The organism is Spirosoma arcticum (genome assembly GCF_054779955.1).
Map to the genome: position 1 here is coordinate 1 of NZ_BAAGXG010000005.1, position 55,903 is coordinate 55,903.

61 protein-coding genes and 1 riboswitch (1 of these 62 cut by a window edge) are annotated in these 55,903 nt (G+C 53.3%); of the genes, 32 read left to right on the forward strand and 29 right to left on the reverse strand.

Annotated elements, in window-relative coordinates; all coding sequences use genetic code 11:
* Positions 1-7 precede the first annotated feature (7 nt).
* Positions 8-232, reverse strand: coding sequence for a hypothetical protein (locus tag ACYVHB_RS12120; protein ID WP_461052000.1), 225 nt, complete (start codon positions 230-232; stop codon positions 8-10).
* Positions 233-301: 69 nt separating this feature from the next.
* Between ACYVHB_RS12120 and glpK the strand changes: the two genes are divergently transcribed.
* A complete protein-coding gene (glpK, locus tag ACYVHB_RS12125) occupies positions 302-1,807 on the forward strand; it encodes a glycerol kinase GlpK (RefSeq protein ID WP_461052001.1) in 1,506 nt (501 codons plus the stop codon).
* A 126-nt stretch (positions 1,808-1,933) separates the two neighbouring features.
* Here glpK and ACYVHB_RS12130 read toward each other — a convergent pair whose 3' ends face one another.
* Positions 1,934-2,347, reverse strand: coding sequence for a response regulator (locus tag ACYVHB_RS12130; protein ID WP_461052002.1), 414 nt, complete (start codon positions 2,345-2,347; stop codon positions 1,934-1,936).
* 243 nt (positions 2,348-2,590) lie between these two features.
* Between ACYVHB_RS12130 and ACYVHB_RS12135 the strand changes: the two genes are divergently transcribed.
* Positions 2,591-2,995: a response regulator gene (locus ACYVHB_RS12135; protein WP_461052003.1), complete on the forward strand. Its 405-nt coding sequence runs from the start codon at positions 2,591-2,593 to the stop codon at positions 2,993-2,995.
* 87 nt (positions 2,996-3,082) lie between these two features.
* Here the strand turns inward: ACYVHB_RS12135 and ACYVHB_RS12140 are convergent, their stop codons facing one another.
* From ACYVHB_RS12140 to ACYVHB_RS12155, 4 genes are all read right to left on the reverse strand, one after another.
* Positions 3,083-3,295, reverse strand: a complete 213-nt coding sequence (locus tag ACYVHB_RS12140) for a hypothetical protein (RefSeq protein WP_461052004.1) — start codon at positions 3,293-3,295, stop codon at positions 3,083-3,085.
* Between the two features lie 352 nt (positions 3,296-3,647).
* Complete coding sequence (locus ACYVHB_RS12145) at positions 3,648-4,145, reverse strand: FAD-binding oxidoreductase (RefSeq protein ID WP_461052005.1); 498 nt, start codon at positions 4,143-4,145, stop codon at positions 3,648-3,650.
* Positions 4,146-4,337: 192 nt separating this feature from the next.
* Positions 4,338-4,853, reverse strand: coding sequence for a SixA phosphatase family protein (locus ACYVHB_RS12150; RefSeq protein ID WP_461052006.1), 516 nt, complete (start codon positions 4,851-4,853; stop codon positions 4,338-4,340).
* 34 nt (positions 4,854-4,887) lie between these two features.
* Complete coding sequence (locus tag ACYVHB_RS12155) at positions 4,888-5,373, reverse strand: response regulator (protein ID WP_461052007.1); 486 nt, start codon at positions 5,371-5,373, stop codon at positions 4,888-4,890.
* A 398-nt stretch (positions 5,374-5,771) separates the two neighbouring features.
* On the opposite strand from ACYVHB_RS12155, the gene ACYVHB_RS12160 reads away from it, so the two are divergent.
* The 4 genes from ACYVHB_RS12160 (at position 5,772) to ACYVHB_RS12175 (ending at position 8,785) form a co-directional block, all read left to right on the forward strand.
* The gene (locus tag ACYVHB_RS12160) at positions 5,772-6,272 is read left to right on the forward strand and encodes a hypothetical protein (RefSeq protein WP_461052008.1); all 501 of its coding nucleotides are present in this window, start codon (positions 5,772-5,774) and stop codon (positions 6,270-6,272) included.
* Between the two features lie 54 nt (positions 6,273-6,326).
* Positions 6,327-7,292: a Kelch repeat-containing protein gene (locus ACYVHB_RS12165; RefSeq protein ID WP_461052009.1), complete on the forward strand. Its 966-nt coding sequence runs from the start codon at positions 6,327-6,329 to the stop codon at positions 7,290-7,292.
* 16 nt (positions 7,293-7,308) lie between these two features.
* The gene (locus ACYVHB_RS12170; protein ID WP_461052010.1) at positions 7,309-8,301 is read left to right on the forward strand and encodes a helix-turn-helix transcriptional regulator; all 993 of its coding nucleotides are present in this window, start codon (positions 7,309-7,311) and stop codon (positions 8,299-8,301) included.
* Positions 8,302-8,392: 91 nt separating this feature from the next.
* Complete coding sequence (locus tag ACYVHB_RS12175) at positions 8,393-8,785, forward strand: RidA family protein (RefSeq protein ID WP_461052011.1); 393 nt, start codon at positions 8,393-8,395, stop codon at positions 8,783-8,785.
* A gap of 82 nt (positions 8,786-8,867) precedes the next feature.
* Here ACYVHB_RS12175 and prfA read toward each other — a convergent pair whose 3' ends face one another.
* The gene (gene prfA / locus ACYVHB_RS12180) at positions 8,868-9,941 is read right to left on the reverse strand and encodes a peptide chain release factor 1 (RefSeq protein ID WP_461052012.1); all 1,074 of its coding nucleotides are present in this window, start codon (positions 9,939-9,941) and stop codon (positions 8,868-8,870) included.
* Between the two features lie 90 nt (positions 9,942-10,031).
* Between prfA and ACYVHB_RS12185 the strand changes: the two genes are divergently transcribed.
* The gene (locus ACYVHB_RS12185) at positions 10,032-10,676 is read left to right on the forward strand and encodes a Uma2 family endonuclease (protein WP_461052013.1); all 645 of its coding nucleotides are present in this window, start codon (positions 10,032-10,034) and stop codon (positions 10,674-10,676) included.
* Positions 10,677-10,702: 26 nt separating this feature from the next.
* On the forward strand, positions 10,703-11,293 hold the full coding sequence (locus ACYVHB_RS12190) for a hypothetical protein (protein ID WP_461052014.1): 591 nt from the start codon (positions 10,703-10,705) through the stop codon (positions 11,291-11,293).
* A gap of 5 nt (positions 11,294-11,298) precedes the next feature.
* On the opposite strand, the gene ACYVHB_RS12195 is transcribed toward ACYVHB_RS12190, so the two are convergent.
* The 6 genes from ACYVHB_RS12195 to ACYVHB_RS12220 form a co-directional block, all read right to left on the reverse strand.
* Positions 11,299-11,751 carry an RES family NAD+ phosphorylase gene (locus ACYVHB_RS12195; protein WP_461052015.1) on the reverse strand — a complete coding sequence of 151 codons (453 nt, stop codon included), beginning with the start codon at positions 11,749-11,751 and terminating at the stop codon, positions 11,299-11,301.
* A gap of 65 nt (positions 11,752-11,816) precedes the next feature.
* Entirely contained in the window at positions 11,817-12,860 is a 1,044-nt protein-coding gene (mnmH, locus tag ACYVHB_RS12200) for a tRNA 2-selenouridine(34) synthase MnmH (RefSeq protein WP_461052016.1), read from the reverse strand.
* Positions 12,861-12,947: 87 nt separating this feature from the next.
* Positions 12,948-13,313, reverse strand: coding sequence for a hypothetical protein (locus ACYVHB_RS12205; RefSeq protein WP_461052017.1), 366 nt, complete (start codon positions 13,311-13,313; stop codon positions 12,948-12,950).
* A gap of 17 nt (positions 13,314-13,330) precedes the next feature.
* Positions 13,331-13,819: an SRPBCC family protein gene (locus ACYVHB_RS12210; RefSeq protein WP_461052018.1), complete on the reverse strand. Its 489-nt coding sequence runs from the start codon at positions 13,817-13,819 to the stop codon at positions 13,331-13,333.
* A gap of 77 nt (positions 13,820-13,896) precedes the next feature.
* Positions 13,897-14,460 carry a Crp/Fnr family transcriptional regulator gene (locus ACYVHB_RS12215; protein WP_461052019.1) on the reverse strand — a complete coding sequence of 188 codons (564 nt, stop codon included), beginning with the start codon at positions 14,458-14,460 and terminating at the stop codon, positions 13,897-13,899.
* Positions 14,460-15,185, reverse strand: coding sequence for a pyridoxine 5'-phosphate synthase (locus tag ACYVHB_RS12220; protein WP_461052020.1), 726 nt, complete (start codon positions 15,183-15,185; stop codon positions 14,460-14,462). Before ACYVHB_RS12220 ends, ACYVHB_RS12215 begins: the two co-directional genes overlap by 1 nt.
* A gap of 134 nt (positions 15,186-15,319) precedes the next feature.
* On the opposite strand from ACYVHB_RS12220, the gene ACYVHB_RS12225 reads away from it, so the two are divergent.
* From ACYVHB_RS12225 to ACYVHB_RS12240, 4 genes are all read left to right on the forward strand, one after another.
* Positions 15,320-15,769 carry a GatB/YqeY domain-containing protein gene (locus tag ACYVHB_RS12225; RefSeq protein ID WP_461052021.1) on the forward strand — a complete coding sequence of 150 codons (450 nt, stop codon included), beginning with the start codon at positions 15,320-15,322 and terminating at the stop codon, positions 15,767-15,769.
* Positions 15,770-15,786: 17 nt separating this feature from the next.
* A complete protein-coding gene (locus ACYVHB_RS12230) occupies positions 15,787-16,299 on the forward strand; it encodes a CvpA family protein (RefSeq protein ID WP_461052022.1) in 513 nt (170 codons plus the stop codon).
* Entirely contained in the window at positions 16,296-17,363 is a 1,068-nt protein-coding gene (gene rlmN, locus ACYVHB_RS12235; RefSeq protein WP_461052023.1) for a dual-specificity RNA methyltransferase RlmN, read from the forward strand. The genes ACYVHB_RS12230 and rlmN overlap by 4 nt, the downstream gene beginning before the upstream one ends.
* 187 nt (positions 17,364-17,550) lie before the next feature.
* Positions 17,551-18,972 (forward strand): inorganic phosphate transporter, encoded by a 1,422-nt coding sequence (locus tag ACYVHB_RS12240; RefSeq protein WP_461052024.1) that lies wholly within the window; start codon positions 17,551-17,553, stop codon positions 18,970-18,972.
* An 83-nt stretch (positions 18,973-19,055) separates the two neighbouring features.
* Here the strand turns inward: ACYVHB_RS12240 and ACYVHB_RS12245 are convergent, their stop codons facing one another.
* The 9 genes from ACYVHB_RS12245 to ACYVHB_RS12285 all read right to left on the reverse strand — a co-directional run bounded on the left by ACYVHB_RS12245 (position 19,056) and on the right by ACYVHB_RS12285 (position 28,869).
* Positions 19,056-20,159: a DUF5074 domain-containing protein gene (locus ACYVHB_RS12245; protein ID WP_461052025.1), complete on the reverse strand. Its 1,104-nt coding sequence runs from the start codon at positions 20,157-20,159 to the stop codon at positions 19,056-19,058.
* A gap of 74 nt (positions 20,160-20,233) precedes the next feature.
* Positions 20,234-20,935, reverse strand: coding sequence for a Dph6-related ATP pyrophosphatase (locus ACYVHB_RS12250; protein WP_461052026.1), 702 nt, complete (start codon positions 20,933-20,935; stop codon positions 20,234-20,236).
* Positions 20,932-21,465 (reverse strand): bifunctional adenosylcobinamide kinase/adenosylcobinamide-phosphate guanylyltransferase, encoded by a 534-nt coding sequence (cobU, locus tag ACYVHB_RS12255; RefSeq protein ID WP_461052027.1) that lies wholly within the window; start codon positions 21,463-21,465, stop codon positions 20,932-20,934. Before cobU ends, ACYVHB_RS12250 begins: the two co-directional genes overlap by 4 nt.
* Positions 21,410-22,378, reverse strand: a complete 969-nt coding sequence (locus ACYVHB_RS12260; protein ID WP_461052028.1) for an ABC transporter substrate-binding protein — start codon at positions 22,376-22,378, stop codon at positions 21,410-21,412. Before ACYVHB_RS12260 ends, cobU begins: the two co-directional genes overlap by 56 nt.
* Positions 22,379-22,436: 58 nt before the next feature.
* Positions 22,437-23,024, reverse strand: coding sequence for a DUF6580 family putative transport protein (locus ACYVHB_RS12265; RefSeq protein ID WP_461052029.1), 588 nt, complete (start codon positions 23,022-23,024; stop codon positions 22,437-22,439).
* Between the two features lie 29 nt (positions 23,025-23,053).
* Positions 23,054-25,057 (reverse strand): TonB-dependent receptor plug domain-containing protein, encoded by a 2,004-nt coding sequence (locus ACYVHB_RS12270; protein WP_461052030.1) that lies wholly within the window; start codon positions 25,055-25,057, stop codon positions 23,054-23,056.
* A 146-nt stretch (positions 25,058-25,203) separates the two neighbouring features.
* A riboswitch (cobalamin riboswitch) is annotated at positions 25,204-25,393 on the reverse strand.
* Between the two features lie 73 nt (positions 25,394-25,466).
* Positions 25,467-26,042 carry a Uma2 family endonuclease gene (locus ACYVHB_RS12275; RefSeq protein ID WP_461052447.1) on the reverse strand — a complete coding sequence of 192 codons (576 nt, stop codon included), beginning with the start codon at positions 26,040-26,042 and terminating at the stop codon, positions 25,467-25,469.
* 26 nt (positions 26,043-26,068) lie between these two features.
* Positions 26,069-27,445, reverse strand: coding sequence for a M16 family metallopeptidase (locus ACYVHB_RS12280; RefSeq protein ID WP_461052031.1), 1,377 nt, complete (start codon positions 27,443-27,445; stop codon positions 26,069-26,071).
* An 80-nt stretch (positions 27,446-27,525) separates the two neighbouring features.
* On the reverse strand, positions 27,526-28,869 hold the full coding sequence (locus tag ACYVHB_RS12285) for a M16 family metallopeptidase (RefSeq protein WP_461052032.1): 1,344 nt from the start codon (positions 28,867-28,869) through the stop codon (positions 27,526-27,528).
* A gap of 48 nt (positions 28,870-28,917) precedes the next feature.
* Between ACYVHB_RS12285 and ACYVHB_RS12290 the strand changes: the two genes are divergently transcribed.
* From ACYVHB_RS12290 to ACYVHB_RS12320, 7 genes are all read left to right on the forward strand, one after another.
* Positions 28,918-29,688 carry an SDR family oxidoreductase gene (locus ACYVHB_RS12290; RefSeq protein WP_461052033.1) on the forward strand — a complete coding sequence of 257 codons (771 nt, stop codon included), beginning with the start codon at positions 28,918-28,920 and terminating at the stop codon, positions 29,686-29,688.
* A 233-nt stretch (positions 29,689-29,921) separates the two neighbouring features.
* A complete protein-coding gene (locus ACYVHB_RS12295) occupies positions 29,922-30,761 on the forward strand; it encodes a hypothetical protein (RefSeq protein WP_461052034.1) in 840 nt (279 codons plus the stop codon).
* Positions 30,762-30,766: 5 nt separating this feature from the next.
* A complete protein-coding gene (locus ACYVHB_RS12300; protein ID WP_461052035.1) occupies positions 30,767-31,345 on the forward strand; it encodes an RNA polymerase sigma factor in 579 nt (192 codons plus the stop codon).
* The gene (locus tag ACYVHB_RS12305; protein ID WP_461052036.1) at positions 31,326-32,969 is read left to right on the forward strand and encodes a porin family protein; all 1,644 of its coding nucleotides are present in this window, start codon (positions 31,326-31,328) and stop codon (positions 32,967-32,969) included. Before ACYVHB_RS12300 ends, ACYVHB_RS12305 begins: the two co-directional genes overlap by 20 nt.
* A 62-nt stretch (positions 32,970-33,031) precedes the next feature.
* Positions 33,032-33,508, forward strand: a complete 477-nt coding sequence (locus ACYVHB_RS12310; protein WP_461052037.1) for a QcrA and Rieske domain-containing protein — start codon at positions 33,032-33,034, stop codon at positions 33,506-33,508.
* Between the two features lie 81 nt (positions 33,509-33,589).
* Positions 33,590-34,357: a hypothetical protein gene (locus tag ACYVHB_RS12315; RefSeq protein WP_461052038.1), complete on the forward strand. Its 768-nt coding sequence runs from the start codon at positions 33,590-33,592 to the stop codon at positions 34,355-34,357.
* 11 nt (positions 34,358-34,368) lie between these two features.
* Positions 34,369-34,923 (forward strand): YceI family protein, encoded by a 555-nt coding sequence (locus ACYVHB_RS12320; protein ID WP_461052039.1) that lies wholly within the window; start codon positions 34,369-34,371, stop codon positions 34,921-34,923.
* Positions 34,924-34,973: 50 nt separating this feature from the next.
* Here ACYVHB_RS12320 and ACYVHB_RS12325 read toward each other — a convergent pair whose 3' ends face one another.
* Both ACYVHB_RS12325 and dnaN read right to left on the reverse strand, forming a co-directional pair.
* Entirely contained in the window at positions 34,974-36,242 is a 1,269-nt protein-coding gene (locus tag ACYVHB_RS12325) for a TCR/Tet family MFS transporter (protein ID WP_461052040.1), read from the reverse strand.
* A 95-nt stretch (positions 36,243-36,337) separates the two neighbouring features.
* Entirely contained in the window at positions 36,338-37,507 is a 1,170-nt protein-coding gene (gene dnaN, locus ACYVHB_RS12330; protein ID WP_461052041.1) for a DNA polymerase III subunit beta, read from the reverse strand.
* Positions 37,508-37,710: 203 nt separating this feature from the next.
* Between dnaN and ACYVHB_RS12335 the strand changes: the two genes are divergently transcribed.
* The 6 genes from ACYVHB_RS12335 (at position 37,711) to ACYVHB_RS12360 (ending at position 43,033) form a co-directional block, all read left to right on the forward strand.
* Entirely contained in the window at positions 37,711-38,226 is a 516-nt protein-coding gene (locus ACYVHB_RS12335) for a DUF2480 family protein (protein ID WP_461052042.1), read from the forward strand.
* Positions 38,227-38,335: 109 nt separating this feature from the next.
* Positions 38,336-39,463 (forward strand): AAA family ATPase, encoded by a 1,128-nt coding sequence (locus ACYVHB_RS12340; protein ID WP_461052043.1) that lies wholly within the window; start codon positions 38,336-38,338, stop codon positions 39,461-39,463.
* Positions 39,460-40,116 (forward strand): DUF3226 domain-containing protein, encoded by a 657-nt coding sequence (locus tag ACYVHB_RS12345; RefSeq protein ID WP_461052044.1) that lies wholly within the window; start codon positions 39,460-39,462, stop codon positions 40,114-40,116. The genes ACYVHB_RS12340 and ACYVHB_RS12345 overlap by 4 nt, the downstream gene beginning before the upstream one ends.
* A gap of 2 nt (positions 40,117-40,118) precedes the next feature.
* Complete coding sequence (locus tag ACYVHB_RS12350; protein ID WP_461052045.1) at positions 40,119-41,018, forward strand: LysR family transcriptional regulator; 900 nt, start codon at positions 40,119-40,121, stop codon at positions 41,016-41,018.
* A gap of 102 nt (positions 41,019-41,120) precedes the next feature.
* Positions 41,121-42,674, forward strand: a complete 1,554-nt coding sequence (locus ACYVHB_RS12355) for a M20/M25/M40 family metallo-hydrolase (protein ID WP_461052046.1) — start codon at positions 41,121-41,123, stop codon at positions 42,672-42,674.
* A 128-nt stretch (positions 42,675-42,802) separates the two neighbouring features.
* Entirely contained in the window at positions 42,803-43,033 is a 231-nt protein-coding gene (locus ACYVHB_RS12360; protein WP_461052047.1) for a DUF4834 domain-containing protein, read from the forward strand.
* Here ACYVHB_RS12360 and ACYVHB_RS12365 read toward each other — a convergent pair whose 3' ends face one another.
* The 3 genes from ACYVHB_RS12365 to ACYVHB_RS12375 all read right to left on the reverse strand — a co-directional run bounded on the left by ACYVHB_RS12365 (position 43,034) and on the right by ACYVHB_RS12375 (position 45,209).
* Positions 43,034-43,423 (reverse strand): hypothetical protein, encoded by a 390-nt coding sequence (locus ACYVHB_RS12365; RefSeq protein ID WP_461052048.1) that lies wholly within the window; start codon positions 43,421-43,423, stop codon positions 43,034-43,036. It lies immediately after the preceding gene.
* A 79-nt stretch (positions 43,424-43,502) separates the two neighbouring features.
* Positions 43,503-44,408 (reverse strand): prohibitin family protein, encoded by a 906-nt coding sequence (locus tag ACYVHB_RS12370; RefSeq protein WP_461052049.1) that lies wholly within the window; start codon positions 44,406-44,408, stop codon positions 43,503-43,505.
* 354 nt (positions 44,409-44,762) lie between these two features.
* Positions 44,763-45,209: a DUF1573 domain-containing protein gene (locus ACYVHB_RS12375; protein WP_461052050.1), complete on the reverse strand. Its 447-nt coding sequence runs from the start codon at positions 45,207-45,209 to the stop codon at positions 44,763-44,765.
* 244 nt (positions 45,210-45,453) lie between these two features.
* On the opposite strand from ACYVHB_RS12375, the gene ACYVHB_RS12380 reads away from it, so the two are divergent.
* From ACYVHB_RS12380 to ACYVHB_RS12410, 7 genes are all read left to right on the forward strand, one after another.
* Complete coding sequence (locus ACYVHB_RS12380) at positions 45,454-47,859, forward strand: alpha-ketoacid dehydrogenase subunit alpha/beta (protein ID WP_461052051.1); 2,406 nt, start codon at positions 45,454-45,456, stop codon at positions 47,857-47,859.
* 69 nt (positions 47,860-47,928) lie between these two features.
* Entirely contained in the window at positions 47,929-49,131 is a 1,203-nt protein-coding gene (locus tag ACYVHB_RS12385) for a 4Fe-4S dicluster domain-containing protein (RefSeq protein ID WP_461052052.1), read from the forward strand.
* A 135-nt stretch (positions 49,132-49,266) separates the two neighbouring features.
* Positions 49,267-49,830: an NADH-quinone oxidoreductase subunit J family protein gene (locus ACYVHB_RS12390; protein ID WP_461052448.1), complete on the forward strand. Its 564-nt coding sequence runs from the start codon at positions 49,267-49,269 to the stop codon at positions 49,828-49,830.
* A complete protein-coding gene (gene nuoK / locus ACYVHB_RS12395; protein WP_461052053.1) occupies positions 49,817-50,128 on the forward strand; it encodes an NADH-quinone oxidoreductase subunit NuoK in 312 nt (103 codons plus the stop codon). The genes ACYVHB_RS12390 and nuoK overlap by 14 nt, the downstream gene beginning before the upstream one ends.
* Positions 50,129-50,133: 5 nt before the next feature.
* Positions 50,134-50,739, forward strand: a complete 606-nt coding sequence (locus ACYVHB_RS12400) for a 2OG-Fe(II) oxygenase (RefSeq protein WP_461052054.1) — start codon at positions 50,134-50,136, stop codon at positions 50,737-50,739.
* Positions 50,740-50,800: 61 nt separating this feature from the next.
* On the forward strand, positions 50,801-52,687 hold the full coding sequence (locus tag ACYVHB_RS12405; RefSeq protein WP_461052055.1) for an NADH-quinone oxidoreductase subunit 5 family protein: 1,887 nt from the start codon (positions 50,801-50,803) through the stop codon (positions 52,685-52,687).
* A gap of 68 nt (positions 52,688-52,755) precedes the next feature.
* Complete coding sequence (locus tag ACYVHB_RS12410; protein ID WP_461052056.1) at positions 52,756-54,435, forward strand: complex I subunit 4 family protein; 1,680 nt, start codon at positions 52,756-52,758, stop codon at positions 54,433-54,435.
* A gap of 3 nt (positions 54,436-54,438) precedes the next feature.
* On the opposite strand, the gene ACYVHB_RS12415 is transcribed toward ACYVHB_RS12410, so the two are convergent.
* Together ACYVHB_RS12415 and gldG are read right to left on the reverse strand one after the other, a co-directional pair.
* Positions 54,439-55,530 carry a glycoside hydrolase family 88/105 protein gene (locus ACYVHB_RS12415; RefSeq protein ID WP_461052449.1) on the reverse strand — a complete coding sequence of 364 codons (1,092 nt, stop codon included), beginning with the start codon at positions 55,528-55,530 and terminating at the stop codon, positions 54,439-54,441.
* Positions 55,531-55,642: 112 nt separating this feature from the next.
* Positions 55,643-55,903 carry the end of a gliding motility-associated ABC transporter substrate-binding protein GldG gene (gene gldG / locus ACYVHB_RS12420; protein ID WP_461052057.1) on the reverse strand. It continues 1,419 nt past the right edge of the window, so the window shows 261 of its 1,680 coding nt (coding positions 1,420-1,680); the start codon falls outside the window, past its right edge — the gene reads right to left on this strand; it ends in the stop codon at positions 55,643-55,645.

Consider the following 55,903-nt stretch of genomic DNA (forward strand, 5'->3'; position numbering starts at 1 on the left):
GATCAACTCAATCAACGACCTCGCAAAACTTTGGGCTATCTAAGCCCGGCTGAATTTGCTCAGAATGAGTTTTATGCACTGCAAATGTGAATGTGCGTTTCTTTATGAGAAAATCGTGCTTTTCATTAGTATCCTTCGTCTGGTAGTCGATGATTTGATCATCAATAAGCAGGATGTAGCTTTCCAAAGTTGCTTTTGTTCCCAGTAGAAACTGTCGTTCGTCTTCATTCATCTACTGATTTTGTTACGGTGACCGGTAAGTTACAGAATCATCACTAACAACCCTTGAATTCATTTACCTATGCCCACCTACGTAGCCGCCATTGACCAGGGCACCACCAGCACCCGCTGCATTGTGTTCGACCGGCAGGGTCAGATTGTGTCACAGGCTCAGAAAGAGCACAAACAGATTTACCCACAGCCCGGCTGGGTTGAGCATGATCCCGAAGAAATCTGGAAAAACACGCTCGAAGTCGTAGCGCTGGCCCGCATTAAAGGCAAATTAGCGGCCGCCGACATTGCCGCCGTTGGCATTACCAATCAGCGTGAAACGGCCGTCGTCTGGAGCCGCAAAACCGGCAAGCCGTACTACAATGCTATCGTCTGGCAGGACATGCGCACGGCCGAACTTGCCGCACAGTTTGCCAGTCAAAGTCCGCTGGGACAAGACCGTTTTCGGGAACAAACGGGCCTACCGCTGGCTACGTATTTCAGCGGTCTGAAGCTCAAATGGCTGTTGGACAATGTACCGGGCCTGCGCCAGGACGCCGAACGGGGCGATGCGCTCTTCGGCAACATGGACTCGTTTGTCGTCTGGAACCTGACCGGTGGGACCAATGGGGGCCTGCACCTCACCGACGTTACCAACGCCAGCCGGACGCAGCTCATGGACCTGCACACCCTCGACTGGGACGACGCGCTCCTCGACGCCTTTACCGTGCCCCGTGCCATGCTGCCCCAAATTCGGCCGAGCAGCGCAGTGTACGGAACGGTAGCATCGGAAGTGCTGCCGGGCGTGCCCATTGCGGGTATCTTGGGCGATCAGCAGGCGGCTTTGGTTGGGCAGACGTGCTTCGAGCCGGGGCAGGCAAAAAACACGTACGGCACGGGCTGCTTTCTGCTCATGAACACCGGCACTGAACTCCGCCCCTCCACCTGTGGGCTGCTCACCACGGTGGCCTATCAGTTCCAAAACGAGCCGGTACAGTACGCCCTCGAAGGCAGTGTAGCCATTGCCGGGGCGCTGGTGCAGTGGTTGCGGGATAACCTCAGTATCATCGAAAAAAGCACCGACATTGAGCCGCTCGCCCGTTCGGTGGCGGATAACGGCGGAGCGTATTTCGTCCCGGCTTTCTCGGGACTATATGCCCCCCACTGGAAAGCCGACGCACGGGGCGTCATTGCAGGTCTCACGCGATTCGTCACGAAAGGCCACCTCGCACGAGCCGTGCTGGAAGCCACCGCCTACCAGACCGTCGACGTGGTGCGGGCCATGGAACAGGACGCGGGCGTGTCATTACGGTCGTTGCGGGTGGATGGCGGCATGGTCGTTAACTCGCTGCTGATGCAGTTCCAGGCCGACGTGCTGAATGGTCCCGTTGTGTGCCCGCGCATGACCGAAACAACGGCCCTCGGTGCGGCCTACGCGGCTGGGCTGGCGGTGGGCTATTATAAAAATCTTGACGATCTGCGCCAGAATTGGGGTGTTGACCGCACGTATGAGTCAACGATGGACGACGCACAGCGGACAAAGCTGATGCGTGGCTGGCAGAAAGCCATTGAGCGATCTTTCGGATGGGACGAATGATGGTATACTGACTGCACTACTAGTAACTGGCAGAACCGCTAACCCATCTGCGTATACGTCGACGCAGCAGTGGATCCCGCCCGGCGGTTATAGACGGTAAGTGGTCAGGAGGTGCCTGAAACGCATCTATTCCTGCGCTTCGGCAACGAGTTCGGGTAGCTGAACCAGTTCAAACCAGTGTTTGCAAAAGGCTTCTACACTTTGTAGGGCATTTGGTTTCAGCATCACCGAGTTGGCACCCGCCTGGTAATAGCGGGTCACCTCGGTGTCCGACATTTCACCCGTCCAGATTACAACGGGTATGTGCCGCCAGGAAATGGATTTCATCAGCCACACCAACAACTCGTACCCATTCATAATGGGCATGTTGGCATCCACAATAATCAGGTTGGGTTGTAAGCCCTCCGCGAGCTTTTTCGTTGCTTCAAGCCCGTTCTCTGCGAAGGTCAATGCAACGTTTTGCTGACACTGCCTGATACGAGCGGTTAGCAACACGAAATCGTCATCGTCGTCATCTACAATCAGTATAGAGTAGTTCATACGTTGAATACAAAGTACGGAAACAGACACAACCTATCAGTCAAGCCAAACTGGCGGACCAATCGGGCTTGCTAACTACAGTTAACCGTGTGTGTGACTGATGGTTTTTAATTAACCAAAGTATTCCCAGATGGTGAGTGAACGTACAATAGATTTTTGCTTATCAACGGTTAACTACGTATTATTGCTTCCTTTACATTGCCCCACTGTCACTACTAAACTGGAACGTACTTCCTCTATCTTATGCAACAGCTTTCCACGCCCACTGTCTGGCTGGTTGACGACGACGAAGACGATCAGCTATTCATCCGTTCGGCGTTCGGGAACGGTCAGCCGCCTATCTCCGTATTGACGCTCAGTGATGGAGATGAGTTACTGCCCAGGTTACGGGAATGTGTTGAGTTGCCCCGGCTGATTTTGCTGGATGTAAACATGCCCCGTAAGAATGGATTCGAGACGCTGCGGGAATTACGTGATACGCCGGACTTTGCTGATCTTCCAGTCATTATGCTGACGACATCATCGGACGATGAAGACCGGAAACGTTCCGTTGTGTTAGGTGCTAATCATTTTCTGACTAAACCCCTGACTCACGAACAATTGAGGCAATTAGCCCAGGAATTGATTCAACAGTGGGAGCTGTCCTGACCGCAATCAGCCAAACACATCCTGCCGATTAATGTAATTACACAGAAAAGCCGATCAGTTTGATCGGCTTTTCTGTGTAATTACATTTCATTCCAGAAAATTCAATTTCTTTCGGCAAAACCGAATGCCAAAATACGTGTACGTGACGATTCCGGCGGTCTCAAACACCTCCTCGATGCGGTGAAAGGCGTAGTAACCACTCGAATACTCCTGCACCCAGTCGATGAGAGCAGCACAATACCAAAGAAATGCAATTAACGCCCCGGCTATAAACATTGATGAATAAAGAAATTGGCGCATTTTATTGGCTTGTTGATACCAGCTAACAACTATTAAATAAGTAGACCCCCGAACTATGAGGATGGTCACCCGCTCAAGTTTAATCTTTCTTTATTATTTCTTTTAAGCGGCCCGCGTTTCTCCCTGTTGTGCCAATTGAGGATGCTTAATCCGGCCATATGGTTGGATAGGTTCCACTTAATTTATTTGTGCAATTAATTTGCCAAACTCACAAATGTGTGTTCACCTATTACGTAGTGCCGCTGTCGCAAACAACCGGGTTGGTCGCGTTTCATGAACGATGGGCGTAAAGGAGCCACCGTTGCCGAACGAGACGAAAGAAGTATAGGGTGCGAGCTACGAATCACCTGCTTCAGTTAAGCCGGGTTGCTGTCGGAATTATGCTCATGAACGAATCATAGAAGGTAGAGTACGTGGCGGGTACGGTCGCGCCCGGTGCGCCCCAGGTTACCGTGTACTGCTGTTTTCCCCACTTCCAGCCCACAAATTTGTACGTATTACCCGGTTTATTGAACCTAAGTTTCTTTATTCGACCCGTAGTCTCCACCGTGGCAAATGCCCGCTTTGTATCGGCAGCGGTCAGTTTACCAAGCGCTCGGTAAACTGTATCCTGGCTGCGTCGACTAAAAAGCTGACCATTGTCGAGAAGGTAATACATAGTGGAAAATCCGGTGAAGCCACCGCCATTACCCACCATAAGTTGTCGGCCCGTGTAGGAAGCCGGTGTGGGGGCATAGGCCGTTTTTGTCATAACCACCGGCACGTCTTTGGTGATGGCTTGTGGCGACTGTGCATCAGCGGGAAGCACGCACGACATCGCCAGCAGGCAGGGCAGGACGAAGCGGGGCATCGGTATGGGGTTAATGAATGCTTGAATAGCCAAAGGTAAAATTCCGGTTACGTATCGTCAATACTGCAATTGTATGATTTGACGCTCGTGGGCCGTAAAGGATTAATCAACGGGCAGCTTATTTAGCATTAAAGCGTCACAGGGCGGATTTAACAGCTTCTGAACGGTAAATGGTGGTGTCTGCTGAGGCAACTACGGCCGGGTTGTCTCGCCATAGGTTCTTTCCGAGAGGGTTACTTTTTTACCAAACGGCTGGTGTCTGATCCGCAGTGTCAACAGATTGTCATAATCGCCCGGCTCAATTTGGCTTATCGTTGGCCGTGCTCCCAAACCCTGCGCAATAGGAAGAATAGTGTTGCTGTGACCAACGATCAGTAACGTTCGATGGCGGATTCGGTTCACACGCTGGACAATACCGTTGACTGGACTCGCCGGATACGTCACCAGTTGGATGTTCAGGCGTTGGGCCAGCGGCTGGGCTGTCTGGCGGGTACGGCGATACGGCGTTGTGAAAATGGAATCGATTCCCCGCTTAGCCAGCGTGTCGGCCAGCGCAAGGGCCCGCCGTTGTCCGGCCCTGCTCAAATCGGTCGAATCCGTTTCATCTACTTTCTCGGCATGACGCACTACATACACGGTAGTGGTGGAGCAGGCGGCACTCAAACAGACTAGCAATAGAGCAGCACTGACGGGAGCTGACAGACGCATAATGGATAGACGGACAGAACCGGATGGACACAAATCAGCGTAGAAAATTCAGTTGCTCTGCGCTTTCTCCAACGGGCAGTTGATTCAGCTCCAGCCAATGGTGGCAGACCTCACTCATCCGATGCTTCATGGGTTCAATTCCAATTGGTTTACTAATGACCAAACTAACACCAGCCTTGTAGCATTGTTCAATTTCCTCGTCCGACCCCAGGCTGGTCATTACAACGACCGGCGTGTTCCTCCACGGTGATTGTTTCAGGTACAATAAGGTTTGGTAACCGCTCAGGCCGGTCATGTTCAGGTCCAGCAAAATGAGTCCTGGCCCGGCCAAATCAGGTGCATCCGAGCCGTGCTCATCGGGAAAGGCCTGGTTTAACAGGAACTGGATATGCTCCTGAAGGGCGTTGCCACTGGCGAAAAAACGAGTCTTGTACTGACTTAGAAAATGGTTGAATACATGCTGAACCAGCAAGCGATAGTCGGCGGAGTCGTCGATAATATGTACTTCCTGGTTTTTCATACGGGCCTATAATTAATTGAACGGGAATAGGTAGTCGATTACCAGAAAACACAGCGCATCAGATCGGCTCCTGCGGTAACTTTCCATCACAAAGGAACCAATATTTATTCATTTTATTATTTTTAGTATACAATCAATTCGCGTAAACTAAAATTGCGTAGTGAATGAAAGTGTTACGACCAGTATGGAAGCGTTTACAAATGAAAAGTTTGTTTTTGATTAATCGCAGCCACTCTATAAGCAAACCTGGTTTTGTTTAGTGAACATTCGTTTACTTGCTGTAAACACAGAATACAGCCTGACACAAGTGCCGAACGGAAGAAATTTTTAACGCTGTATTGGGCATTATTGCTCAATTTTGACTGATCAATTATCTACCACCTCAACTATACCTATTTATGCAAAAGTCCTTCTTTTTGATGATGGTCATTAGCCTTGGCATGACTAATTGCACCAACGACAGCACCGACTCACCACAAACCAAGACTCAGCTCATTACCCGAACGTGGCAGATGCAAACGGCGAATGTGACCATCACGGCTAATGGTTTGACCGTGCCCGTTTACACTAAAGGTGTTACCGGCAATTTGGTCGATTACTCCGAATACCAGCTTGCGCTAACCGGCGACGGCAAATTTGCCCTATTCGATGGAAGTCAGACCCAAACGGGTACGTGGCAACTGCTCTCGAACGACACAGAATTAGTACTGATCTATCCCGATAACAGCAAGGCAACGTACACGGTTGAGAGCGCGTCGGCAACGAACCTTGACCTGGGCTACCAGGTCGTTCCTACCACCCAGAATGCAACGGAAAAAGGGTTTCTGGCCCAAGTGCAGGCGCTCGGTCAGGATGCAAGCAAAGGCATCAGGATATCGACAAAGCTCATTCCTCAGTAGTCAGTTCAACAGCGCCTAAATCAAACCATCAGCCGCGGCCGCGAGCACTTTTCCATGAAACTACCTTTCGTTTGCTACGTCGTCCTGCTCGGCGGCAGTCTGACCGCTCAGGCCCAAACCTGGCAACCCGTTACGACGCAGAATGACTGTGCCGCCCGACACGAAAGCGCAGCCGCGCTAATTGGCGACAGCCTGTATGCGATTGGCGGGCGCGGCCTGAAGCCGCTGGAAGCCCTAAACCTGAAAACCCTCGTTTGGCGAGCATTGCCGACGCCCCCCGTCGAGATGAACCACTTTCAGGCCATCAGCTACGGGAATGAAATTTACGTCATGGGCGCGTTTAAGGGCAACTACCCGCACGAAACACCCATTCCCAACATATACCTATACAGCCCCAAATTGGGAACCTGGCGCGAAGGACCACCAATTCCGAAAGAACGGCTTCGCGGATCGGCCGGGGTGGTGGTGTACGGGGATAAAATCTATATGGTCTGCGGGATTATCGATGGCCATTACGATGGGCATGTTGCCTGGTTCGATGAGTATGACCCGAAAACAAACACCTGGAAACGCCTGCCCGATGCGCCCCGCACCCGCGACCACATCAGCGCGGCTATGGTAGGCGAAAAACTGTATCTGGCAGGAGGTCGCAACTCAACAGCTCGTATCAACAAAGTGCTGGAAACGACCATTGCGGAGGTCGACGTGTACGATTTTAAAACGGGACGCTGGGAAACCTTGCCCGCTGCGTCAAATATTCCAACGCAGCGGGCCGGGGCCACGGCCGTCACGCAGGGCGGCAAGGTCTGGATTATTGGCGGGGAAACAGTCCAGCTCAAAGCGCATAACGAAGCCGAAGTACTCGATCCAAAAACCAACCGCTGGACGGCCGGACCTACGTTACAGCAGGGTCGCCACGGGACGCAGGCGGTGGTTCACGAGGGGAGGATTTACATTGTAGCTGGATCGGCCAACCACGGTGGCGGGCCGGAACTGAACACGGTGGAGGTGTTGAAATAAGCGGGCAAGCTAACTGATGATTGACCACGAAATAACCCGCCTTTCCCGACTCGTTGCGCTATTGACGCTGCTTCAAACGAAACGGATATTGACAGCCAGCGAGTTAGCACATCGCTTTTCGGTTAGTACCCGGACCATTTACCGAGACATCAGAACACTCGAACGGGCGGGAATCCCGGTGGTAACCCAGGAGGGTAAAGGCTATGCCATGCTGGAAGGGTATCGGCTGGCTCCTGTTATGTTTACGCGTGAGGAAGCCATTGCCCTGCTCACGGCTGAAAAACTGGTCGCCCGGCTCACCGACACACCTACGGCCCAACTCAGTGGTGCAGCGATGGACAAGCTGCGGGCCGTGTTACGACGTGCTGACCGCGATCATCTCGAAACCCTCGCCCCCCATATTCAGGTGCTGGAACCAACGGGCCAGCCCAGCCGCCCTAATGCCTACCAGCAGTTGGTGACAGCCATTACGGCGCAACGGGTGGTATACCTGAACTATCATGGTGCTGATACCGACTCACCAACCAATCGGGAAGTAGAGCCGATTGGACTTTATCTTGGCCAGCAGTGGCACGTAGTGGCGTATTGTCGGCTGCGGCAAGCGTTCCGGGATTTTCGTCTCGACCGCATCAGGCACTTGACAATTAGCGAAGAAGTCTTTGTTTTCCGCCCCGAAACCGGATCGCCGGACCGCCTACAGCAATACTGGGCCGCTGAGGCCAACCGGCGATCTAAGGAGAAGGTGGTTATCCGCTTTCAGGCGGCTGCGGTCCTGCCCGCCCTGGCGCAGCACTTGCAGGATACCAAACACCAGTATGGCTGGACCCACGAGCAGCTCCTGACTGATGGCACCGTGGAGATAACATTTTTTATCGGCTCACTGTCCTTCTTAGCCCCCTGGCTGCTGCCTTACGCTGGTGCCGTTACCGTACTCGAACCGCTCGCCTTACGGGACCACCTGCGCGAGCTTGCCCAGCGGGCACACGATTTTTTTTGCGCCCCCGATTAAGGTATGACATAAGGCTGTCAGCGGTCGGGTCAACCTTTGCAGAGTCAAGTGACAAACACGCTTGTTTACAGAAACTCAAAAAGCAAAGGCAATGGAAAAGCTGACAATTGATCCCTGGAAGTGGGGTGAGCAAACCAATTCGGTGCAGGCCGTAGAAATCAAACAGGCCGAAAGTACACTCTATTGCTCGGGGCAGGTGGCGATAAGTGCTGATGGACAGCCAAGCACTGCCGACATGAGAAGCCAGTTGATCCAAACTATTCAAAACCTGGAACAACTGATCAGCGAGGCTGGATACGAGCCAAAAAATATAGTGCGGTTAACCGTTTTTACCACGTCGACCACCGAGTTTTTCACTACCTGCTTTGATGTCTTTCAAGGTTGGATCGCTAAGCACAGCATTAAACAGGCGATGACGTTGCTGGAAGTGAAAGGCCTCTATGCAACCCTAACGGTTGAACTGGAAGCTACCGCAGTGAAATAATCACTTCAGCAAGCCGACAGCACACGGGTCCGGTGGTATATCGGACCCGTGTATTTGCTGTTCTTAGGATAGATTTCTACCTCTATGCCGTTACGCCTTCCTTCAGCCGCTCGGCGTTTTCGGCGATGCGAAGCTGCTCAATGAAGTCGCCAATGTCGCCGTCCATTACGGCGGGCAGGTTATGCACCGTCATGCCGATTCGGTGGTCCGTAACGCGGCTTTGGGGATAATTGTACGTCCTAATCTTGTCGGAGCGGTCGCCACTGCCCACCATCGTTTTGCGCTGCGAGGCAATAGCGTCATTGTGCTTTTGCAACTCAATTTCGTAGATACGCGACCGCAGTACCGTCAGGGCTTTGTCGAAGTTTTTCAACTGTGAGCGCTCGTCCTGGCACTGCACCACCAAACCCGTTGGGATGTGGGTCAGGCGCACCGCCGAATACGTCGTGTTCACCGACTGGCCACCCGCCCCCGACGAGCAGAACGTATCTTTGCGGATGTCGTTCATGTTGATCTCCACGTCGACCTCTTCGGCTTCGGGCAGCACGGCCACGCTGGCGGCCGAGGTGTGAATCCGGCCCTGCGTTTCGGTGGCCGGTACGCGCTGCACCCGATGAACGCCCGACTCAAACTTGAGCTTGCCGTACACGTCGTCGCCTTCGATTTCGGTGATAATTTCTTTATAGCCGCCCGATGTTCCCTCGGTGAAGTCTACGAGCGACATTTTCCAGCCCATTTTCTCGCAAAACCGCTGGTACATTCGGAAAATATCGCCCGCGAAAATTGCCGCTTCGTCGCCCCCCGTGCCACCACGAACCTCCAGAATGACGTTTTTGCTGTCATTAGGGTCTTTGGGCATGAGCATTTCCTTCAGCTTTTCTTCGAGCGCATCCCGGCGGGGCAGCAACTCATCGAGTTCACCCTTGGCCATTTCGCGAAAATCCTCGTCTTTCTCGGTCGCAATGACCTGTTTAGCATTGTCAATTTCTTCGAGCAACTGCGTATAGGCGCGGTATTGCAGGACAATTTTCTCTAAGTCCTTATATTCTTTACTCAGCTTCATGAATCGTTTCTGGTCCGAAACGGCTTCGGGCTGAACAATTTGCTGGGCTACTTCATCGAAGCGCTCCCGAATGGCTTCTAACTGGTCAAGCATCCTATTAATAATTAGACCTCAAATTTACAACATTTTGGGGCTTGGTTCAGCAAGTCTTATCTTTACCAAACAATCTGACCAACCTCTATAATGGAAGCTGTTGCCTTCGCACTCAAACTACCTGAAACACTCGATGGGCTGGAAGAAGGGAAAATGCTGCGCATACCTGCCTCCTGGGATGAATACATCAACCTGGTCGAAGACACGCCGTACCCCATCCAATTCCTTAACGACGAAATCCTTATCATGGGGCAGGCTACTGACACGCACGAACAATTAGTTGCCCGGCTTATAAAACTATTCGCTATCTATTTTGATGAACTGGACAATTGCCGGGTGTTAGGCAGCAACGTTAAGATTGTGATTCCTGAGCAAACGGGTGATTTCAACGCCGATCTATCCGTGGTGCGGGGTTCATCGGAGTACGGGACGACACCCACTGGAATTGACTCAAAGGTTCGCATCAAAAACCCCGAAATTGTAGTTGAGGTCTTATCTAAATCGACCCGAAAACTTGATTTGGGAGAGAAATTTACGGCCTACCAAACGGTTCGATCTGTACAGCATATTATGTTTGTTGATCAGCAAACAGTTAATGTTTCGATCTGTTCACGCACCAGCCGACCTGATCAATGGCTACTGACGCATTACTACGCCTTGACAGACATGGTGATAATTGGTGATTTCACGCTGCCACTGGCGGATGTTTACCGGAAAATTGAGTTAGCGAGGTAGCTATTCTTTCTGCTTTTCACCTCGATATGGCCTCTCGACTACTGCTTCTTGCCTCCGCCCTCCTTCTTTCCTGCCTGCCCCTCGCCTGCAACCCCGAACGGGTGAAGTACACCAGCGAGCTAAAGCAGGAAATGGCCGACAAAAAGATCAAGCGAATCACCAATGCCGATCTTGTTGAAACGGTCGATGTTTTTGGTGAACGCATTACCGCCGTTGTTCAGAAAGAAGTAGCGGCTCAACTCCAGAAAACAACCGATCCGGCTGAGCGGGCAAAATTCTGCCAACTCCAGAATCTACCCCGTACAAAAGCCATTGCGGATCGCTACGCAATTGACATACAACTGCTAAGCGGAGCCGACGTGCCCAATGGGGCACTTAGTCAGAAAGAGCGGGAGGTGCTGGATGCGTATTTATACAACGCCGAAAAGAAGCTGCCACAGATCTCCAACATTCAGAAAATCAATGACAACCTCTACGTGTATAATGCGGCCATACCGACGGATAACGTGATTTGTCAAACCTGTTTCGGTACTCAGAAAACGCCGTTAGCCGTTTGGCGGCTGGCATTTTCCAAGCGGGAGATCGTGCGCCGGATGAAACCTACTAAAAAGAAATAAGTAGATCAGGCCTGTATCTGACTCGTATCGAACGGGGCAATGTGCCTGACTTTTACTCGATTATACTGCTTGAAAGATGGATTCAGCACAAAGTTGTGCTCGTCGGGTACTATGCTCGACGGCACCCGGAATGCCACATACTCTTCGCATTTCGGGTGTTTCGCGCCTAATTGCTGGCACTCATCGGGGGGCGGGTTGGTCGCCCAGTTTTCGGGCAGGTCGTCGGCTTCGAGACACAAGACGGGGCAATCGTCGGGCACTTCGTAGGTAATGAGCGACAAATCATCGCCTTTCTTACTCGATGACCCTAACAGGGATTCGCATACGGCCAACGCCCGGTTACTACTGGTATAGAGTGCGGGGGTACCCTGAACGTTCCAGCGACCAGGCTCTTTGGCTGACCCCGAGCCACTCAAATCGTGCGCGAACTCAGTAGGAATAAGTCGGTAGGTAACCATACAAAACAGCAAGTTTATCGTATGGCCGTAAACGCATCTGCGGGGTTGATGGTTGGCGTAGTCAATCAAATGTGCTGGTCATCTGCCCACCGAATGAGCCAACGAGCCGTTTCAGCCGGGTCGTCGTTCACAATGTCCAGCTTACTAATCTGTGCCGGGTCGCGTTGGGAAAGACCGTGCAAGTACGCTTTGTCGTAATAATCGAGCGTGAGGTCGGCAACGGTAGCGTAGTCATTGCGGGTGAGCGCATCGAGTGCATCTTTAGTTATTTTGCCGCCGAGTCGCTTGCTGATCCGGGCGGTGGCTTCCACCAGTAAACGGTGGTCAATGCCGGTGTATTCGGCCACCAACCGCTGCACCCGAACCGCCTTGGGTACGTCGACAAACGCCACCGGGGCCGCCCGCATCTGCTGCCAAAGGGGCATGGGAATAAAGCAGGAGCCAACGTTTCGGCTTTCGTCTTCAATCCAGATGCGTCGGCTGCGCGGTCCGTCGTTACGGTTCAGCGTTCGCCACTCGCCGAAAATTAAATTCTCGAACTGCTCCGAAGCGGGCTGCGGCAGTTGACCGATGGCCCCGTAGGTAGATCCTTTGTGGTGGGCCAGCCCTTCCAGATCAATAATTTGTTCGCCCTGCCGGGCCAGCTCCTTCAGAATGTCCGTCTTGCCACTGCCCGTTTTACCCCCCAGAATAATCAGGTTTCGGGGTTCGGTAAACGCAGACAGCACAGCGTTCCGATACGCCTTGTAGCCACCGGCCAGCGTTGATGCGGTCAGCCCGGCGGTATCGAGCAGCCAGGCAAATGAGCCGCTGCGCATTCCGCCCCGCCAGCAATGCACGAGCACTTCTTTAGTTTGCGGATTGAGTTTTTTCGACCCCCTCACAAACCCCGCCAGCTTTGGCCCAACCAGATCCAGACCCAGTAGCACAGCATGGTCTTTGCCAGCCTGCTTGTAGCGCGTGCCGACCTGCGCCCGCTCCTCATTGTCGAAAATCGGAATATTTACCGCACCCGGAATGTGGGCGTGGTCGTATTCCCCCGGCGACCGCACATCGATGATGGGCAGGGTCTGGGCCTTTTTCAAAAATTCGTCAACAGGAAGCTGCATGATGTACCATAAACCGCAATCAAGGTCTATGGTTCCGCTGGTCATTCAGCGCTGGGGTCCGGCCAATACGTTCCTGAACTACTGATTTTACTGGCTAAATAATATGCTCCAAGGAATAGCAAACGGCAAAATCAGTACCCAGACCACAAAGAATAAGGCCATTCCCTTCGGATACGACTGGTTGTTCATCAGTGCGGGTAGGGCTGCAAACAGCAACCACGACGATTTATAAATAAGTTGAAATAGCAGCACCAAGCTCATCTGCCGTGGGAAGAACAGACCCAGCACCGACAAAATAAAGATGGCTCCCCACAATGCGCCAACTAGTCGGATGGCCTCTGAATAGGCAAACCCGTTACCGAAAACGGTGGCCTGCGCCGTTCCGGGCATGAACAGGCTGGCAATGCTGATCCAGCCCGCAACGAGGATATTGCTCACGTAAATGATGTTCATCAACGGCAGTGTGTTCATTATAAATTGGACTGTTGTTCGGCAATTCGATTAATTTTCCTCATAACGTCCGGCAGCATTTTTCGGTAGTTACGCCCCAGCGCCCGGCCAAAAACACCCTTCGACACCCCTGTTAGCCAGACTTCGTGCGTGAAAGCCGTTTTTCCATTTTGGATGGTGAGAAAGCGTTTTACGTTTAAAGCGCCGAGCGGTAGTTTTGTCCTGAACGTGTACGATCTATTAAAAATAACCTCCGTCAGCGTAAACGTCGATTTTGGACCTCTGTCGGGGATCAGTGCGCCTTTGGCCCCGGCTGCGAACGGCCCGTTCAACTCAGCGTCTTTCAGGCCGTCGTCCCAGGCCTTCCAGTTTGGCACATCCGTCCAGACGCGCCAAATGGCCTCCGGCGAAGCCGACGTTTCAACGGTGTGGCTGAAGCGCGTGTTCGATTGCTGGGCCAGCGCGGGCATGGCAAACAGTATAGTGAGCATGATCAGTGGGTTTTGCATGATGAATTCTTTTTATGTTATGCAAAACTCCGGTTCCCTTAATCGGCAACACTTCACCTACGTTAATTTCGGATAAGTCAGCGGATATTTTTACGGATTCGGCTCAGCGATTGCGGTGCAATACCGAAATAAGACGCTAAGTATTTGAGTGGTACCCGCTGGATTAGCGATGGCTGAGCGGTCAGCATCGTCCGGTAGCGATCCTCAGCCGTTTCAGTCTGCAACGCTTCCAGAATATCTTCGGTGTAGGTTTGTACTTCCTGGATCAGTTTTCGTATAAACGTATTCCAAGCATCCGTTTCGAGTAATCGGTAAGCATCTCCATAGGTCATCTGCCACAATACGCTATCCTCTAAAGCCTCGATACTCTCGCGGGCGGGCTGCTGCGACGCGAAACTTTTCTGCGACGTAAAGACGTAGGGCACGTCAGTGAAATACTTGGTGACTTCACCGCCGTCCTTCAGGATAAAAAAGCGTAGCAGCCCACTCTCCAAAAAGTACAGGTAGCGGCAAATCTTGCCTTCAGATAGAATCAGCGTTCCTTTAGGCACTTCCTGCCTAACCAAACACGCTTCGACACTGCCCCAGTCGGCATTAGATAGGCTCGTGTAGTTATTGATAAACTGGCGAAGTGGGTGCATCAGGCAACGGGTATGTCTAACTCCCGCAAATACATCTGAATCGTGTTCTCCAGGCCAAAATACAGCGCGTCGCAGATAAGCGCGTGACCGATAGACACTTCTTCCAAACCCGGCACCTGTTCGACAAAGAAACGCAGATTGTCTAAGCTCAGGTCATGGCCCGCGTTCAGACCTAAGCCCAGTTCCTGCGCTTTCTGGGCCGCCCGCACAAAGGGAGCCACGGCAGCTTCACGATTGTCATAATACTGAGCCGCGTAGGGTTCGGTATACAATTCAATGCGGTCGGTGCCCACTGCTTTAGCGCCTTCCACCATGCGCTCGTTGGCATCCACGAAAATAGACACGCGAATGCCGTCGGCCTTAAACGTATTGACCAGATCGCGCAGGTGATCAGCGTGGCGAATGGTGTCCCAGCCCGCGTTGGAGGTGATGGCGTCGGGCGCGTCGGGCACGAGCGTCACCTGGGCGGGCCGAACGCGTTTGACAAGGTCAATGAACCGATCATCGGGATTACCTTCGATGTTGAACTCGGTCGTTACCATCTCGTGCAGGTCCAGCACGTCCTGGTAGCGGATGTGGCGCTCATCGGGGCGGGGGTGCACCGTGATGCCCTGCGCTCCGAAGCGTTCGCAATCCAGCGCAACCCGGACCAGATCGGGGTTATTACCACCCCGCGCGTTGCGGATGGTGGCGATTTTATTAATGTTGACGGACAGGCGGGTCATCTTTTAATGAGCGAAAGAGTGAATGAGCGAATGGCTCCGTTGGTTTCGTAACTTTGCCCAAACAATGAAGGTTCAGGAGATGAGCGAGTCCTTATTCGCTCTTTTACTCATTCACTCTTTCGCTCATTAACCAAATGACTCTCAAACAACAAATCGACGCCGATATAAAACAGGCTATGCTGGCCCGCGATCAGGATAAACTCCGTGCACTGCGGGCCGTAAAATCGCTGATTCTACTCGAAGAAACCAAAGAAGGCAAGACCGGCGAACTGAGTGCCGACGAAGACATGAAGGTGCTGACCAAAGCCGTGAAGCAGCGCAAAGATTCGGCCGACATTTACCGGCAGCAAAACCGCCCCGACCTGCTGGCGGTTGAAGAAGCCGAAATTGCAGTGATTGAGCAGTATTTGCCCAAGCAATTATCCGAAGACGAACTCAGAGCCAGACTCCAGGCAATTATGACCCGCGTGGGCGCATCGGCCCCGTCGGATCTGGGCAAAGTAATGGGCGTGGCCTCCAAAGAACTGGCCGGACAAGCTGACGGCAAAGCGATTTCGGCGATGGTAAAAATACTTTTACAGTGACCACCCTTGATCTACTCATGCTCATTCCCCTCGCATGGGGGGCCTTCAACGGCTACCGCAAAGGTCTCCTCGTGGAGATTGTGGCGGTAATTGCCTTTGTAGTGGCTATGATCGTGGGGTTCAAATTTCTGGCGTTCGGGATTGATTTGCTTAGCCCCTACATCAGCCGTGAGGTGGCTCGCAAAATTCTGCCGTGGCTGGGTTTCTCAGTCATTTTCTTCCCAACGGTATTCATGATCAATCAGATGGGATTTGCCATCCGGCGCTCGTTGAAGTTCTCCGTTCTTGGCACGTTCGACAGCGTAGCTGGAGCAGCCGTCGGACTTTTTACATGGATTTTTGGAATTAGTGTGATTCTCTGGTTGTTTAGTTATATGGGCGTCAAAATACCACCCCGTCAACTCAATGGCGCCTTTCTTTACCCGTACATCCGCCCAATCGCGCCGAAAGTAATGGACAAAGCCGCCGTTTGGGTGCCGCAGGGACTCGAAGCCGGGAAGAAGTGGCGGGCAAGCACTGAACGACAATGACCACGACAGCGACAATCAGTAAACAGGACATCCGCAAGACCACCCCAGCGCAGTTGAAAGACTGGCTCGTGCAGAACGGCGAACAGGGCTTCCGGGCGAAACAAATCCATGAATGGCTCTGGAAAAAGTCGGCGCAGTCGTTTGAGCAGATGACCAACCTGTCGCTGCCGACGCGGGAGTTACTCCATACTCACTTCGAGATTCGATCCCTAACCGTCGATCAGCAGCAACGCAGTAGCGACGGCACGATCAAGTCATCATTCCGGCTGTTCGATGGAAACTTGGTAGAAGGCGTCTTGATTCCAGCCCTGCGCCATGATGATACGGATAGAATGACGGCCTGCGTATCGAGTCAGGTGGGGTGTTCGCTGACGTGTAAATTCTGCGCCACGGGTTATATGGATCGCAAACGCAACCTCGACGCGGCCGAAATCTACGATCAGGTCGTGGCCATTGACTGGCAGGCGAAAGAAAACTACAATGCGCCATTGTCTAACATTGTGTACATGGGCATGGGCGAACCATTGCTCAACTACAAAAACGTGCTGGAATCGGTTGATCGAATCACCTCGGCCGACGGGCTGGGTATGTCGCCCAAGCGCATTACCGTTTCGACGGCGGGTATTGCCAAAATGATCCGCCAACTCGGCGACGATCAGGTTAAGTTCAACCTCGCCCTCTCGCTCCACGCGGCCAACGACACCAAGCGCGACCAGATTATGCCCATTAACGAAAGCAACACGCTGGCGGCACTGGGCGATGCGCTGGGGTATTTTTACAAAAAGACCGGTACTCGCATCACGTTCGAGTATATCCTGTTCTATAATTTCAACGACACGCTGCAGGACGCGCAGGAACTCTGGAAGTTTACTAAACGCGTACCGGCTAAGATCAACATCATTGAGTACAACCCCATTGCCGAAGCTAACTTCACCAACACCGATCCCGAAACCCTCGACCGCTTCGCCGGTTTCTTGGGGGATAAAGGGGTGACCCTAAACGTTCGCCGAAGCCGGGGCAAAGATATTGATGCCGCCTGTGGGCAATTGGCGGGTAAGACGTAGAGACACAATACCTTGTGTCTCCTCCTGCGTCAGCAAAACCATCCGGTCAGAAGCCGCAAAGTGTTGCGGCTCTACAGCGCGGCCTTAACAATTCCATAATATCCCTCTAACCGGTTTACCTTACTTTTGTGGGAATCATTGGGGTACGGAATCTGCCGTTTACCTCATCACAGAAGACTCCCACTCCATGTTTGGATTAGAAACGGATGTTTTTATTCTGCTCTTCATCAGCCTGTTCGCTGCCTGCGCCTTCGAATTCGTTAATGGTTTCCACGACACGGCCAACGCCGTAGCCACCGTCATTTACACCAATTCCCTGAAGCCGACTGTCGCGGTCGTGTGGTCGGGCATTTGCAATTTCACGGGTGTTCTGCTGGGGGGTATCGGCGTAGCGATGGGTATTGTTAACCTGCTGCCGGTGGAGTTGCTGGTCGACCAAAACGTGTACCACAGCGTTGCGATGGTGATGGCGTTGCTGCTGAGCGCCATTATCTGGAACCTCGGCACGTGGTATTTCGGTCTGCCCAGTTCGAGTTCGCATACGCTGATCGGCTCCATTCTGGGCGTGGGACTGGCGTTTGCCACCATGCCTGATAATAAGGACGGGGCGGCCGTAAACTGGGAAAAAGCCATTGAAACTGGCTGGGCGTTGTTGCTTTCTCCCCTGCTGGGGTTCAGCCTGGTAATTGTATTGATGTTTCTGGTTCGGCGGTTAGTACCCGAGGAAACTAAAGATCAGTTATTTAAGGAGCCCAAGAAAAACACCCCCCCGCCAGCGTGGATACGGGCCATTCTGATCGCTACCTGTTCGTTAGTAAGTTTCTTCCACGGCAGTAACGATGGCCAAAAGGGCGTTGGGCTGGTGATGCTGATTCTGATTGGCATTGTACCGTTTCAATTCGCGGTTAAACCTAATCTTGATCCCCAGCTGCTACAATCGAACATATCCGGCATCGAGCAGACCGTTGCCGCGCTGGACTCGAATCAACTCTCCGTCGTCAACCGCGCCCGGCTGGCCCGCACCCGGACGGAACTGGTTGAGCTAAAAGAATTAGTTGGTGATCCAACAACCGACAATAAGATTCCGCAGGCTAAACGCCTGGACGTCAGGAGCGATTTGCTGCTCATTAACAGCAACATGACCAAGATTGCGGATGACGAAGGGGCTAATTTGAGTACCAATCAGTTGGCAGCATTGCGGACAAACCTAAGCCAGGAAAGTGGGTTACGCCGGTATACCGATTACGCTCCGCTGTGGGTTATTCTGATGATTGCGCTCTCACTGGGTTTAGGCACTATGATCGGCTGGCGCCGGATTGTGGTGACGGTGGGCGAAAAGATCGGTAAGCAACACCTGACCTACGCACAGGGAGCATCGGCGGAGTTAACGGCAGCTATTATGATCGGCATGGCGTCGCAGTTGAATGTGCCGGTTAGCACCACCCACGTACTGTCGTCGGGCATTGCGGGTAGCATGGTAGCCAACAAAGGCATCAAAAACCTACAGGCGGGTACGGTTCGTAACATTGCCCTCGCCTGGGTATTGACGCTGCCCGTTTCGGTGCTACTGTCCTTTACGCTCTATATTCTCTTTCGGTGGCTAATTTAAGTGTGTTGGTTTTGGTGTGTCGGTATTTAAGTGGTTCTAACCCGCAAACACTTAAACACTAATACACATAAACACTCAGGCGCTTATCGAAAGTAAAACTTAGAAGGCGAAATCTCCGCTTTTACCGAGTCGATCAGAACGGCGCTGGTCCCGTTGTCTTCGTAGCGCAACACGTAGCCCGCCTGTTTAAATGAGGGCGTCACACCCGTGTAGATATAGCCCGTTTGCGGATCAACCCCCAGCCCGCTGAATAAACGCCGGATAAAGGGTCGCGTTGCCGGAATGCTTGTAGCGTCGATTCGAAAGCTGTATGTTTCTCCCTTTTCCCGGTTGTTATCGGCTGGATCGTAGAACGAGTTAACGAAGTAAAACGTCTGCCTGTCTTTGCCAAGGGCGATTGCGCGGGGCGACCTGGCTGAATTACCAACTTTCATTCGAATCTCGACGGCTTTAGTTGCCGTGTTAATACGCACCATCTCGTTGGTCGACGACGTGTACCCCCACAACCGGCCATTGGCATCTATAGCCAGCGGACTGGTGTTGACGCCCACGTCTAAACCCGGCTGCTTAACCTCATCTTTTTCGGTATCAATAATGGTCAGGCTGCGTTCGCCCCCGGCACTACCGACGAATGCTTCCTGGCCGACCACCACGATCCGGTCAGCACCTTTAGCCACTGGAATCTTTTTTACCACCGTCCGCGATGCCAGATTCAACACCAGTATATAACCGGGTTTGGCGTAGAAATTCGACGGGGCGCCGGTGGTATCCCAGCAACTTACGTAGGCTTTGTTGGGACCAGCCTGAACGACGTAGCGCGGATTTTCAACATCGGGGGATTGGAACGTTGCCAACGCCTTAAACGTACCCGACTCAACAATCTCGATCTTGTCCTGTCCGGCCGTGCTATTGTCGACCAGAATTACGCCTTTACCATTAATTTCGGTATAATCCTGCACACCGCCGGTCAGGGCGCGGGCGTTGGCTTCGTTAAAAATGTCGGTCGAAGCCGTAGCTGAGTTTTGGGGCAGAAATGAGATTGACCCGTTATTGGCCAACGGCTCGCCCACGTTCACCACGTAGGTCCCTGCCTCATATGGCGACGGTTCCGGGTCGGGCACTTGACAACCGCACACGCTCAAAACCCATAATCCAGCCAGCACTGCTTTACTCCACTTATTTTTCATTGTACCCTCTACCAAATTGATTGCTACAGCAAATCTAAGCACAGGAGTTTGCCCGATAACCCAGACCGCTCGATTCAAATCAGTTGTAAATCGGCAAAATAATAGGTCGATGTCATTTCTTCGCCACTGCTGGTTTTATACGTGTAGTTTTTAGACACCATCTCGCCGACCTGAATGGGTATGGGTGCGCTAAAATACGGAGCCTGATATACGAACGTGTGAAACTCGCCATTCTCCCCACAGGGGTCCACGTTGGGTGGTAAGTCATTGACAAAGGCCCGGTCCAGTACCCGGCCGCAAAACGACGCATCGAGGTACTGGCTGTTCACGCTGACGACCATTGTAGCAAAGCCCGCTGCCCAGAACTCCTCCAGTAGCTGGAGCGACGCAGTTTGCCAGAGTGGAAAAATACCGGTCAATGGCCAGTGGGCCAGTTGCGATTCCCGCCAAACCCGCAAATCATCCAGAAAAATATCACCGAAAACAGCGTGGGTAACCCCCGCTTCTACCAACGGCTTCAGCACAAGGTCCATTTGCTGCTGGTAGTCGGTCATGGCGCTTTCTTCGGGTAAGAACAGTTTCGTTTGTGGCAGACCCAACCGGGCGGCTTGCGCATCGAGCAATCCTTCGCGAACGCCGTGCATCGAAACGCGCCGGTTTGCGGCATTCAGCGTCGTCAACAGCGTTTCAACCGAGTACTGCCCGGTTTGCAGAACACGCCACAGAGCAAGAGCCGAGTCTTTGCCCCCACTCCAGTTCATCAGTGTCCGGTTCATAGCGCGGGCGTTTTGATGGCCATCGGTAAGCCGCTAACCAGCAGCGTAACAGCGTCGGCCTGACTGGCTACGTACTGGTTGGCCCAGCCCTGCAAGTCGGTGAACGCCCGGCCAAGGGCGGTTTCGGCATGAACGCCCATTCCCAGTTCATTCGTCACGATAATGAACTGGCCCGGCAACGCCAGCAACGCGTCGATCTCCTGCTTAAATAAATCGAGTGACTGCGCTACGTCCTGCTTTGTATCGCCGAAAAAGTTAGTTAGCCAGAGCGTCACGCAGTCAATGACAACCACCTGCCCGGCCAGCGGCAAACGGCTAACGTGGCGTTGCTCTTCGTAGATGGTCCACTCTGGTCCGCGATCCTGCTGATGACGACTCACCCGCTCGGCAAACTCATCATCCCAGACGCGGGCCGTGGCTACGTAAATGGGGGCTTCGCTTCGTTCGCGGGCTATCTGCTGGGCATACCGGCTTTTACCGCTCCGCGCTCCGCCCGTAATCAGGTGCAAATACGCCTGGCGCGTTGGCATAAATCGTATGAACTTTGGCTTGTAAAGTAGCCGGAACCGTGAATAAATCAGGATGGAAGCAAGCCGCCAACAGTTCAATACCATCGACCAGCGTAGCCGCCGAAGGCTGGGTGAACAAATCATAGTCGGCGACGAAAACGGCCCCATCGGCCACGGCCCGCAACTCGTGCCAGCCGGGCTGCTGTTCGAGCAGGGGCAGTTCCTGCATCGTCCGGTCGGTGGTGAAGCCGCAGGGCGCAATCACCAATACTTCGGGGTCGTACCGGCGCACCTTCTCCCAGGTCGTCACGATGCTGTCGCCCGACGGGTTACCCAGCATGTCGATTCCACCGGCGTAGGCAATCTGGTGCGGAATCCAGTGGCCGCAGTTGTAAATGGGCGCCATCCATTCCATCACCATTACCCGTTTGGGCAGAGCGCGACTGGCCCGCAGCCGGTCGATCACCGCATCGATCCGGTCGCGCAGACCCTGTAAATATGGGTAAGCCGCTTCCTCACGACCCAGCGCCGACGCAATGGTCACGGCCGTATCGAATACGTCGGTTAGGCTCTGAGGAGTCAGCGGCACGACGGTCGGCTGCTTGGGCAGACGGTCGAGCACGGCCTGCGTGCATTTGGTGTCGATCTGGCAAACTTCGCACACGTCCTGGGTGAAGATGACGTCCGGTAAAAGCTGGTGGAGTATGTCTTCTTCGACGTAGTACAAACTTCGACCTTCGGCTTTCGACGCTGAGAAAATGCGGTCGATTTCTTCACTGCTGTAATCGTGACCTTCTAATACGCACCGCACCAAGATTGCTTTTTCGGCGCGGGCCGGTTCCGGGCACTCAAACGTGACACCGTGCAGTAGCTCCTGCAAACCCATGTCGTAAATCATCTGGGTGGCGGCTGGCAAAAACGAACAAGCTTTCATCGTTGACTTTTATAAGTAGGAATCTTGGTCTGAGAGATGAGCGTGGCGGCTGTTGGTATCAGGCAACCGCCAACTTCGGGTAGCGCGTTTGCAGCCACTCGAACCCACCAAACAGCACCGCGCTGTATACCAGCGTACTGGCCAAGAAATTACGCATGTATGGGACACCCTGCAAAATACACTGCTGCCAGCCCGCGAAATCACGGCTCAGTGGCAGTTGGGTGCGCAGGTCGATGCCACCCGTTAGCCACACGCTCGTATCGGCCAGCAGCCAGTGCGACAGCGACGCTACCAGCGCGGCCACCAGCAGGTTCTTGACCGATACCTTGTGCAAAATCGTCTTGCCGTACCAAACGATGAGTGCAAAAATGCCGTAGATCCAGTACCAGCCAGAATACATGACACCAAACTGCCCTTTGTAAAGCACAACGTTGATAACCAGATCGCTCAGCAATAACGTCAGCAGCGGCAGACCAAAAGCTTTCCAGCGATTGGTGAAATACGCCCCACCGAACAGAGCCATCGCTCCAATGGGCGTGAAATTAGCCACCGGCGACCACTCGGCCGAGTTGGCAATACGGAGTACGGCCACCAGTCCAATAAACAGCAGGAGCACTACGAAGCGGGGATTAAGTGATTGTTTCATGTTTACAGGAGAAGAAAGCAAAGACTAAATTACCAGGTAAAGCGTATGCCCACATTAGCGTTTCGGCGACGGGTGTTGTAGCCGTAAATATCGGTATACGTTTCGTTGAAAAGATTGCGCACATCACCGTACAATCGAAAACGAGCATTCAGTTTCGTCTCCGCGTATAGATCGATGGTCGTATAAGCCCGCAACGTTACGTTGTCCACGCCAAATGTCTCATTGTTATAAAAACGGTCCGTGCGGTCACCAACCGACCGAACCGTTGCGCTAATGAGTAGGTTCGGCGTAAACTGGTAACCCGCGCTGACGTTCAGTTGCGTTTTGGGTCGCCGGAATAAGTTATTGTACGTCGTATCGCGTCCGGCGGATGCGGTGGTAATGGCTCCGTCAAGCAGCGTCAGGTTACCCGTTAGCGATAAGCGATTAAACTGTCCTTGCGCTTCAAACTCCCAGCCGTGGTCGTGCTGACGGTCGAAGTTAATGTAACGCCCGTAAGGATCGACGTTCAACGACTCGAAGAAAATGGCATTCCTGATCCGACGGTCGAAATAAACGGCCCGAACCCAGGCGTTACGGCGTTTGGTAAAGACTTGCACACCCGCTTCGGCCGACTGACTCCGCTCCGGTTGCAGCGCCTTGTTGCCGTAAGGCGAAAAAAGCTGGTACAGCGTGGGTGCTCGGAAGCCCGACGACAGATTGACAAATACCTTAACGCGATTGGCTACCAGATATGACGGATTGAACGAATACGTAAAAACGTTTCCATACAGCGAGTTGCGGTTATACCGACCGCCCACCTCCACCGACAAACCCCGGTAGGGCGTCACGATTCCCGTCGCATACACCCCCATCTGTCCAATGCGGGCGGTGTCGGCCCCGATGGGCGGAGCTTCGTATGGGCCAAATGAGCTGATGGAACGGTACGTTTGGTCCGTGTTGCTAAACCGGTAGTCGACCCCAGTCAGCAGTTCGCCCCAGCTACCGAGTTTTAAGCTGTGGTACGCTTCGGCGAACTGCGCCAGTCCGCCGTATTTCTGATACGAGTACACTTCCGATGCCCCCGGCTCCCGCGCCGTCGAGTCGTTGGTGTAGGTTCGGCGACTGTCGCTCAAGCCATAATTAACAACCAGCCGCCCCCGCCGGTGTTGGTATACCAGCCCGGTGGCAACCTGCCCAAACTGGCTGCGGAACGTGAAATCTTTTTCATCAGTAAACGCTCCGGCGTCCAGGTCGGTCGTGTAAGCCGTCGTCAGGCCACGCACGGTCAGGCTCAGTTTAGTGGTCAGTTGCAGGGTCAGGTTAGCCAGCAGCGCATTTTGCCGGTAACCATCGTTGTCAAAATTCTGTCCACCCGTCCGGTCGGTGGCGGCCGAGAATCCCTCTGATGTCAGCCGGGTGTACTGCACGTTGTACAGCAGCTTTCCCGTTTGGCCACTCACCCCTACGGTTCCTCGGAACGTTTGGTACGAACCGTAATTCAGCGAAGCCGTCACACCCAGCGGTTTGTTACCGGTTCTGGTGGCGTTACCTTTTCGGGTGAAGATGTTAATGACCCCAGCTACGGCGTCGGACCCGTACGTAGTCGATTGAGCGCCCCGCAGAATCTCGATGCGGTTGCACTCGCCCACCGTCAGCAGGTTCAGATCGAAGGTGTTGGCAACGCCCGATGGATCGTAAACGGGGATGCCATCGAGCAGAATCAAGGTGTTACCCGCCGAGGCCCCGCGCAGGTAAATGTCGGGGTTGGTGCCCAGCGGTCCGTTGGAACCCACAATTTGCAGACCGGCCTGCCGCGACAGTAGTTCACTCACCGATTGGGTGGCGTAGCGCTGTAGGACCGAATCGGACAGGACGGTGATGACCTTACCCGTTTGCGAAAGCCGTTGTTCAACTTTGTTGGCCGTTACCGTAACGGCGTCTAATCGCAAGGAGCGCGAAACGGATGAATCGGGATTTGTCTGCGCCAGAGCGGGCAGACTAAGTGTGGCTATGGTCCAAACGACCGATAGCCCGGTGGTAAACTTGCTCATTATTAATCAGTTTGATTAAGTAATGAGCCGTCGGAAAGAGAAAACAAAAGACAGACGGGCTTCATTCCCGTCGATGACCGTTGGTACGATCACGCCATTCAACCGAAAAACGTCTTCCATCCCCGGCTTTTTTCCCGAAAGCTCGAATCATGAATTCGTCTGAGGCAGGTCTTCTGACTTGTTCGACCGATGACGCCTTCCCACCCGGAGGCAGTGGCCTGATATGTCATCGGCGGGTGACCGAACTTACAGCTACGGGAATAGTCCCAGATTTACACCGGTGTTCCCTTTTAATTGCTCCTTCATCAGGGGCAAACCTTAAACGTGAGGCAAAGGTAGAATTTGCCCCGTAAATAAAAAACCGCCCGGTTGCGAGCGGGCGGTTTCGTTACATGGTATTTTCTACAGATTACATTAATTCGTTCAGACGTAACGTAAAGCCAGACAGCACGTCTTCATCACTCAATTCGTCCGAAAATGGTTTGGATTCTGGTTCCTGTTCGGGGCGGTAAATAATCGTTTGTTGCCCAAATGGGTCAATTAGCCAACCGAGTCGAACACCATTGTTGAGATACTTGACCATTTTACCTTTCAAATGTCCCAAATCATCGGACCCCGAAGCCAGTTCAATGACGAAATCTGGACAGACGTGTGCAAACTTCTTCAGATCCTCCGGCGATACGGTAGCTAACCGCTCGTTGCTTATCCAGGCTAAATCAGGTGCCCGCATCGATGTGTCGGGTAACGTATAGCCGCCATTCGAGTCGGAGATGCGGCCTGACTTGGTCTGCCGATTCCACATACCCAACTCGAACATTAGTAAAACATTGAGAAAGCTGTGTTCTAATCCATCAGGAAACCCAAATACCAATTGCCCATCTTCATCACGCTCGATGCGTAGATCTGGATTCATTCGACAAAACGTAAACAACTCGTCGTCCGAAAAGCGACCGTATTGTGATGGTAAGTTGATGGGCATTACCATACCGTTCGTCACCTGAGTATTAATGGTCAAAACCCCTCCGCCTTGATTTCTTTCTCCGTCACGGTTCCGTATTTTTTTACCTTGTCGCGGATGGTCTCAGCCTTACCGATAAGCACAAACTGAAGGTTGTTCTTGGGAAAATACTGATCAATAATTTGGCGGGTGCGGGCTACGGTCAGCCCATCGACGTTTTTCTGGAAGTTGTTAATAAACGACTCATCGAAGCCCAAGCTAAACATATCGGTAAGCAGGTCGGCCAACGACCCGGCCGATTCGTAGTTGGGCGGGAAGTCGGCTTTGACGTAGTTCTTTGCCGAAGTCAGGGTTTTCTCGTCGATACCCGTCTTGTGCAAACTATCGAGTACCTGCACCGCCATGTCAATAGCTTCGGTGGTCGTGCTCACTTTCGTAAACGTCGAAATGGCGAACGTACCGCTGTTCCGATAGGTGCCAAAGCGGCTATTGGCTCCGTAGGTCAGACCCGAATTGACGCGCAGGGCGTCGTTGAGCCACGACGTAAACCGCCCACCCAGAATCGTGTTCACAACGGTAACCGGTATATAATCGGGATTATTACGCGTAATGCCTTTACCACCAATCAGAAACGTCGTCTCGCGGGCATCGTCTTTATTAACTAACAGCACCCGGCTCTTGTCGAACGTCACGGTCGGTTCGGTTAGTTTTGGCGAAGTAGCAACGGCCGTTTTCCAACTGCCAAACAGCGTTGTGATGTGTTTTTTCATGTCGGCCGTATTAAAATCACCCACCACGGCAATAGCCGCGCGGTCAGCCGTGTAATTTTTCTGGTAGAACAACCGGGCATCATTCGCCGTAATAGCCGAAACCGCCGTTGGCGTACCCGAAACGGGGTTAGCGTAGGGATGAGCCGCGTACACGAACTGATTGAAATAAGAGTTAACCACCGCCCGTGGGCTTTCTTTTTGCTGGGTTAACTGGAGCAGTTGCCGCCCTTTGTATTTGTCGAACTCCGCCTGATCGAAGGTTGGCTTTGTAATCACCTCCTGAATAATATTGAACAGCAAATCCTGATCTTTAACGGTAAACGAGGCCGACAGTTTAGCCACTTCTTTGCCCGCATAGGTATCCACAGTAGCCCCAACGTACTCGATTTTCTCTTCCAGTTGCGACTTCGTGTAGTTGGCGCTTCCAAACAGCAGCGCGTCGGCGGTCATATTGGCCAGCCCGTAGCGCGTACCATCCTGCACGGCACCGGCATCGAACACAACAGACACATTAATAAGCGGCACTTCGCGCTGCTCCATCAGGTAGACCGTCAGCCCGTTTTTGAGCTTAAATTTCTGGTACGGCGGCACCTTAAAGGTTTGCGCCGAGGCTACGCCTGTAACCAGCAGGGCGGTAATGAGGGAAAGTATAGTTTTCATGTTTTGTCTCAACACGGATGGCACGAAGTATCTCTGCGCTCTGTGTCTTCCTCTGTGTCTCCGTGTTTAAATGAGGTTTTTTAGTTAGACCCAGCCGTTTTCTTCAATTCCGGCAGCAAATAGCCGACGGTGCGGTTGCGGGCGGTGAGGTACGTTTTGGCCACGCGCTGCACGTCGGCCCTGGTCACTTTTTCGTACAGTGCCGGGGCTTCGTAGAGTTTTTTGTAATCGCCGAAGAACAGGTCGTACGTGCCGAGTGAGTTAGCTTTGCCGTTGATGGTTTCCATGACCCGGTAAAACTCCATCAGTTTCTGGTTCTTCAGTTTTTGCAGTTCCACATCAGTAATGCCTTCATTAATAACCTTGTCGATCTGGTTCAGCACCGACTGCTCCAACTTGGGGGCCGAAATACCACTGGCGGCAATGGCATAAATACTGAACAGGTTGGGGTCAAACGATTCGCCGAAGTTGATAAACGCCCGCGACGCAATGGTCGAGTCGAGCACGAGCGACTTCACGATCCGCGACGAGTTGCCACCGCTTAACACGCCACTCAGCAAATCGAGCGCGTAGTAATCGGGGTGGCGGCTTTCGGGCGTGTGGTAAGCCATCAGAATGTTCGGCGTAGCTACGTCTTTATAGGTCGTCACGCGCCGTTCGCCGTTTTGGGGCGGCTCCACCGTGCGCAGGCTGTCGGGTAGTTTCTGAGCCGGGATGGGTTCAATGTATTTCTCGGCAAGTTTTTTTACGTCGGCGGCCCTAACGTCGCCCACAACAACGGCCACGGCATTATTGGGTGAGTAGTAGGTCTTAAAATACCGCTCCAGATCAGCTTGCGACCACTTCTTAATGTCTGACTCGAACCCGATGACCGGAAACATGTACGAGTGTTCGGTAAACGCCGTGGCCTGCACCAGTTCGCTAATGACCCGGTAATTACTATTTTCCAGCCCCGTACTCCGCTCCGACAACACCACGCCCCGCTCGCTCTCCACCATTTTCGGGTCGATAGCTAAATCGCGGATGCGGTCGGCTTCGAGGTCGAAAATCGTTTCCAGCGCACCGCTCTGAAACCAGTCGGTATAAACGGTTGTGTTCTGAGTCGTGTACGCATTGTTGGAGCCGCCATTGGCTTCCATCACCCGGTCGAACTGCTTGGGACCGTATTTTTTAGCTCCGTTGAACATCATGTGCTCAAAAAAGTGCGACAGGCCCGTGATGCCGTGGACTTCGTTGCGCGAGCCGACTTTCCAGAACGTGTACAGGTTGGCATTGGGGATAGAATGGTCTTCGAGAACCATGAATTTCATGCCGTTTTTGAGCGTGAACGTCTGTACGTCCTCCGGCTTGGGCTTATTTTGCGCCGACGCTGCCACGCCCGCTGTGAGTAACAGACCTGTCAGCAGTCCGATTCGTTTGTTCATGAGGTAAATTTGATTGAGAGAATCCCTAAAATTAATGACCTTTCAACCATGAATCAACCCCTATGGTCGCTCGTCGGCCAACGCGCTTTAGTTACAGGTGGCACCAAAGGTATCGGCGAAGCCATCGTCCGGCAATTTCTGGACCTCGGCTCGTCCGTTTTCATCGTCGCCCGCCACAACGATTTATTGCAGAAACAACTCGCCGATTACCGACAACAGGGTCACATTGTCGACGGTATCGCGGCCGATGTGAGCCAGCCGGGCGAAGCCGTCCGGGTAATTGAGGGCGTTCGGGCGATCTGGGATACGCTTGACATTGTTGTTAACAACGCGGGTACGAACATCCGTAAAGCCACCGCTGACTACAGTGGAGCCGATTATGACCACGTTTTGAACACTAACCTGCGCTCGGCTTACGAACTAAGTCAGGCCGCCTACCCATTACTAAAAGCATCGGGCAACGGTAAAGTAATCATGGTTTCGTCGGTATCAGGCCTGACGCATACCAGCAGTGGCTCGCTTTATGGCATGACCAAAGCGGCCATGCTGCAACTGACGCGCAACCTCGCCGTGGAATGGGCACCCGACGCCATCCGGGTCAACGCCGTGGCCCCGTGGTACATCAATACGCCCTTAGCTTCGCCCGTGCTGAACAATCCCGACAAGCGAGCTGGTATTCTAAGCCGGACGCCTATGAACCGCGTTGGTGAGCCTGAGGAGGTAGCCTCGGTCGTTTCCTTCCTGAGTATGCCCGCATCAGACTATGTCACGGGTCAGACGATCTCGGTAGATGGCGGACTGCTGGCATGGGGGTTTTGAAGTTTTTGGTGTATCCTGGTGGTGCGGCATACCGACGGCCATGTCCGGGCGAACAGGTTTTACGTTGCAATTATGTGCTGTTTAACACCCGGACGTGGCCGTCGGTATGCCGCACCACCAGGATACACCAAAAACTATTTCTGTCCCAACGCAACCCTTCCCGTATACGCTCCGTATTGCCAGTGAACCGGTTCAACTGTTCTGTTTCTCACTCTCAAAACGCAGTTGATACAATGCACTCTTTTAATAACATGACTCGTTCGCTGTCGTTGGCGGCTCTCCTCATCGTGGCCACGCTGGCCTGTAAAGACGAGGTCAATCCAGTTACAACGACCGACCTCAATCTGGAAACCACGTCGCTGGGCCGAGTTCTAACTGGCGACGGTGGCCGAACACTCTACATCTTTGCGGCCGACGTTGCTGGCACCGCCAACTGTAATGGAGCCTGCGCGGACAACTGGCCTGCCTATTACAAAGAAACATTCACACTCGGTTTTGGCCTGAACGCAGCCGACTTCACGACCGTTACCCGCGCTGATGGAACCAAACAAACGGCTTATAAAGGCTGGCCCCTGTATTATTTTAAGAACGACGCCAAAGCGGGCGACGTAACGGGGGAAAACGTTGGTGACGTCTGGCGGGTGGCCAAAACCAACTACACCGTACAGGTGGCATCGCGGCAATTGATTGGTAATGATGGCAAATCCTACACGTTCGACACGAAGGAAGGCACAGGAAATTCCCTATTTTTGACCGATAGCGTCGGCCGGACGCTCTATGCATTTGCGCCCGATAAGAAGAATAAGAATACTTACACCAGAGCCGACCTGAGTAATAACGCCACATGGCCCCTGTTTGAGGGTACAATTGGCGAAATTCCCTCTACATTGAACAAAGCTGATTTTAGCACGATCACCGTGTTTGGCAGAACTCAAATTACCTACAAAGGCTGGCCACTCTACTATTTTGGCCCTGACCAGGGAATACGGGGCAATACTAAAGGCGTCAGTGTACCCAGACCAGGCGTTTGGCCGGTAGTAAACAAGACCACCCCCGAAGCGCCAGCAGGCTGAGTTTTATGGCTAACGCCCCCATCATACCTCCCCTGACCGACCTGCTGGCTGGCTGCTTACGCAACCACCGGCAAAGTCAGGAACTGCTTTACCGGCAGTTTTACGGGTATGCCATGAGCGTTTGTCTCCGCTACGCCCCCACCCGTGAAGGGGCGCTGGAGGTGCTGAACGATGGATTCCTGAAAGTTTTTACGCGGCTTGAGCAGTATGATCCTGAACAGCCCTTCAAAGGCTGGTTCCGGCGAATTCTGATTAACGCGGCCCTTGACCACTACCGACAGGAAGTTCGTCATCACCATTTTGACGATGTTGAGCAGGCTGGGCAAACGATTATGTCGGAGTCGGCGGATGCACACAGTCAACTGGCGCACGAGGAGTTGTTGGGCCTTATTCAGCGACTGTCGCCCGCTTACCGGCTGGTATTTAACTTGTATGTTATGGATGGATTTACGCACGACGAAATTGCCGCGCAACTCGGCATTTCTGTCGGGGCGTCGAAGTCGAACTTGGCACGGGCACGAGAAAATCTCCGCACCTATCTGAAGCACGTAAACTACGATGAGTATGCAAGAGCCAACCGATGACCAATTGGATGGACTCTTCAGAAAATCGGCTGAAGAGTTCAACGCTCCGTTCGACCCGGCGGCCTGGCAGGCCCTGAAAAACCGGCTGGACACCCACGACCGATTGACGATTTGGGAACACCTGCTCCGTTGGGGACTTCCAGTGTTACTCCTGTTATTTTTGGTAGGGGGTAGCTGGAACGCCTATCAACAACGGGCAGTGGCTGGCCAATCGCCAGATACGGACGTTGCTACGCGACAACCCACTTCGGCGAATGGCAACCTGTTGCCAGACCGTTCTAATCAACGGATTGGCAACGTCCAACTGCCCGTGAAAGAAATTGCAGCTGACCCGTTGAAGCCAGATGGTCTGGCCGAAACTGACGTTGCCCGATCAGACAAGCCGAAACCGCCGGTGCTAACAGGCGAAGCGAATGCAATGGTGGGCAATGTGGACGAGAACGCCCGTAAAACGAGCCCCTCGCCAACCATCAGAAAGCGCAGCGGTTCAGCTACGATTGGCGTAACAAGCAACAGGGATGTTTCCGAGAAAGCAACAGTTCATACTAAATCAGCGTATCGGGTAAGGCCCACGCCAACCCGCTCTTTGTCGGCAACGAACGAGGTAACAACGGTTGGGCGTACTGGACGCGTTCAAGTGGGTACGGGTCAGCAGAGACAGTCTCGCCAGTTATTTGGAAAGCGGAGCCAAACCCGTGTTGCCGCAACTTTTCCGGAAATGAGCAATGCGAGAAAGCCTGTGCAATCGTTTATGAATCAACAGGCCGGGCTGGATGCAACCGGCGAGAAGTCAGTGAACGAGGTGCGGCTGGGTACCGGCCTGCTACCGGGAGCCGATGCAATATCAGCCCACCGCTTCAGCGTTGAGGTATCAGATAAGGCGTCATTTGCTGAGCTAATTAACCGACGGGGTCAGTGGCCTAAACCGCTGTTGTTTGTTGGCCGGGAGGTGACAGCGCCGATAAACAGTGTTGAAACGAAACAGCCGGTGTTGGCGCAATCGGTGCCTTCGCAGAACGGGTTGAGCGTTCGGTTTGTGGTGTCGCCGGACTTAAGCGCCATTGGGTTGCGAAACTTTCAGCGACCCGGCACAAACATCGGTTTACTGCTGGAATACCGATTGGCGTCGCGCTGGAGCGTTCAGGCCGGGGTTATGCGGAGCACGAAAGTGTACAAAGCGCTCACGAATCAGTATGAGTTACCGCCCTACGTGGCCAATTTAAGTGTACCACCCGAAAGTATGAGCGGACGCTGTAACATGCTCGACATTCCAATTAACCTGCGCTACGACGTGGCATTGCGCCCACGACTAAATGGCCAGGCACCAAGTCGGTGGTTTGTGAGCGGGGGCGTCACGACCTACGTCATGCAACAGGAGGACTACGTTTATAATTACCCGGTCGATGCCCATATATACCCCACTACGCCGAAGGGATGGAGCGGCAGTACCGGGCGCTACAATTTCAGCCAACTGAACGTATCGGCGGGTTACGAACGGGCGTTGAGTCGGCGGCTGTCGTGGCAGGTGGAGCCGTTCGTGAAAGTGCCGCTGAAAGGCGTTGGGTATTACAAAATTAATTTGCTGAGCACCGGCGCTTTTTTCTCGCTCCGTTATAAATTTTAACCCGTGCATTTCTTTACTTTATTCATCTCTTATTCTGTGTAACTACATTAAACTCAAGGCGTATGAAACCGAATACAACAACCGAACAGATGAAGCGCGGAGAATTCCTTCGCAACTTAGGCTTGAGCAGTGCTGCACTGATGTCCTTTTATTGCATGGGAACCTTAACGTCCTGTTCCAGCGATGATGATCCGGCACCCGGCGGCACAACCACACCGGGAACCAGCGGAGTTAATTTTACCCTTGATCTAACTAATGCCAGTTTTAGTAAACTCAAGACCGACGGGCAGTTCGTTTATCAGGATAATATTATTGTAGCCCGCGTCAAAGGCGGCACTTACGTTGCCATGTCCAAAGCCTGCACACACGCGGGTACCGATGTGCAATATCGTCTTGCGCAGGATGACTTTTGGTGCAATAACCACGGTTCCGAATTCGCCCCTAACGGCAGCGTACAGGTAGGGCCAGCTACTCAGTCACTAAAATTGTACAAAACTGTTCTCAGCACTGACGGCAACAAGCTTCAGGTGACGGAGTAGTACGCTTTTCTGGACACTGCCAACCAAATTAGTGCGGTATGTTCAGCAACGAAATGGTCATCATATACCGTGTCCTCATTTATGAACTACGTTCTTATTGCACTGGCGCATCTGCTGCTGACCGGCCTGACTGCTTTTGGACAAACCACCAGCCCAAGCGACACGCTGTCCGCGCTGGGTACTACTAAAGCGGATACCAGCGTCCGGCCCGTTCCGACGGTTGAATTGATTAAAACCGACAGCGTTCCCACGCCAGCAGGTACTTCAGTCTCCGGAGCGGAGGCTGATGACTTGCTGGCGGGCCTGACCGACTCGACCGAAACACAGCCGTTACTGCCATCGAAGATGATTTTCACGCAACGGGCGTTTTGGGGACCCAAGGGTTTGCTGCGCGTGTTGAACGTTGCTCCGCTAACGCCCGAAGGCCGATCCAAAGAATTGGATGTGAGACGGACGATGCTCATAACGCATCAGATTGGTGGCTTTGTCACGCTCGCTGGTTTTGTGGCGCAGGGGTTGCTCGGGGCAAAACTTTACAACGCCCAGGGTGAGGAGTATGTCAAAACCAAGCGATGGCACGAGCGAACCGCTACGTTCATTAACGTGTCGTACGGCACGACGCTGGCTCTGTCGCTGTTTACCCCACCCCCTATTATTGGATCGAAGCGGGGGTTCAGCACCATCAAATTGCACAAATACTTAGCCGTTGTGCACCTGACGGGCATGATTGCTACGAACGTGCTGGCGGGTATGATTGGGGAAAACTTCCGGCTTAAACCCTACCACCGGGCGGCCGCGTATACAACATTCGTAACCTACGCGGCATCTGTGATTGCCCTCAAATTCTAACGCAAAACAACATGAAACCCATTCTGTATGGTTGCCTGCTGGCAGTCCTGTGCCTGTGTGCCGTTGCCGCACCCTTGGCAAAACGCAAATTAGTAGCCGACAAAGCGCTATCAACAGTTGGTTACGCAGCCAAACACCCCCTGCACGACTGGAATGGTCTTAGCCGCGCTGTCAACTGTGCGGTAACGTATAATGACGATACGAAACAGGTAGAGAACGTAGCCGTTTCAATCAAAGTAGCCTCGTTCGATAGCGGTAACAGCAATCGCGACTCGCATATGATGGAGGTGCTCGACGGTCTGAAATATCCGAATGTCACCTTTGTTAGTTCAGAGGTAAAAACGGGCGCTGACGGTGCGTTGACGGCTACCGGCAACCTCACCTTTCACGGTGTCACGAAGCCCGCCACTCTACAGGCTATCCGCAAGGACGCCGGGGGGAAAATGACAATTGCGGGTGAGTTTCCAGTTAGCATGACCACTCACAATGTCGAACGTCCGTCGTTTATGGGTATGAAAACCGAAGACATGATGACCTTGCGGTTCAATGCAGTATTTACCATGTGAAGTGTTAATAGGCAGGTATGACGCGGGGGTGAGCACGTACGGCGTGATGCTTAAACACCAGGCTCAGGAGTCACAATCCGGGCGTTTCGGAAACCGCGCCAGGCCAGGGCCGCGCTGACGAGCGTTAGAATGGCCCCCAGTAAGTAGGGCGCACCGGGAAAGTAAACAGGCGCGTTCGTAGCCGTGAAGTAGGAAAACAGGTTTGCCATAATCACCGGACCAAAGATGGACGTAGTGCTGGTCAGGCTGGTGAGCGCTCCCTGCACTTCACCCTGTTCGTTAGGAGGAACCTGCCCCGAAATGATGCCCTGCACCGACGGACCCGCAATGCCGCCCAGCGCGTAGATGCCCATGAAAGCAAACATCATCCAGCTTTGAGTAGCAAATGCGAACAGCGCAAAGCCAAGCGCACTGAACAGCAAGCCAATGTAAACCGACCGTTGGGGTCCCAGTCTGGGAATGATAATTCGGCTCAGTCCCCCCTGCACAATAGCAAACGCCAGCCCGATGGTCGCCAGTGACCACCCAACCGTTGTTTCATTCCATTTAAACTTCTCCATCGTGTAGAATGTCCAGGTGCCCTGTACGGCGAATCCGGCGATGTAGATCAGCACCAGTGACGCCACCAGACCCAAAATAACCGGATACCGACCGAGATTCATCAGCGACCCAATTGGGTTAGCCCGTCGCCAGTCGAACGGTCGGCGGTTTTCGGGCGCGAGCGATTCGGGCAGAATAAAATAGCCGTAAAGGACATTGAGCATGGTAAGACCAGCCGCCACAAAAAACGGCACCCGTGGGCCATACTGACCTAAGTAGCCGCCCATTGCCGGACCAAGAATGAAGCCTATCCCGAAAGCAGCGCCTACCAAGCCGAAATTCTGCGCCCGTTTTTCAGGGGTGCTAATATCGGCAATGTACGCGTTAGCCGTCGTGAAGCTGGCCCCCGTAACGCCGGCCAGAATGCGTCCCAGAAATAGCCACTCAATCGTGGGTGCGAACCCCGTCAGTACATAGTCCAGCCCGAAGCCGAAGAGCGAAAACAGCAGCACCGGCCGACGGCCGAACTGGTCACTCAGCCCACCCAAAATCGGCGAAAACACGAACTGCATTCCTGCGTAAGCCGCCGTCAGCCACCCACCGTAACTGGCTGCCTGACTGAGATTACCGTTGATTAGTTGCTCGATTAGCTTGGGAACAACGGGAATTATAATTCCCAGTCCGATTACGTCGATCAGGAGCGTGATAAAGATAAAAACAAGGGCCGGGCCACGCTTGGCCGATCCAGATGTGGCAGGAACGGACGGATTTTTATTCATGAGAAGGGCTAAAAAAATTGTGGTTTCTGAGTTCGGAGTTCGATCAACGGATCAACTACAAACTCAAAAACCACAAACCACAAACTAAAGTCAGATTAAGCGTACGTGTTGAGCATCACCGGCATAATAAGCATCAGGATGTCTTCATAGTCTTCTTTATCGGCCGGAATTAAAAGGCCAGCCCGGTTGGGAGCCGACATTTCGAGCGTAATCATTTTGGCGCTGAGGTTGCTCAGCACTTCGGCCATCAACTTGGCGTTGAACCCAATTTCCATCGACTCTCCCTCATAATCGCACAGGAGTTTTTCATTCGCTTCGTTGGAGTAATCCAAATCCTCGGCCGAGATGGTGAGCGACGGTCGGCCACTTTCGCCCGTTTTGAGCGACAGGCGAATCTGGTGCGTGGTCCGGTTAGCGTAAATCATAATCCGCTTGAGCGAGTTAAGCAAATCAGTCCGGCCAATGGTCATCACGTTCGGATTGTTGGTCGGGATGGCATTCTCGTAGTCGGGGAACCGCTCGTCGATCAACCGGCAGATCAACTGCGTCGGGCCGAACGTGAACGATGCATTGGCCTGGCTGAATTCGGCCACAACCGGCACATCCTCAGGCAGCGATGCCTTAAGCAGTTGAAGCGCCTTACGCGGAATGATGAGCGACGTACTTGCCGATCCTGACGACGAACCACTGCCCAGATCCGTACGACGGTAGCGAATGAGCCGGTGCCCGTCGGTGGCTACGAACGTCGCGTTGTCTTCGTTTAGTTGCAGATACACCCCCGTCATGGCCGGGCGCAGGTCGTCGGTGCTGGTGGCAAAAACGGTGTTATTAATTGCGCCAAGCAACACGTCGGACGTCATATCGACGGACAAGGTCTTGCTTACGGTTGGCAGTTTAGGGAAATCAATGGGGTTTTCGCCGGATAGCTTGTAGCGACCGTTGTCGGTTAGGATTTCGGTGCCAAAAGTCTCGGCGTCAATATTTATGGTTATGGGCTGCTCGGGTAATCCACGCAGCGTGTCCAGCAACAATTTGGCCGGAATAGCGATGGCTCCACTTTCACTCGCTTCAACCGGAATCTGCGTCGTCATGGTCGTTTGCAGGTCCGATGCCGTCACGGTCAATATGCCCCCGGATGAGTCTGGTCCAACGTCGATGCGAAACAGGAAGTTCTCCAGAATCGGCACTATGGGATTGGTGGCCACAACGCCGTTGATATGCTGAAGGTTTTTGAGCAGGACAGAAGAGGAGACGATAAATTTCATAAAGCAATCGGGTAAGTAGCGGTTCAGACTAAACGTATAGAACAAAAGTAGCGAAAAATACGGACCCTACGCCGGTTTTTTGCGCCGGTCGGCAAAGAACCTAACAACGGTTAGAAATGTATAATGGGTAATGAACAATGCATAATTCCCTGGGCTGCGTTAACCATTATGCATTGTTCATTACCCATTATACATTTCTATTTATGGAAGCTGAAATCATCAACCGGGTAGCGGGCAGCGGCCTTGTCTCGCTCGATCTTGAAGCGTATTATCATCCCGGCGAACGGGTCGTTTACGACCTGAAAGACAACTTGTTCATGGGTTTGATCCTGAAAGAAAAGGACTTTCGGGCTTTTCTGAAAGAGCACGACTGGAGTTGGTATATAGGCAAAAACGTCGCTATCACCTGCACCGAAGACGCTATTGTGCCAACCTGGGCGTATATGCTGCTGACACTGCAACTCCAGCCTTACGCCAACGCTGTCGTGTTCGGAACGCTGGCTGACCTGGACGAAAAACTTTATTTCGATGCTATCGCTCAGATCAATCCTGACGACTACCGGGATGCCCGCGTGGTGGTGAAAGGTTGCTCAAAAGTACCCGTTCCAACGGCGGCTTACGTCGAGTTGACGCGGGTGTTACAGCCCGTGGTGCAAAGCCTGCTCTTCGGCGAGCCGTGCAGCACAGTTCCCCTGTATAAACGGCCGAAGGAACGATAATAAAGGTTGTTTTGTCAACGCACCATCTTTGTCAGGCCCGCTTAATGACGGGCCTTTTTGTTAATAGTCTCACATAATCTTAATTTTGGAATATATCGAACTATGTCTAATGCTGAACTCACTCGAAATCCGCAACTACCGCAACCTCCGCCACTTGACCATTGATAAGTTAGGTCGGGTGAATCTGCTGGTGGGCAAGAACAACACGGGAAAGACATCGGTTCTGGAAGCGATCTCGATACTTATTCATCAAGCAAATACTAGATGGATTTCTCAACTGCTTGACGAAAGAGGAGAGAGCGTAGTAACATCTGTTCTACGTGACCCTGACCAATTATCCGAGTATAACACAGAAAGAATCTCAAATCTGTTTTATATGCGTGAGCAAAAATTTGATGTCAATTTTACTATTTCAATAAAAGAGTTAACTGAAAGTAGTAACATCAATTCTGTCAATATGCGTTTTGTAAAGTACATTGAAATTGAGAATGAAGAGGAAAATGGAGCAGTATACCGATCGAGAACAGTTTTAGAGGATTCTGACGATTACGACGGAATTGGTCTCGAAATCACAACCGGGGTTAACTCTCGTATTATTAACCTTGACAGACGATTCAATAGTCTAATGTTATTCACAGGGTTAAAAGCAAACGTTCAATTCGTTAGAACTAATAATATCATAGGAGAAACAAATGGTCAGCTTTGGGACAAAGTCATTCTCACCGAGAAACAAGTTTATGTAGAGGATGCCCTAAGATTGATTGAAAAAAACATTCAACAACTGGCTTTCGTAAATAATTTATTAATCCCTAACAATAGCTCGAAACGTGATGAAAGAGTGGCTGTTGTTAAGATAGAAGACATTAGAAAACCTGTTTCTTTGCGCAGTATGGGCGACGGCATCAACCGAATTCTAACTATTATTCTGGCGATGGTAAACTGCGAAAACGGTTATCTACTCATTGATGAATTCGAAAACGGCTTGCATTACTCGGTTCAGGAAAAACTATGGGAGATCATTTTTTACCTTGCCGAACAGCTTAATGTTCAAGTGTTTGCAACAACACACAGTCTCGATTGCATTGAAGCATTCTCGGCTGTAATCAATAATGGCAAACAGGACAGAGATGCCGGTGCCATGATCCGTCTTGAGAACTATGAAGGCAATATTGAGGCAACTGTTTACGACGCCGATGAAATCCAAGCTACCACACGCGTCCAAGTTGATCCCCGATGAGTGATTACATTAACCGCAAGAAGCTTCCATTCAAATTGTTGGTCGAAGGTAAGGATGACTTATATGTAGTAGCCAGCATTCGTAATCAGCATCAGTTAGCCGATAATTTTGAAATTATTGATTGCGAAGGCGTTGATAAGATGTCTGACCAACTAATTGCCCGGATCAAACTACAAAGACCGACAATTGATACAATCGGCATTGTATTAGACGCTGACACAGATTTGAGTGCCCGGTGGAGTAGCTTGAGAAATACACTCCAGGCAGAAGGGTACATCACAGCCTCCTCACCTGATTCAAACGGAACCATAATTGACGGTGTGGGTCGTAACCCAACGGTTGGCATTTGGCTCATGCCCGATAATCTACAGTTGGGTATGCTGGAAGATTTCGTCCGCTACCTGATCCCGCAAAATGACTCGCTGCATCCATTCGTTGACCAGATTTTAGCGCAAATTGAAGCAGAAAACATTACAAATAGGTACGATCCTTCTGTCCAGCGGGCGAAAGCGTTTATCCATACGTGGCTGGCCTGGCAGAAAGACCCTGGCAAACCGATGGGCACCGCTATTGCCGCCACGTTTCTGGATCACAACACCGCCCTTTGTCTCCGCTTCGTTGACTGGCTCAATCGGTTATTCAACGCCCAATAATAATGCTCGACTTTCGCCTGACCGTCTTTTACACCGTTGCCAAGCGGCTTAGCTTCACCAAAGCAGCGGCCGAACTGTTCGTGACGCAGCCCGCCGTAACCAAACACATTCAGGAACTGGAACATCAGTTCGGCACGGCGCTCTTCGACCGGCGCGGCAACCAGGTAAGCCTTACGTCGGCGGGGAGTTTGCTGCTGCGCCACGCCGAAACCATTATGGCGACATACCGGCAACTGGAGTTCGACATGAACGCGCTCAAAGGCGAACCCGGCGGAACGCTCCGGCTGGGGGCAAGCAGCACCGTAGCGCAGTACGTGATTCCGCCCGTGCTGGCCCGTTTCCACGAGCAGTCAGCCGACGTAGCCATTTCACTCCTTAGCGGAAATACCGAGCAAATTGAACAGGCCCTGCTCAACAACGACATCGACTTAGGACTGGTGGAAGGACGGACGCACCATAGCGACATCCGTTATACATCCTTTGTGAAAGACGAACTTGTGCTCATCTGCCGCCCCGACCACCCTCTCGCGGGCCGCGACGAAATCACGCTGGATGAGTTGCGGACCGTTCCGATTGTGCTGCGGGAACGCGGTTCAGGATCGCTCGAAGTGGTTGAACACGCGCTGCGGGGGGCGGGGCTGCGGCTCACCGACCTCACCGTTGAGATGCAGTTGGGTAGCACTGAAAGCATCAAATCGTACCTCAGCAGTTCGCGGTGTATGGCGTTCGTGTCAGTTTTCGCGGTTCAGAACGAGTTACGCGTGGGCACCCTCAACGTTCTTGATGTACAAGGTCTTACCATTCAGCGCGACTTTTATTCGATTCAGTTACAGGGTATGAGCGAAGGACTCGCCGATACGTTTATGCGGTTTGCCCGCCAACACTACAAGCGAAGAGAGTAGGGCGAAAGCACCGGAAATCACCTATGAGAGGAACTTCAGCAGGACGGACGGTTGTCTAAAGCCGGGTCTCGTGTTGTACTTTTACGGTTCAAATCGATCTTTATGCAAACCGACCGAATTCTGACTGTTCTGGTGGCTGTAACCATTGCGGCTGCATCAGCGCAGGCGCAGCCCCGTGCCTCCCGGAAGGCCCCACCCCGTCCGAATGCTGCACCAACAACGTCCATTTCTTCACTTCCTGAATTTGCTATCTCCCGTGCCGAAGTTGAAAGCCACACGCGCTTTTTGGCATCGGACGAGTTGCAGGGGCGCCGGACGGGTGAGCCGGGCAACCAGATAGCCGCCCGTTACATTGCCGAACAGTTCAGAATGTTAGGGCTGAAACCTGCTGGCGACGCGGGAGGTTACCTACAGTCTATCGGCTTCGAGCGGGTCAAAGCGGCCGGTTCAGCTACGATGATTCTTGGTAAAGACACGCTCCGATTAGGCAAGGAATTGGCCGTGATGACAGGTAGCCCAGCGGACGTGTCGGGCGAGGTTGTGTACGTTGGCTACGGCCTAACCGACGGCGATGACGGCTACAAAGGACGCGACGTAAAAGGTCGGATTGTTATTGTGCAGGGTGGTTCGCCGGAGGCCAAAGGACCGGGCGAAATTTTTAAAGCGTCGGTCGCTAAACGCAAATTAGCGACCGACAAGGGAGCGGTTGCGTTGATCGAACTGTACAGCGAGTCGATACCCTGGGGGTTTGTCAATCAGTATTTTAGCCGGGAGCAAATTAGCTTGCCGACTACTGCAACCGGCGGTTCACCCGTTACGCACCTGTGGATCAACAACGCTAATAATCAGTATAAGCAATTGAAAGAAGCGGGTCAGACCGCTACGCTGCGCACCTCTGGGCGTCCCCGGATACCCGCACCTTCGGCTAATGTGGCGGGCATCATCGAAGGCACTGACCCAAAACTAAAGGATGAATACGTGATTCTTTCGGCTCACTTCGACCACGTTGGCGTCGGCAAACAGGGCGGTAGCCCATACCAACCCACCGACAGCATTTTCAATGGCGCTCGTGACAACGCCTTCGGAACGGTTTCGATTCTAACGGCCGCGAAAGCGCTCATGCAGCAACGGCCCAAACGCTCGGTGCTGGTACTGGCTCTGACGGGCGAAGAAGTTGGCTTGCTCGGCAGCAACTACTACGCCGAACATCCGCTGGTGCCGCTGAAACAAACCATCTTCAACCTCAACACAGATGGAGCAGGCTATAATGACACGACCATCGTATCCGTAATTGGTTTAGAGCGGACCGGTGCCAGAGCCGAGATTGAAGCAGGGGCAAAAGCGGCCGGGCTGGGCGTTTTTGCCGAACCCGCTCCCGAGCAGGGCCTTTTCGACCGTTCTGACAACGTCAGTTTTGCGGCTAAGGGGATTCCTGCCCCAACGTTCTCACCTGGTTTTAAAACCTTCGACGAAGCCATTGGCAAGTACTACCACCAGGCTATCGACAACCCCGAATCGCTGGATTTCAACTACGTACATCGGTTCTGCCAAGCTTATGCTCACGCAGCCCGATTGATCGCCGACCGGGCTACGCGCCCGCAGTGGTCGGCTGGTGATAAGTATGAGGCTGCCGGAAAAACGTTATATGGGCAGTAGCCAGCCAAGTCCTTTTCTTTCCTGAACGCACCGTTGTAGTAACGCGGTGTGTTTAACTAATAGGCGCGTTCAGGAAAGAAAACTAAACCATCGGCCCCATCGTTTATTGATTGTTAACGACGCTCAAGATGAAGTATATTCTGATTATCACCCTCATCATTATGTTCGTGCCACCAATACGGCGGTTCGTATTTCAGTTGTTGGTTGGCCGCCAGTTGGTGAAGGAGCAAAAACGCCAAGCGGCAGCTTACGCAAAACGTCGGGAAGGAGAAATACGGGTGGAGAATCATCCAACGAAAAGCACAAATTCGCCCTACCAGCGCGGTGGCGAGTACGTCGATTACGAAGAGGTCAAGTAATCAGTTTTCTTTCCTGTATTTTACGGCCAGACCCGTCATCACGTAGCCATTGTCGGTCATGGACGTGTAGTACTTATAGCGCACATCAACGAGCGCATCAGCCCCCATTTTTTTGGCTTCCATCGTCAGTCGGGCCAGTAACAGCTCTTTCTGCTGCATATCGTTTCCCCGGCTGAGCATTCGGCGATTCGCTGTCTGCCGATCTGATAGTGGCACTTCTCCTTTCGTTTCCAGGTCCTGCAACGGTTCAAACGGGCGTTCGGGCCGCTGATTATCGTAGAAAACGTCGACTGGGTAGTTCGGGCTATTCTTTAAATAAACGATGGGCCGAAAGCAGCCCGTCAGCAATCCAGCACCAAGCAGTATCAGCAACAGTTCACTTTTTTTCATGGTCATAAAGATAGGTGTTTAAGTGTGTTTGTCATCCCTCCTGCGTCGGGATGACAAACACACTTAAACACCTCTAAACCTACTTATCGCTCAGAATCAACGGTACGTTGCCCCGGCTGCCCATAATTACAATTTTAGCGTTAGGTGATGCGGCCAGTTCACGCTGTGCTTTAATCTGCTCATACTGTAACTGTTTGTCGCTCAGACCCGTTGACAAAATACGCTGATAATCGGCAATGCCCTGCGCTTCAACCCGTTTGCGTTCAGCTTCCTGCCGTTCTTTAGTTAGCACAAACTGCATTTTCTGGGAATCTTGTTCAGCATTGATTTTCGACTCAATGGTTTTCTTAACCGATGCGGGCAGGTCGATGTTTCGAATCAGCAGTTGCTCCAGCATCAGGCCCCGCTTCTTGAAATCCGTTTCGATTGTCTTGTAAATCCGCCCCTGAAACTCGTCGCGCCGGGTCGAATAAAGAGCCACAGCGTCGTAATAAACGGCATTGTCGCGGATACGCGTCCGGGTAATGGGCCGCACAATTTTGTCGGTGTAGTCCGGACCAATCTCGCGCAGAATTCTCGGTGCGTCGGCGGGTACTACGCGGTACAGTACCGTCAGGTCAATGACCACCTCCAGCCCGTCGGCCGTCAGCACCCGAATGGCGTCGTCGCCCTGCTTCTCGCCTTCGTCGTTGGTCGCCGACATGGTGTAGTTCTGCGTCTTAACGTCGAATTCCGTTACGGTAGCCAGCGGATTGACAAAGCTTAATCCCGAGTTGAGCGACCGATCACTAACACTACCAAACAGCGAAATGACGCCCACCTGACCAGCGTCGATCTGCCGGACGCTGGAGGAGAGCAACCCGATAACAATCAAAATAACCCCAATCACTTTAACGGGGCGCGAATAATGCGAAAACGCCAGTGCAGGCGTGTTAATGGCAAATCCGGCGATGAGCGCGAAAATACCAAGGACGAGAAAAAACATGGTTTGTTGGGATTATGGTTTGTGAGGTGAGTACGGCAGCAACAAACTGCGCACTGCAAGGTACGCGAATAAAGCATCGACCTGCCTACGGGCAGAACACGATAAAGTCTGAAAAGAGACGACGGGGAAACGGGCTGACTTTGTCAGCGTTGGGGCGGTGTCATGGACGTGAAGACGGTCAGGAGACAGTACAAAAATAAGACGACACAGCATAATTTAAGTACGATTTTAGACCAGCGGACGCCGGGTTAGCCGGTCGGTTGGGGGGCGGGATGAGGTGCGTAGTAAAGCAAAAAAGGCATCCCGCTTTTCAGCGAAATGCCTTTTTTGCTTAGATTTTACCGTTTCGACGCGTTATCGTGACGTCTTGGTACTCTTCTTCGTAGTTTTTACTTCCGGGGCGGGCGACGCAGCCGCGGCTGCTTCCTTCTGGGCAACCACTTCTCCTTTCAAATACAAAACTGTCTGACCGGCTTCTGCATTGCTGGTTACCGTTACCGTTTTGGTGAACTGACCAGCCGCAGCCGCATTGAACGTAGCTGACACCGTACCGGTTTTACCGGGCATGATTGGCTCACGCGTCCAATTTGGCTTGGTGCAACCGCAGGATGCCTGAGCGTCATTGATGACAACGGGATCAGCACCGGTATTTTTGAATTCGAACACGTGCGTCACCGGTTTTCCCTGCTCGATCTTACCAAAATCATGGGTTTCCTTAGCAAACTTCATGACCCCCTTCTGGGCGTAGCTAACTGTGGCCAACACAAATAAAGCTACGAAAAGTGAAAAAATAGTTTTCATTGGACTAAACGGAATTATGGTTTGATTGTTAAGATGCAACGCCTTCAACTGTGTTCTTATGCAAACAGTTTGCCAAATTAGTGCCAACCGCCTACCGATCAACAAATAAACGCAGAAATTCGTTTTTTTGAAAGCTGCCTTGTTTTACCTTACTTTTACTTTCACAGGATGCCGCTACACGTAGCCATCATCCGTACTTCATCAGTAAATTAATTGTTGGACGCTTTCAACCCGTAGCTCTGCTGTGATAGCAAACGAACAACCCCGCACAACCGATATTCTCTCCCGCGAAAAAATCCTGTCCGATTACCGGCTGGCCTGCGAAAGCCGACAGGCGAGTATGTTAGGTCGGCGCGACGTAATGGGCGGTCGGGCTAAATTCGGTATCTTCGGCGACGGCAAAGAACTGGCGCAACTGGCAGCCGCCCGCGCTTTTGAGCGGGGCGATTTCCGCTCGGGTTACTACCGCGATCAGACATTTGTGGCTGCGTTGGGTGAGTTACGGTGGACCGAATTTTTCGCCCAACTCTACGCTCATACCGACCTTGCCGCCGACCCCAACACCGCCGGGCGATCCATGAATGGTCACTTCGCCACCCGTTGGCTCGACGAGCAGGGACAGTGGCGCAACCAAACCGAACTCTATAACTCGGTTTGTGACATTGCGCCAACAGCCGGACAGTTGCCCCGTGCATTGGGGCTGGCCTATGCGTCTAAACTGTTCCGGGCCAACCCGGCTCTAAACAACCTAACCAATTTCTCGCGCCGGGGGGCCGAAATCGTTTTCGGCACCATTGGCGATGCCTCCACATCGCAGGGTATGTTCTGGGAAACCATGAACGCGGCTGGTGTGCTGCAGGTGCCCCTGCTGATGTCGGTCTGGGACGATGGGTACGGCATTTCGGTTCCGGTAGAATACCAGACGACCAAAGGCAGCATCTCGAAGGCACTGGCCGGTTTCCAACGCGACGCCGACGATAAGGGGTTTGAACTATTTACGGTGAAAGGCTGGGACTACGTTGCGCTCCTGGAAACCTACCACCAAGCCGCCCAGATTTGCCGCAACGAACACGTGCCGGTGCTGGTGCACGTTCAGGAGTTAACGCAGCCGCAAGGTCACTCCACATCCGGCTCCCACGAACGTTACAAATCGAAGGAACGCTTGATGTGGGAAGCCGAGCACGACTGCAACCGGACCTTCCGCCAGTGGATATTAGCCAACGGCTACGCAACGAACGACGAGTTGGAAACCGTTGAAATGGAAGCGAAACAAACGGTCAAAGAGGCACGAATTAACGCCTGGAACGCCTATCAACAGTCAATGAAAGGCGATTTTGACGAAGCCGTTGATCTGCTTCAGCAAGCGGCCCGGCATCATTCAAAATCGGCCGATCTGATGGCCATTCGGGAAGAACTGCGCAAAACGGCAACGCCCCTGCGCCGGGATACCGTGTCGGCCGTGCGAAAAGCGATTCGACTATTGCGTACTGACAGTGGTAACGCCCGGCAGGGATTACGGGCGTGGCTTGAGCGCACCAACGCCGAAAACGAAGATCGTTTCAGTTCATACTTGTACAGCCAGTCGCCGGAGTCACCAATGCTCGTTGAAGGCGTTCCAGCCCGCTACGCCGACGACGCCCCCTTGCTGGATGGCTACCTGCTGATGCAGCGTTATTTCGACAGTTTGTTTGCCCGAGACGCCCGTATAGTAGCGCTGGGCGAAGACGTCGGTCAGATTGGCGACGTGAATCAGGGCTTTGCGGGTCTTCAGGAAAAATACGGCGAGGTACGCATCACTGACACGGGTATTCGCGAAACAACCATCATTGGTCAGGGTATTGGGCTGGCGATGCGTGGACTGCGACCGATTGTCGAAATTCAGTATTTCGATTACATCTATTACGCCTTAGCGACTCTAACCGACGACCTGGCGACGTTGCTTTACCGCACCAAAGGCGGTCAGAAAGCCCCGCTTATTGTCCGGACGCGGGGGCACCGGCTGGAAGGCATCTGGCACTCCGGCTCACCAATGGGCGCTATGATCAACAGTTTGCGGGGAATGCACGTGCTGGTGCCCCGAAACATGACGCAGGCCGCCGGTTTTTACAACACACTCCTCAAAGGCGACGATCCGGCGCTGCTCATTGAGTCGCTGAACGGCTACCGGCTGAAGGAGAAACTTCCCCACAACCTCGACGAGTTTTGTGTGCCGCTCGGCATTCCGGAGGTGCTGCGCACGGGCACCGACGTGACGGTCGTCACTTATGGTTCCATGTGCCGGATTGTGCTGGAAGCCGCTGGACAACTCGCCCCAATGGGCATCAGTGTAGAGGTGATCGACGTGCAGACGCTGCTGCCATTCGACGTGCATCAGTCGATTCTGGATTCGATCAAACGGACAAACCGCGTGGTATTTGCCGATGAAGATGTGCCGGGTGGTGCATCGGCCTACCTAATGCAGCAGGTTGTAGAGGGTCAGGGGGCTTACCAGTACTTAGACTCGGCTCCCCAAACGCTTTCGGCCAAAGCCCACCGCCCGCCCTACGGCTCCGATGGGGACTATTTTGGTAAGCCAGGCGTTGACGACGTAATTGAAACCGTGTACGCGCTGATGAACGAAGCCGACCCGGCGCAGTATCCAGCAATTTAATTAGCGAAAGAGTGAATGAGCGAATAGTCAGGACCAAACATTCGCTCATTCACTTTCGCTCATTCAAAAATGTCCTACTTCCGAGACATAAAATCCGGCATACGAACGACGCTCAAAGGGCTGAGCCTGACGCTGCGGCATCTGCGCAACGCGACGCACCGACGAACAGCCGAGGGCATTGCCAGCGATAATTATTTTGACCTCCAAAACGGCTTGGTTACGCTACAGTATCCGCACGAGCAACTGCCCATTCCTGACAACGGCCGCTACCGGCTCCGCAATGAAATTGACGATTGCATTGTCTGCGATAAATGCGCCAAAATATGCCCCGTCGATTGCATCACCATTGATGCCATCAAGGCGACTGAGGAAGTTGGGAAGGCGTCGGACGGGTCGCCCATTCGGTTGTACGCGGCCAAGTTCGACATAGACATGGCTAAGTGCTGCTACTGCGGACTTTGCACAGTTGTTTGCCCGACCGAGTGCCTGACGATGGACAAGAAATTCGACTACAGCGAGTTTGAACTCGGTAAACTAACCTACCAGTTTGCCGAACTCACGCCCGCCGAAGCCGACGAGAAACGAGCATTATACGAGCAGTTCGTTCAGGAGAAGGAAGCGGCTAAAGCGGCTCAACTAACGGCGAAATCGAGTCCGATTCCGAGCGCATCAACCGATGCTCCAGTCGTTGCGAAAAGACCCGTCTTCCGACCAACGGCAAAACCAACTTCGCCCGTTGCGCCCTCACCTGATCCAACCGCTAACTCAACAGACGGAGCCATTAGTCATCCGCTGACCGACGCCACACCGGACGAAATGCAGCAAATCGCGCAGGGTGGTTTGGAAAAAGCCAAAAAACCGGTCTTCAGACCGACGCAAAGGCCGACAACCGCGCCAACGGATGTGCCCGTACATGATGAAACCGTTTTGCCAACGCCGGAGAACCAGCCCGCGCTGGCAGCTAAACCGACCGTAGCAAAGCCAGCCGGGTTTCGGCCAACGATGAAGCCCCCGAAACCTGTTTCAACGGAACCGGAAACGTCGGCATATTCACCCACTGAGACACGCGAACCAGTTCAACTTGAGCCGGTTGTCGCTAAGCCCAAACCAGCGTTTCGCCCAACGATGAAGCCCACCAACGCCGATGAGCCAGTTAAACCGGCACCAGCCGCCGACGCGCCCGAAGCTGTACAGCCCGAAACTTCAACAAAACCAAAACCGGCATTTCGCCCAACCATGCGGCCTAAACCGGATGGTGAATCTAAGTTATGATGAGTGTATGCGTGTGTGCGTTTGTCATCCCGACGAAGGAGGGATCTCGTGCATCAACGACAATAAGATCCCTCCTTCGTCGGGATGACAAACGCATACACGCATACACTGAACTACTTACGCACCAACCACTCGATGGTCCAACTTACTTTTTACACCTTCGCGGCCCTCACGCTCATCGGTGCGTTGGCCGTGTTACTGACCCGTAATGTGCTATATGCGGCTTTCTTTCTGTTGCTGACGCTGTTGGGAGCAGCCGGTTTGTTTGTGCTGGCGAGCGCTGATTTCTTAGCCGTTGCGCAAATCATGATTTACGTGGGTGGTGTGCTGGTGCTGGTAATCTTCGGCGTCATGCTCACCCACAAACCTGAACGCTCTGCCGACGCCAACAGCCAAACGCCGAACCGCATCACATCCCTGAACCGGGCGGGGTCGTTCCTGAACCGGATTGTACCCCTGCTGGTGGCAGTAGGACTATTCGTTGCGTTGTACACATTGCTGGCGCGGGCTAACTTTAGTCTCCTCACCCGGCCGGTGGGTTGGGAAAGCACCATTCAAACAGCGGGCAAACAACTCATGACTGAGTATGTAGTACCGTTCGAGATTGCCGGCATCCTGTTACTGGCGGCTTTGGTTGGCGCAACGTATTTGGCCGCATCACCCACCAATGCTAAACCCCAACCTCATGCAACCCGTTGATAGTTATCTGTTTCTACTCGTTGGAGCCGCCCTGTTCAGCATTGGGCTAGCCGTCGTGCTGTTCAAACGCCACGCCATTGTCGTGCTGATGGGCATCGAACTAATGCTCAATGCCGTCAACATCAACTTAGTCGCTTTCAGTCAGTATGATCCCGACCGATTGCAGGGACAAATGCTGGCGCTGTTTGTAATGGTTGTCGCGGCTGCCGAATCAGCGGTGGCACTGGCAATTGTGCTACAGGTGTACCGCCACTTCAAAACGGCGCACTTAGACGAATTGACCGAGCTGAAGCAATAATCACCATGAATCCCGACTACGAACCCATTATCGACGGAATACTGACGGACGGCTACGGGGTTATGGACAACTTCCTGACACCAACGGAAGTAGCCGCCCTGAGTACGTATCTGCGGAATCGGCGCGAAGCCGGACAGTTTCGGTCGGCGGGTATTGGCAATCAGCAGGTAACCGTTGAAACCGCCGTTCGGGGCGACGAGATTATGTGGCTTGATAAAGCAACGGCAACCCCGGAGGAAACGAGTTTCCTGCAACGCATCGGTCAGTTCGTGCAGTACGTGAATCAAACGTGTTACCTCGGTTTGCGGGATTACGAATTCCACTATGCCCTCTACCCCACCGGCGCCTTTTACAAACGTCACCTTGACCGGTTTAGGAGCGACTCGCGCCGGAAACTCTCGGTTGTCTGCTACCTCAACGCTAACTGGCAGGAGACCGACGGTGGTCAGCTAACCTTGTATCTGCCCGAAACAGATGGATCAGAGCGATCCGTAACGGTGACGCCCGTGGGTGGCCGACTGGTATGTTTCGACAGCGGACAACTGGAGCATGAGGTCCTGCACGCCACCCGCGAACGACTGAGTGTGACGGGCTGGCTCAAAACGGCCTGAAAGCGGTTTGCTTCCCCATTTCACAATCGGGATATTTGCGGCCGCAATAACACATCACCCAATGCCCAACCCGGCACTTCTGACCAGTCTGCTCCTGCTGCCCTTTGCCGGTTTTCTGGTGATGCTGGTGACCCGGCGCGTGGCAGGCTGGCTGGCAGTGGCATTAACGGGTGCGGGATTACTCCTGTCGATTGGGCTGGCCGCAACCCTACCCCTCGGCCCGGTAACGATCCAAACCGACTGGGCAACAGTCTCGGGCGTGTCGTTCGGGGTGAGTTTCCGGCTCGATGCGCTCACCGTGCTGATGTTGGTACTGGTGCATGTTGTGGCATTGCTGGTGCAGATTTACTCGATTGCTTACCTGCACGATGAGGTCAATTTAGCCCGCTACTTTGGTTATTTACAATTGTTCGTCGGGGCTATGCTGGGCATTGTGCTGGCTGGAAACCTGCTGGTGCTCTACGCATTTTGGGAGTTGGTTGGTCTGGCTTCGTATCTGCTCATCGGTTTCTACAGCGAACGACCTGCCGCCAGCCGGGCCGCTCAAAAAGCCTTTCTGATGAATCGCGTCGGTGACATGGGCTTTCTGATCGGTATTTTCCTGACGTATTATCACTTCGACACGCTGGATTTATCGACGCTGACCGGCACGGGCTTCGCGGGCAATGTACCCACCGCCCTTGGGCTGTGCCTGTTCATGGGGTGTGTGGGTAAGTCGGCGCAGTTTCCGCTGCTGACCTGGTTACCCGACGCTATGGAAGGCCCCACGCCTGTATCGGCCCTGCTCCACGCGGCTACGATGGTAGCGGCTGGCATTTTTCTGCTCGCTCGTATTCATTCGTTGCTCTCGCCCGACGCCCTCGTTATCATCACGCTTGTGGGCACTATCACGACACTTTGGGGCGGTTATTCAGCCATTTTCCAGACCGACATAAAAAAAGTACTGGCATTCTCAACGGTTTCGCAACTGGGGCTGATGGTGGCTGCAATGGGCACGGGCAACGTCGGCGGAGCAATGTTCCATCTGTTGACTCATGCGTTTTTCAAGGCTGGACTGTTCCTGAGCGCAGGAGCCGTTATTCACGCTGTCCATACCCAGGATATGCGGCAGATGGGCGGGTTGCGACGAGCGCTGCCCATTACCTTCGTGGCCTACAGCGTTTGCGCGGCTGCGCTGGTGGGACTGCCGTTTTTCTCCGGATTTCTGTCGAAAGAAGCGATTCTGAATGGTGCGTTTGCATGGGCCATACTCCAATCCAGTCCTTTGGCTCAGGCAATACCCGTATTGCTGCTGGTCTCGTCGGGGCTAACGGCACTGTATATGACCCGGCAATGGCGATTGATTTTTTGGGGATCGTACCGGAACGAAGCGGTGCCGCTGACGCAGGTTCACGAACCAGGCTGGCTCATGCGCGGGCCGGTGGTGGTGCTGGCGGCCCTGTCGGTATTCATCTGGTTTTCTATTAACCCGATTGATGCGCACGGAAGTTGGTTTTTTGGGCTTTTTGCTGAGTCTGCGGAGGCTTCGTTTTGGTGGCTGGCCCCGGTATCGGTCGGTTTAGTGCTGCTGGGCGGGTGGATTGGTTTTCGATTAAGCGAGCCTGATTCCAGCCGCAGCTATGTCCGTTTATCGCTCAACTACGGTTTTCTCGACACACTGTATCAGCACCTCATCATCAATCCAACGCTCAGGCTGGCTGCCCAACTCCACCGCACCGATCAGCGGGTGGTCGATGGAACGGTCAACGGGACGGGGATTTCGGCGGTGGTGCTGGCTCACGTAGCTAACAGTCTGGACCGCTACGGCGTGGACGGTCTCGTTAATAGGGCGGCCTGGCTGGCCGGTCGGGTGGGACGGATGACGCGGTCGGTCCAGAATGGCAGCGTGCAGTCCTACATTACGGTCGCGGTAGCTGGTCTGTTATTGATGCTTTGGTGGCTGCTATAATGTCTGGGTCAACTTCTGGTTGGCCCATTTGCTTATTATAAGGGTCAACCGAAGGGGACCCAGACAAGATGATTCTTTCGTTACTCATTTTTCTGCCATTAATCGGTTCGCTGTTGGTGGCCCTCCTACCCGATAGTCAAAGGGCGCGATTTCGCTGGATCGCACTGATCATTACGATAGCCGAAGTGGTACTGGCCGGACTGGCCTACGCAGCGTTCGACACAGCGACGGCAGGTTACCAACTGCTCGAACAGGCCGATTGGATCACCTTGCCACTGGGTAGCTTAGGCATCGCGTCCATCGACTATCTGGTTGGCGTCGACGGTATCAGCCTGCCATTAGTCATACTGTCGGCGGTGGTCATGCTGGTGGGTGTGGTGTCGTCGTGGGCGTTCACGCACCGATTGAGGGCGTATTATGCCCTGTACCTACTACTGACCGGCACGATCATGGGTTGCTTTCTGGCGCTCGATTTCTTCCTATTTTTCCTGTTTTTCGAATTCATGCTGCTGCCCATGTATTTCCTGATCGGGCTGTGGGGCGGTCCGCGCCGGGAATACGCATCCATCAAATTCTTCCTGTACACGCTGCTTGGTTCGTTGCTGATTCTGTTGGTGATGATCGGGCTGTACCTGTCGGTCATGGACCCTGTCAGCACGGCAGTGGCAGCCGGTTTCATCGCCGATCCCCAGGCCGCGACGAGCGAGATCATCCGCATCATGCAGGCGCACCTCAGGAGTGGTCAGCTCAACCCAGCGCAGGTTGTTCACACCTTCGACATGCGCTACCTCGCCGATGGTGGCAACTACCTCCCCGATGCGTTCCTGAATCCGGCTTCTGAACCCGTCGTGCTGGGACTTCCGGCCCGGATGCTGGCGTTCTGGGCGGTGTTCATTGGATTTGCCATCAAATTACCCATCGTGCCGCTGCACACGTGGTTGCCCGATGCGCACGTTGAAGCGCCCACGCCCGTGTCGGTCGTGCTGGCGGGTGTGTTACTCAAGATCGGTGGCTACGGGTTTATCCGGATCGTCTGGAATTTCTTCCCGGACGGAGCCGCCGAATATGCCTTGCCGCTGGCCGTGCTGGGAACGGTATCCATTGTTTATGGCGGATTGGTAGCGCTGGCGCAGAATGACGTCAAAAAGATGATCGCGTATTCGTCGGTTTCGCACATGGGTTTCGTGCTGCTTGGCGTGGCGTCGTTAACGGCCGAAGGAATCAACGGAGCCGTCTACCAGATGGTGAGCCACGGCGTGCTGTCGGCGATGCTGTTTTTGCTGACGGGTGTCCTTTACGACCGCACCCACGACCGGCGCATCGACTCATACCGGGGCCTAATACAGCCCATGCCGCAGTACGCCACGCTGACGGCGGTCGCTTTTTTCGGATCGCTGGGACTACCCGGATTTTCGGGATTCGTGGGCGAGTTGTTCACATTGATGGGCAGTTTCCAGTCCGAATGGTTACCCGGCTGGCTCACGGCCGTAGCCACGACGGGGATTCTACTGGCGGCTGCGTACTTCCTCTGGACGCTGCAACGTATGTTCTTTGGACCGTATTGGTCCCGGCACGAAGCCGCTACGCCAACGGGAGCCCCGTCACTACCCGACCTGACCACGCGTGAAAAACTGTTGCTAATGCCGCTCGGCGCTATCGCGCTGGCGTTGGGTCTGTTCCCCAATCTACTCTTCAACCTAACTGGTGCAACGGTTGCGCAGTGGATCGTGAAGTTCTCGCTGGAGTAGTGACTACTTAATCCGGTACAACTCACTGCCCGCCAGCAAAAGACAACCAAGACCGTAATCCTCAAAATCAGGTTTGCTGGTGTAGGTAACCGGCTGACCGTCTTTGGGTTCTTTGCCCGTTCCCTGCACGTAGCCAAGAAAACCACTTGGATGCACGGACTCGGCAACCATCGCATTCCAGGCTTTGGCAATAACCGGTTTGTAAACTTTACCGTCCAGCAGTCCGTGGTTAACGCCCCAGGCCATGCCGTAAATGAACAGCGCCGTTCCGGTAAGTTCTTTGCCGCCAAAGTTGGTAGAGTCGTGCAGGCTCACGTTCCAGTACCCATCGGGGCGTTGCAGGGGCGTCAGCGCAGCAAGCATATCGAGGTAGGTTTGCTGATATTCGGCGCGGTGCGGGGCATCGTTCGGCATGATGTCGAGTACCCGCACCAGGGCCGCCACCACCCAGCCGTTCCCTCGCGACCAGTAGCAGTCTTCGCCGTTCGGTTCTTTATAGGGTGGCACAAAATCAGCGTCTCGCCACCACAAACGATCCTGCGGATTGTACAGCCCCTTGCCCCCGTGTTTGGTCTTTGCAAAGTCGTAGAGCTGGTACATTTTCTCAAAATAAGCGGGATTGTCTTTGTACAATACGCCCAGTTTAGCATAAACGGGCATGGCCATTTGCAGCGCATCGATCCAGTTCCAGTCATCGGCTTTGTCGCTGGTCAGGGTAGCGTCGATGCACGTTTTAATATCCCGGATGCGTTCCGGCTTCTTATCAATTTGGTAGAGGTCAATGTATGTTTGACCACAGCACTGATCATCGGCGTTGCGGGTAGTGGTGCCGCTCCGCATCCCCCAGTTGTGTTTTTCTCCCCACTGCACGGCGTAATCGTAGTATTTTTTTTGGGGATCGACACCGTGCAACGCCATTAGGCCTTCGTAATACACAGCCCGCGTCCAGATGTTACTTGGTCTCGTTTTGTTGGTGACGATCACCTTGCCGGGATCAGGCCACGACCGCATAAAGTAGTCATTGGTGAGGGTCATTGTCTGTAGAATCGCCGACTTTTTGGGCAATCTCGGAGACGGACCAGCGGCAGTCGGCATAGGCAGCGCGACGACGCAGGTCAGTAGCCCGATTAGAGTGTAGTGACGGAGAAAGGTTTGTTTCATGGCAGGTATTGGGTTTAATACTCATAAACACGCGACTATACAAACCTTAACTATAGCGTCTCCTCCGCAACACCTGCCACACCACACCAACCAATCCGATCAGCGCCAGTGGACCCAGCACGTTGAGCAGTTGCCAGCCGGTGCGTCCCGCATCGACCCTAATTTTATCTAACGGCCGGAGCGCTACAGTGCGGTTTCGGGATGAAATTACGCCGTTCGGGTCCACCAAATAGTCAATGGCGTTTAGGGCAAAATCCTTGTTGGCGAAGGTATTGCGGGTGTAGCGGTCGAAACCCAGTGGATACGG

Coding starts and splice junctions, on each gene's coding strand:
- ACYVHB_RS12310 (WP_461052037.1), top strand. CDS start 33,032: ATGAAACCGAATACAACAACCGAACAGATGAAGCGCGGAGAATTCCTT.
- ACYVHB_RS12340 (WP_461052043.1), top strand. CDS start 38,336: ATGCTGAACTCACTCGAAATCCGCAACTACCGCAACCTCCGCCACTTG.
- ACYVHB_RS12245 (WP_461052025.1), bottom strand. CDS start 20,159: ATGAAAAATAAGTGGAGTAAAGCAGTGCTGGCTGGATTATGGGTTTTG.
- ACYVHB_RS12350 (WP_461052045.1), top strand. CDS start 40,119: ATGCTCGACTTTCGCCTGACCGTCTTTTACACCGTTGCCAAGCGGCTT.
- ACYVHB_RS12145 (WP_461052005.1), bottom strand. CDS start 4,145: ATGCCCCGCTTCGTCCTGCCCTGCCTGCTGGCGATGTCGTGCGTGCTT.
- ACYVHB_RS12230 (WP_461052022.1), top strand. CDS start 15,787: ATGCTCATTCCCCTCGCATGGGGGGCCTTCAACGGCTACCGCAAAGGT.
- ACYVHB_RS12140 (WP_461052004.1), bottom strand. CDS start 3,295: ATGCGCCAATTTCTTTATTCATCAATGTTTATAGCCGGGGCGTTAATT.
- ACYVHB_RS12385 (WP_461052052.1), top strand. CDS start 47,929: ATGTCCTACTTCCGAGACATAAAATCCGGCATACGAACGACGCTCAAA.
- ACYVHB_RS12390 (WP_461052448.1), top strand. CDS start 49,267: ATGGTCCAACTTACTTTTTACACCTTCGCGGCCCTCACGCTCATCGGT.
- ACYVHB_RS12175 (WP_461052011.1), top strand. CDS start 8,393: ATGGAAAAGCTGACAATTGATCCCTGGAAGTGGGGTGAGCAAACCAAT.
- ACYVHB_RS12150 (WP_461052006.1), bottom strand. CDS start 4,853: ATGCGTCTGTCAGCTCCCGTCAGTGCTGCTCTATTGCTAGTCTGTTTG.
- ACYVHB_RS12320 (WP_461052039.1), top strand. CDS start 34,369: ATGAAACCCATTCTGTATGGTTGCCTGCTGGCAGTCCTGTGCCTGTGT.
- ACYVHB_RS12290 (WP_461052033.1), top strand. CDS start 28,918: ATGAATCAACCCCTATGGTCGCTCGTCGGCCAACGCGCTTTAGTTACA.
- nuoK (WP_461052053.1), top strand. CDS start 49,817: ATGCAACCCGTTGATAGTTATCTGTTTCTACTCGTTGGAGCCGCCCTG.
- ACYVHB_RS12185 (WP_461052013.1), top strand. CDS start 10,032: ATGGAAGCTGTTGCCTTCGCACTCAAACTACCTGAAACACTCGATGGG.
- ACYVHB_RS12210 (WP_461052018.1), bottom strand. CDS start 13,819: ATGCAAAACCCACTGATCATGCTCACTATACTGTTTGCCATGCCCGCG.
- ACYVHB_RS12365 (WP_461052048.1), bottom strand. CDS start 43,423: ATGAAAAAAAGTGAACTGTTGCTGATACTGCTTGGTGCTGGATTGCTG.
- ACYVHB_RS12295 (WP_461052034.1), top strand. CDS start 29,922: ATGCACTCTTTTAATAACATGACTCGTTCGCTGTCGTTGGCGGCTCTC.
- ACYVHB_RS12195 (WP_461052015.1), bottom strand. CDS start 11,751: ATGGTTACCTACCGACTTATTCCTACTGAGTTCGCGCACGATTTGAGT.
- ACYVHB_RS12300 (WP_461052035.1), top strand. CDS start 30,767: ATGGCTAACGCCCCCATCATACCTCCCCTGACCGACCTGCTGGCTGGC.
- ACYVHB_RS12275 (WP_461052447.1), bottom strand. CDS start 26,042: ATGGTAATGCCCATCAACTTACCATCACAATACGGTCGCTTTTCGGAC.
- ACYVHB_RS12355 (WP_461052046.1), top strand. CDS start 41,121: ATGCAAACCGACCGAATTCTGACTGTTCTGGTGGCTGTAACCATTGCG.
- ACYVHB_RS12250 (WP_461052026.1), bottom strand. CDS start 20,935: ATGAACCGGACACTGATGAACTGGAGTGGGGGCAAAGACTCGGCTCTT.
- ACYVHB_RS12370 (WP_461052049.1), bottom strand. CDS start 44,408: ATGTTTTTTCTCGTCCTTGGTATTTTCGCGCTCATCGCCGGATTTGCC.
- ACYVHB_RS12265 (WP_461052029.1), bottom strand. CDS start 23,024: ATGAAACAATCACTTAATCCCCGCTTCGTAGTGCTCCTGCTGTTTATT.
- prfA (WP_461052012.1), bottom strand. CDS start 9,941: ATGCTTGACCAGTTAGAAGCCATTCGGGAGCGCTTCGATGAAGTAGCC.
- rlmN (WP_461052023.1), top strand. CDS start 16,296: ATGACCACGACAGCGACAATCAGTAAACAGGACATCCGCAAGACCACC.
- ACYVHB_RS12360 (WP_461052047.1), top strand. CDS start 42,803: ATGAAGTATATTCTGATTATCACCCTCATCATTATGTTCGTGCCACCA.
- ACYVHB_RS12315 (WP_461052038.1), top strand. CDS start 33,590: ATGAACTACGTTCTTATTGCACTGGCGCATCTGCTGCTGACCGGCCTG.
- ACYVHB_RS12130 (WP_461052002.1), bottom strand. CDS start 2,347: ATGAACTACTCTATACTGATTGTAGATGACGACGATGACGATTTCGTG.
- ACYVHB_RS12120 (WP_461052000.1), bottom strand. CDS start 232: ATGAATGAAGACGAACGACAGTTTCTACTGGGAACAAAAGCAACTTTG.
- dnaN (WP_461052041.1), bottom strand. CDS start 37,507: ATGAAATTTATCGTCTCCTCTTCTGTCCTGCTCAAAAACCTTCAGCAT.
- ACYVHB_RS12400 (WP_461052054.1), top strand. CDS start 50,134: ATGAATCCCGACTACGAACCCATTATCGACGGAATACTGACGGACGGC.
- ACYVHB_RS12160 (WP_461052008.1), top strand. CDS start 5,772: ATGCAAAAGTCCTTCTTTTTGATGATGGTCATTAGCCTTGGCATGACT.
- cobU (WP_461052027.1), bottom strand. CDS start 21,465: ATGCCAACGCGCCAGGCGTATTTGCACCTGATTACGGGCGGAGCGCGG.
- ACYVHB_RS12415 (WP_461052449.1), bottom strand. CDS start 55,530: ATGCCGACTGCCGCTGGTCCGTCTCCGAGATTGCCCAAAAAGTCGGCG.
- ACYVHB_RS12205 (WP_461052017.1), bottom strand. CDS start 13,313: ATGAACATCATTTACGTGAGCAATATCCTCGTTGCGGGCTGGATCAGC.
- ACYVHB_RS12285 (WP_461052032.1), bottom strand. CDS start 28,869: ATGAACAAACGAATCGGACTGCTGACAGGTCTGTTACTCACAGCGGGC.
- ACYVHB_RS12135 (WP_461052003.1), top strand. CDS start 2,591: ATGCAACAGCTTTCCACGCCCACTGTCTGGCTGGTTGACGACGACGAA.
- ACYVHB_RS12345 (WP_461052044.1), top strand. CDS start 39,460: ATGAGTGATTACATTAACCGCAAGAAGCTTCCATTCAAATTGTTGGTC.
- ACYVHB_RS12165 (WP_461052009.1), top strand. CDS start 6,327: ATGAAACTACCTTTCGTTTGCTACGTCGTCCTGCTCGGCGGCAGTCTG.
- ACYVHB_RS12405 (WP_461052055.1), top strand. CDS start 50,801: ATGCCCAACCCGGCACTTCTGACCAGTCTGCTCCTGCTGCCCTTTGCC.
- ACYVHB_RS12305 (WP_461052036.1), top strand. CDS start 31,326: ATGCAAGAGCCAACCGATGACCAATTGGATGGACTCTTCAGAAAATCG.
- ACYVHB_RS12190 (WP_461052014.1), top strand. CDS start 10,703: ATGGCCTCTCGACTACTGCTTCTTGCCTCCGCCCTCCTTCTTTCCTGC.
- ACYVHB_RS12260 (WP_461052028.1), bottom strand. CDS start 22,378: ATGAAAGCTTGTTCGTTTTTGCCAGCCGCCACCCAGATGATTTACGAC.
- ACYVHB_RS12335 (WP_461052042.1), top strand. CDS start 37,711: ATGGAAGCTGAAATCATCAACCGGGTAGCGGGCAGCGGCCTTGTCTCG.
- ACYVHB_RS12155 (WP_461052007.1), bottom strand. CDS start 5,373: ATGAAAAACCAGGAAGTACATATTATCGACGACTCCGCCGACTATCGC.
- mnmH (WP_461052016.1), bottom strand. CDS start 12,860: ATGCAGCTTCCTGTTGACGAATTTTTGAAAAAGGCCCAGACCCTGCCC.
- ACYVHB_RS12410 (WP_461052056.1), top strand. CDS start 52,756: ATGATTCTTTCGTTACTCATTTTTCTGCCATTAATCGGTTCGCTGTTG.
- ACYVHB_RS12240 (WP_461052024.1), top strand. CDS start 17,551: ATGTTTGGATTAGAAACGGATGTTTTTATTCTGCTCTTCATCAGCCTG.
- ACYVHB_RS12325 (WP_461052040.1), bottom strand. CDS start 36,242: ATGAATAAAAATCCGTCCGTTCCTGCCACATCTGGATCGGCCAAGCGT.
- ACYVHB_RS12220 (WP_461052020.1), bottom strand. CDS start 15,185: ATGACCCGCCTGTCCGTCAACATTAATAAAATCGCCACCATCCGCAAC.
- ACYVHB_RS12170 (WP_461052010.1), top strand. CDS start 7,309: ATGATTGACCACGAAATAACCCGCCTTTCCCGACTCGTTGCGCTATTG.
- ACYVHB_RS12215 (WP_461052019.1), bottom strand. CDS start 14,460: ATGCACCCACTTCGCCAGTTTATCAATAACTACACGAGCCTATCTAAT.
- glpK (WP_461052001.1), top strand. CDS start 302: ATGCCCACCTACGTAGCCGCCATTGACCAGGGCACCACCAGCACCCGC.
- ACYVHB_RS12270 (WP_461052030.1), bottom strand. CDS start 25,057: ATGAGCAAGTTTACCACCGGGCTATCGGTCGTTTGGACCATAGCCACA.
- ACYVHB_RS12225 (WP_461052021.1), top strand. CDS start 15,320: ATGACTCTCAAACAACAAATCGACGCCGATATAAAACAGGCTATGCTG.
- ACYVHB_RS12375 (WP_461052050.1), bottom strand. CDS start 45,209: ATGAAAACTATTTTTTCACTTTTCGTAGCTTTATTTGTGTTGGCCACA.
- ACYVHB_RS12280 (WP_461052031.1), bottom strand. CDS start 27,445: ATGAAAACTATACTTTCCCTCATTACCGCCCTGCTGGTTACAGGCGTA.